The following is a 57,671-nucleotide window of genomic DNA, read 5'->3' on the forward strand; positions in this document are numbered from 1 at the left end:
TATTTTTATAACCTGAGCTTAATTTAATCGTCTAATCATTCTACATATCATTTATTTTTAGCATGAGTTCTTTCTCTATATTTAAGAAAATAGTTTAACATTGGTGCTACTAAAAAGAGAATAAAGAAAATTCTAAAGATATGATAACTCGAAATCATAGCCACATCAGCCCCTGTTTCAATAGCAACTAATACAATCTGACTCATACCGCCTGGAGCGGCCCCTAAAAACAACTCATTAATAGAGTGATTTGAAAACATTGATATTAACCACACCATAACAAAGGCTAATAAAATAAGAAAAATATTTTGAAATGCTATTGCAGCAGCTATACGTCCTTTCATTTGATCCACTAAATTAGCAATCTGTATGCCAATTCTTATCATATAAATGACTTGAGCTGCAGCTATGATGTAATTATCTAATGTAAATGTTACACCCGTGATTAGATTCCAACTTATTAACACAACAATTGGTGCTAACAGTTGTCGAGTAGGAAAATTAATTTTCCCCATTAAGTAATAAACAATGATAATAGCTAAAATTAAACATACTATACTGGGCAACGTTAGTGCCTCTGTTAATTTTTCTGTTGCAGTTGTACCTAGTGATGAATGTCCATTAGCGTCTTTGAAAAAATAGGAAATAAACGGAACAAGAATAACCACAAAAATAATTCTTGAGGTTTGCGTTAAACTTACAACCATGATATTAGCATTTTTATTCTCTTCTGCCATAATGAGCATTTGACTCAAGGCGCCAGGTATTACACTAAGTATTGCAGTTTCAATATTAACTTTAGCAATCTTTTGAAAAAAATAAGCTATCAGCAAAGCAAGCACAAGTAACATGACTGTAATCATGACAATCGTAAACCAATCATTTTTAATATCATCGATAACCGTATCTGTAAATGTCGAACCTATTTGAACACCGAGTAGAATAAGTCCAATTTGACTTAACCAAAATGGCCAACGAATTTCTAAATGAAAAACCTTAATACAAATCACACTAGCAATGATTGGTCCAAACATGAATGGTAATAAGACATGTAATGCATGAAGTAATAAACTTAATAGGATTGCTACTGTTAAAACAATTAAATTGTTTCTCAATTGCTTACTCATGTCCTCACAACTTTCATATATCATTTTATTTAAACATGATTCCAAATAAAAAGCACCCGTTCAACGCAATCGTTGCTCGGGCGCAAATAAAACTTTATACAATTCTACTTAGCGCAGTATCAAATGCTTGTATCGTTGCTTTAATATCTTCTTCGGTGTGTGCGGTTGAAAGAAATGTACCTTCAAACTGTGAAGGTGGTAAAAATACGCCTTCTTTTGCCATTTCTCTATACATTTGACTGAACATTTCTAAATCGCTATCATTCGCTTGTTCAAAATTTGTAACTGGCCCTGCATTCAAGAAGTATCCTATCATAGAACCAGCGCGATTTACAGTAATTGGCACATTATGCTTATTGAATACCTCTTTCAAACCTTCTTCTAATAAGTCACCAAGTTGATTGAAATAATCGTAAGACTCAGGTGTTAATTGATTGAGCGTTTCATATCCACTCGTCATTGCTAAAGGATTTCCTGACAATGTGCCAGCCTGATAAATATCCCCAGTCGGTGCAATTTGGTCCATTATCTCTTTTTTACCACCAAATGCGCCTACAGGTAATCCACCGCCGATAACTTTGCCTAGACAAGTTAAATCTGGCGTTACATTGAAGTACCCTTGGGCACAATGATAACCTACTCTAAATCCAGTCATCACTTCATCAAAAATTAATAATGAACCATATTCAGTTGTGATATCTCTTAAGCCTTGTAAAAAGCCTTCTACTGGTGGCACTACGCCCATATTTCCAGCTACTGGCTCAACAATTACACCTGCTATGTCATCACCAAATTCTTCAAAAGCAACTTTTATAGCTTCTAAATCATTATATGGTACAGTAATTGTATTTTTAGCGATTCCCTCTGGAACTCCTGGTGAATCAGGCAAACCAAGCGTTGCAACTCCCGAACCAGCTTTGATTAATAATGAATCACTATGACCGTGATAACAGCCAATAAATTTAACAATTTTATTACGACCAGTGTAGCCACGTGCTAAACGAAGAGTATCAAGAGTTGCTTCAGTCCCAGATGACACCATTCTTATCTTTTCAATAGAAGGCACACGATCAATAACAAGTTTTGCTAATTTATTTTCTTGAACAGTTGAGGCACCAAAACTTGTCCCTTTATCCACAACTTCGTGAATCTTATCAATCACTTGTTTATTTTGGTGGCCTAATATTAACGGACCCCAACTTAAAACGTAATCAATATATTCATTACCATCTATATCATAAATTCTAGAACCTTTACCATGGTCCATAAATATTGCTGGCGTATCTACTGATTTAAAAGCTCGTACTGGACTATTGACACCACCTGGCATCAAATGCTCAGCTTCTTCCATTGCCTTTTCAGAATTCTTATATCTCATTATAAATTACCTCCTTATTGTTCATCAATATATCTACAAATATCTTTTGAAAAGTATGTGATGATTAAATCTGCGCCTGCACGTTTCATTGAAATCATTTGTTCCATCACTACTGCTTTTTCATCAATCCAACCATTTAATGCAGCAGCTTTGGTCATACTATATTCACCACTTACATTATATGCTACTACAGGTACATTAGTTGTATTACGTACGTCTCTTATAATGTCTAAGAAGCTCAACGCTGGTTTAACAATCATCATATCTGCACCTTCATTTAAATCGCTATCAAGCTCTCTAAGTGCTTCACGTCTATTTGCTGGATCCATTTGATACGTTTTACGATCACCAAATTGTGGTGTTGATTCTGCTGCATCTCGAAATGGTCCAAAGAAACTTGAAGCATATTTGATACCATAACTCATAATAGGAATATTATAATAACCCGCTTCATCTAGACCAGCTCTTATTTCTGAGACAAAACCGTCCATCATATTGCTCGGTGCAATGATATCTGCTCCAGCTTCTACTTGAGAAATTGCAGTCTTCACAAGTAATGGTAATGATTTATCATTATCAACATCTTTGGTGTGTTCATTTATCACGCCACAGTGTCCATGATCTGTATACTCACATAAACAAGTATCTGCAACAATCAGTAAATCACTATACATCGCTTTAGCTTTTCTTGTAGCCTCTTGCACGATACCGTTATGGTCGTATGCTCCTGTACCTACTGCATCCTTCTCATTTGGAACACCAAAAAACATGATGCCTCTAATACCGAGGTCGTAAGCTTCTTTAATTTCTTCATCTAATAAGTTCAAACTAAGTTGATAAACACCTGGCATAGATTTTATTTCTTCTTTTACATTATCGCGTTCAACAACGAATATAGGATAAATTAAGTCTTCTTTACGGATTTGTGTTTCACTTACCATGTTTCTCAAAGTTTTACTACTACGTAATCTTCTGTGTCTATCAAATTGCATTATCTTTCCAACTTTCTAATGTTTTTTTTACTAAGGATTCTAGTGTTTGAATATCTGCGATTGTAGCGCATATATTGTATTGTTCCAACGTTTCTAATGTTTGTTGACCAATAACAAAATAATTGTCAAAAGGTGGCACATCGTTATTTTCGAAAAAATATCTTACTGCGGAAGAGCTTGCAAAGGTTACTGCATCTATTTTTTTGTCTCTCATCAATCTTTTAACTGCAATGATATTTTCAGTATGTGGAATCGGTTGGTATAAGTCAATTTTACTAACTTTATAGGGTTGTTGTGCTAAGGTGTTTTGCAACAATGTCCTTGCTGATGCGCTAGAAGGTATTAAAATATGACTGCTTTTTGCTGCTTTAAACGTTTTTAGAAACCCTTCTTGCGAATAATCATCAGGGCAAAAATCCACCTTTATCCCCAAAGAATGACAATATTCAGCCGTTTTTTCACCGATTACAGCAATATGAGATACACTGACTTTAGATAAATAAGGATAAAAATATTTAACAGCATTTTTTGACGAAAAAATAAGCCAGTCATAGTTATTTTCTAATAAACTTAAATCAAAAGGTAGTGGCTCTACATCTATAAAAGGCATATGTAGAATACACGTATCATTTTTTTTAAATTCACTAGTTTGTGTCATAACTATAACTGGTCTCATTATTTTCACCTCAAACGGTTATTCTGCTTCGTTCAGTGCTTTAATTACATCGTATGCGCCTTGTTCATTCAATACTGCCGTTACTTTTTCACCTAATTCTACTGGATGTTTACCACGTTCTGTATGTTCATAGCGTTCTTTACCATCAGGGGACATGATTAATCCAGTGAACTCGATAGTACCATCATTGTCTTTAGTTGCATAACCACCTATTGGGACTTGACAGCTTCCATTCATGCGTTCTAAGAATGTTCTCTCTGCTGTAACACAATCCGCCACATCACTGTTGTGTACTTTTTGAAGTAATTCTAACAATGCGTGATCGTCTGCACGACACTCAATACCCAATGCACCCTGTCCAATGGCTGGTATTAAAGTACCTTTATCTAAATAACTCGTCACTATGTCTTCTGACCAACCCATACGTTTAAGACCTGCAGCAGCAAGTATAATGGCATCATAATCTTCATTTTCCAACTTACTTAAACGTGTATCAATATTGCCACGTATCCATTTTATTTGTAAATTAGGGTACTTAGCAAGTATTTGAGCCCCACGTCTTAATGAACTTGTACCTACAATACTTTGATCTGGTAGTTCATCTAATGGTATATGATTTTTAGCGATGTATGCGTCATATGGATTTTCACGATCTGGAATACATCCCAATGTCAGCCCCTCAGGAATGACACTAGGCACATCTTTTAATGAGTGAATCGCCATGTCTATATTGTGGTCAAATAACTCATTTTGAATCTCTTTTACAAATAAGCCTTTACCACCAACTTTAGATAATTGCTTATCGACAATACGATCACCTTTGGTCACTATTTCCTTAATTTCAATTTCTAAATCCGGATCTATAGATTTTAATTTATCAATGAATTGTCGGCTTTGCGTTATGGCTAACTTGCTTCTACGCGAACCAACGACTAACTTACGCATCGTGTACATCCTCCTATAGATGATTAAGCAATTTACACTTAATCATTCCTAGCTATTATTCATATCTCCAAATTAATGTATTTCTGAAATATGAGAAGCAAAAAATAAATTTATCATACTTAAACCAAACAAAAAGATATTAAAATATATTAATTTATTTTTATTTATAGTCCCTCTAACTCTTAAATATATATATACGCCATATAATATAGTAATAATTGTAGACATAATCACCTTAGAATCTATTAAGATATTGGCACCCAAAGTGTTAAATCCCCATTGTGCACCTAAGATGATGCTTAAGATGATAAAAATAAAGCCTATTAGACTACTATAAAAGACAACTTGTTCGAGTGTGGCTACACTACCAATTCTAAAATATTTTTGCGTAAAACGTTTTTGCTTTAAGTTTTTATACTGAATTAAGTATAAAACACAATTTACAAATGCAAAAGCAAATAAAGCATAACTTATAGTTGCTAAAGCAATATGAACAATCAGCAATTCATTTATAATATTGATTTTGCTGCCTGAACTTTGATAATTCATAGGTTGAAATGTATTAACCGCAATTAATGAAAAACCGATTAAATTAAATAAAAAAATAGAAATATTAATTTGTTTAATCACACTTATCACAATTGAAATAGAAATAATCAACCACGCGAGAGCAAATAAGACATCAAAAATATTTCCTAATGGTACTTGCTGAGTTACATTAATATAAAAAGATAAAGAGATTGTTTGTAACATCCAAACAATCCCTAATGTAACAAAACCAAATTTTCTAACTATATAATGCTTACTTACAAAGTCGAAAAAATAACAAGCAATACTAAATAAATAAATCAATAATATTAGTTCATTTAATCTTATGAACAGAATTTCTTGCATATCATCACCATTTGTATATGCTTATTCAAAACTTAAAATTTGACTACTGCTCACTTTATTTCTTGTCTTTTTAGGTTCATAAGCGTGTTCAGCCTCTATGTCAAAAATGTTTTGGAAAAGCTCTAATTTTTCGTTACTTTTCTTATCACTACTCAATTCTTTAGCTTGTTTGATAGGATCTTTTAACATTTGATTAATGATGCTCTTAGTGTGTTTTGAAATGATTTTACGCTCTCTATCTGTCAAACCAGGCAATTTTCTATCTATGCTGTCCATCGTATCTGATTGTATATTCATAGCTTTCTCTCTTAATGCCTGAATCACAGGCACAACACCCAACATATTCACCCATTCATTATGAGCTACAATTTCATTTGGAATCTTCTGCATGATTTCATTTGCTGCGTTTTGACGTTCTCTGAGATTAGCATCTACTAACCCCTTCAAATCATCTACATCATAATTAAAAACACTTTGTATTACATCTATATTAGGCTCTATATCTCTCGGAACCGCTATGTCAATTAATACTAGTGAATCATTTTTACGTTCAGAAGCGATCGTGCGCATCATCTCATTTGTTACTATATATTCCTCTGAACTCGTCGAACTGATTACAATATCAACTTTAGCTAAAAGATTTGGTAATGAATCCATCGGTTCATAATTCACTTGATGTTTTCTTGCTAAATTTTGAGCTTTACTTAACGTTCTATTTACAATAGTAATATCAGTGACACCTGAACCAATTAAATTTAAAAGTGATAGTTCACTCATATCCCCTGCACCAATGATTAAAGCTTGCTTATTATTAATTTTGCCAAATACTTTCTTACTTAGTTCAACAGCTGCATAAGATACACTCACCGCATTATCTGCAATATCAGTTTCATTATGTGCTTTTTTCGCAAAAGTAATTGCTTGTTTAAACAAGTGATTAAAAATAGTACCTGTTGTTTCTTCTTCTTGAGCAATAAAGAATGCATCTCTAATTTGGCCAAGAATTTGAGTTTCTCCAAGTACTATAGAGTCTAAACCTGAAGTGACATGCAATAAATGATTTACTGCTTCGTCCCCCACTTTTACTTCAGTCATAGACTTAATCTCTTCAACATCAAATCCAAAAGATCTCGCTAAAAATCTTTGTATATAATAGCGACCTGTGTGTATTTGATCAGCAACAGCATATACTTCTGTGCGATTACAAGTTGATAATATCACGTTTTCTAAAATAGATTTTGTTTCATATAAATCAACATTGGCTGAACGTATGGCATCATCTTTAAAAGCAACTTTTTCTCTCAGTGCTACATCTGCTGTACGATGATTAATGCTAACCGCAATTAAATGCATTTATAACGCCCTCCATACATATTACAATAAGTAAATTATAACACAATTATGACATGATTTAAGTAAGTTGCCTAGTAAATTAGAAGAATTATAATTTACATTCAAATTGTTGTCATAAATTGTACTTATAATAAACAAATGACCTTCAGCATATGATTATTACTTTTGAGTAATTACAAATAAGCAGCAATCATATCCCATATTAATTGTTGTTTATTATTTTTAACAGAAGAATAACTTACGATTTCATCTTCTGGTTCCATCTCTAATTTTTGTTGAATATTAGCTAGATGTTTTTGAACTTTACCTTTTGGTATTTTATCCTCTTTAGTAGCTACTACAAGTGTAGGTATTTCAAAATATTTAAGGTAATTGTACATTAATATGTCATCTTCTGATGGATTATGTCTTAAATCAACAAGCTGTATGACTAACTTCAATGATTCTCTACTAGAAATATATTTTTCTATCATTTTACCAAATGCTTCACGCTGTTTTTTACTTACTTTCGCATAACCATAACCTGGCACATCAACAAATACAAGTTGATTATCAATATTATAAAAATTGAGCGTTTGTGTTTTTCCAGGCTGTTGTGATGTACGCGCCATATTTTTTCTACCTATCATACTATTAATAAATGTCGATTTACCAACATTAGACCTACCACTTAGTCCGACTTCACTTAAGCCAGTTTCAGGATATTGTTCTGGTTTCACTGCACTAATTAATAATTCTATTTCATTAGGATTCACTTTCATTATTATCGACCCTCTTTTCTTCTAAACTAACTGTTCCATTATATTACACAATTACATGTATGAATACGTATTTTTATGATATCTGTTGTTTCTATTATAAAATAAAAGCCCTAAGTTGCATATATACAACTTAGGGCTTTTCACACGCTTAAATTAAGCAGAAGTTTGTTCCTTGTTCACAAGGTTTCCTTCTTTATCGTATAATTCAGGTTCTTTTTCATCATTAATTGTTTCATCCGTTATGATGACTTTTACAACACCTTCAGATGAAGGAACATCATACATAATATCAATTAATGCTTCTTCAATAATAGAACGTAAGCCACGAGCACCTGTTTTACGTTCTATTGCTTTACTACTAATAGCTGCTAAAGCTTCGTCAGTGAATATTAATTCCACGTCATCAAGTTCTAGCATTTTAGTGTATTGCTTCACTAGTGCATTTTTAGGTTGCGTCAAGATATTATTAAGCGCACTTACATCCAATGTTTCTAAGTTAGCAACAATCGGAACACGGCCAATAAATTCAGGAATTAAACCATAAGATTGTAAGTCTTCAGGTCTGATTTGTTCAAGTATTGCATCCTCATCATATTTAGAAGCTTCACTACTTGAGAAACCAATCACTTTTTCACCTAATCTACGTTTAATAACTTCATCAATTCCGTCAAAAGCACCACCAAGTACAAACAAGATGTTTGTCGTATCTATTTGAATTAACTCTTGGTTTGGATGCTTACGTCCACCTTGTGGTGGTACGCTAGCTGTCGTGCCTTCTAATATTTTTAGTAATGCTTGTTGCACGCCTTCACCAGATACGTCACGAGTAATAGATGTGTTTTCTGATTTTCTAGCTATTTTATCTATCTCATCGACATAGATGATACCTTTTTCTGCTTTATCAACATCAAAATCAGCTGCCTGGATTAAACGTAATAAAATGTTTTCTACATCATCACCGACATAACCAGCTTCTGTTAAACTTGTTGCATCTGCTATTGCAAATGGTACATCCAATGTTCTAGCTAACGTTTGCGCTAAAAGCGTTTTACCACTACCAGTAGGTCCAATTAAAGCGACATTACTCTTTTGTAATTCAATCTCATCTTCGTTTGGTCCTAATTGTTGGATTCGTTTGTAATGATTGTAGACAGCCACTGCTAACGATTTCTTAGCTTTCTCTTGACCGATAACATAATCATTTAATCTATCCATAATTTCTTTAGGTGTTGGTAATTCTGTTAAACCTTCAGTTTCTGATTGAGCTAATTCTTCTTCTACAATCTCTGAACACAACTCAATACACTCATTACAGATATATACACCACTTCCTGCAACCAACTTTTTAACTTGATCTTGGTCTTTACCACAGAAAGAGCATTTTAAATTTTCTTCATCTTCATTGAACTTGAACATTCTATTTACACCCCTATTCCCTAAAGACTATACTAGATAGTATTTTAATATGCAACTTGTTGATTTCACAAGTTATTTGCACAAAATAGTGTAGCAGATACATTAATTGAATGCATCTGCTACTGGTTTACTATATTAAACGACTAACATATAATTCACAAAATATTTGCTCTCGTTATATTTAGTTACGCTTCTGAGTCATCTTTAGATGGTTCTACTAATTTCGCTTCTTTTACTAATAAGTCGATAACTTTTTGGATACGTACATCATTTTTGATGATGTCTGTATTACCAAGTGTTTGTTTAATGTCTTCAGCAGACATATTAAACTGTTCACTCATTTTTTCTAATTCAGCATCGATATCAGCATCTGTTACTTCAACAGCTTCAGCGTCAGCAATTGCAGTTAATGTTAAGTTTGTTTTAACACGTTCTTCTGCATCATCTTTCATTTGTTCTCTTAATTGAGACTCATCTTGTCCAGAAATTTGGAAATAAGTTTCTAAGTTAAGACCTTGTTGTTGCATACGTTGTCCAAATTCTTGAACCATACGATCTAACTCAGTATTAATCATAGCTTCTGGAATTTCAATTGAAGCGTTGTTTGCAGCTTTATTAATTGCTTCTTCTTTTTGAGCATTTTCAGCATCAGTTTCTTTTTGTTCAGCTAAACGTTTGCGTACATTTTCTTTGTATTCATCAACAGTGTTAGCTTCTGCATCTAACTCATTAGCAATTTCGTCTGTTAATTCTGGAACGTCTTTATATTTAATTTCATTAACTTTCGTTTTGAAAGTAGCTTCTTTTCCAGCTAATTCTTCAGCATGGTATTCTTCTGGGAAAGTAACAGTAACGTCTTTTTCTTCACCAGTTTTAACGCCTACTAATTGTTCTTCGAATCCTGGGATAAATGAACCTGAACCTATTTCAAGGTCGTAACCTTCAGCTTGTCCACCTTCAAATTGTTCTCCATCAACATAACCATCAAAGTCAATGTTTACTGTATCGCCATCTTCAACAGCACCATCTTCTCTAACTACCATTTCAGCTAAGTGGCCTAATTGGTGGTCAATTGATTCTTGAACTTCTTCTTCAGTTAATTCAACTTCTTGTTTTTCGATTTCTACACCTTTGTATTCACCTAATTCAACTTCTGGTTCAACTACTACAGTAGCTTCAAATGTCATCTCGCTACCTTTTTCGATTGAAGTTACGTTGATTTCAGGTTGATCAACTGGTTTAATTCCAGTTTCGTCAATAGCTTCACCATATGCTTCTGGTAATAAGATATCAACTGCATCTTGATATAATGCTTCTACGCCAAAGCGTTGTTCAAATATTGGACGTGGCACTTTCCCTTTACGGAATCCAGGTACATTAATTTGTTTAACTACTTTTTTGAAAGCTTGATCAATTGCTTTGTCTACTTTTTCTGCTGGAACTGTAACGGATAAAACTCCTTCGTTACCTTCCTTTTTTTCCCAAGTTGCTGTCATGTATAAAAACCTCCATGATTATCCTATTTTATTTTTTCAACTTCACTATTATAGCATACGTGATTGCTCTACACAAACAATGAAATTACGAAGTATATAATATGACTAGTTGAAATTAATTTTAATTTTATAATACTACTATAATTAACTACCCAAATTATAAATTGTTAATTATTCTGGTAAATCTATTGTTGCAATAAAACTGACAACACTATTAGTTGTGTCTAGATCTTCCAAGCCTAACATTGATTTAAAATAATTTATATAGGCATTCACCCACTCATCCACTGAAGCGATACTTTCAATATCTAATGGATAAAGTAATATAGCATGATTATTCATTACGTGGTTTGCTTCATCAATAAGTTGCGCTGCGTCATCTTCAATCTGACGAACAACTGCTGGAAGCACTTTTGTTTTTAGTACCGTTTGTTCAAGTCCAGAAAGTTGGCTTGGTTGCACTTCCATAGTGTGACCGAACTTCTGAACACGAATGCTTTGATTGTATCCGGCGAAGCGTAAATATTCAAGCATTATACAAATAACATTGGGTGCCAATGAAATTTCTTGTAATAAATTGACTACCGATTCGGTATAACGGTATTGATTATGATCAATTAAAGTAAGCATCGTATTGATTTGTTCACGCAGCGACAATGTTTCAAATCGTTGCAACATTGTCGCTGCATGTTCATTATCTTTATCAATTTGACTTAAAGCATATTCTTTTATAGGAAAAAGTTCCATTCTCGTTTTATGCTCATTAACTTCATCCATAATTTGATCAATTACTTCAATCACTTCATAATACTGACCTAGACCATTTAAACTCTTAACATAATAAACCATCAAATCATCATATTTAGTGACACCTTGCTTTAATAAAATGATAGCCTCCTCGCGTAATTCAAGATAATGCTCCATTCGATAAAGTGTCGCACATTTTAACAAAGACATTTGCTCATCTAATTCAAATTGTTGTTCGAACACTTCAAAAAGTTCATAAGTTTGATCAAAATCATTTTGATTAAAGGACTGTTTAATTTCTCGTATTATTTTATCTTTTGAACGCGGAAAAGGAATGATGTCAGACATTATTAAACACCCCTACTGTAATGCTTCTAATATTAAAGAACTCCATGTTTCAAATTCATCATAGTTGTCTATCTTACTTTGGTCAACCCATTTAATCCTTAATGTATCTGTTTCCTTAGCTTCTACATCGATACTGCTCACCTTAATTTTGAACACTACACCTAAATGAACTTCTCCAACTTCATTTGTATCATCATTAATAAAACCTATGTAAGCTAAATTTTGAGATTTATGATCAGGTAAACCCACTTCTTCTTCTAGCTCTCTTTGTGCATTGATTCTAAGCACTTCATTAATGGATTCAGCACCTAGTACATCGTTCATGTGACCGCCTACACCAATAGAAGATTGACCATGAAGACGTGACTCTCCGCCACCTGATAAGCGCTCATAAACCAATATTTCATCATGTTCATTCTCTAAAATACAATATGAAATCAACTGTTTATATGTTGGATCTTCTTCCATATCTCCACGTCGCTTAATTTCGTATTTAGAAAGCGTATCAAAAACCTCTTGACCCTTAGCAGAGTTTTTATCAAGAAATCCATTAAATTGATTCTTTTCATTATTAAATAAAATTGTTCTTGGAACAACTGTAATCATTTCATCAAATTTAGACATCAGTTTCTCCTTCGTATATGACTTCTTTGTTATTTTATCAAATGATCGATAGATATCAAAACAAAAATAAAGAGATGTACACAGTTGTACATCTCTTTATTTTAGATAATTATTTTAAAGCGTCTTTAGCTTTAGCAACTAATTCACCGAAAGCTTTTTCATCTGAAATAGCAATTTCAGAAAGCATTTTACGGTTAACATCGATTTCAGCTTTTTTCAAACCGTTCATAAGTCTTGAATAGCTCATATCATGTTGACGTGCTGCCGCGTTGATACGTGTAATCCATAATTTACGGAAATCACGTTTTCTTTGACGACGGTCACGGAAAGCGTATTGTCCTGATTTCATTACTTGTTGTTTTGCTACTTTGTATAATGTGCGTTTTGCACCGAAGTAACCTTTAGCTAATTTAATCGTCTTTTTACGACGAGCTCTTGTTACTGTTCCACCTTTAACTCGTGGCATAATAAATTCCTCCTCTAAATATGTTCAATCTTTCAAATTGATACGTTATGACATTTTAGTCATTATTTTTTGTAAGCTAATAATTGTTTTACGCGCTTCATGTCTGATTTTGATACTAATGAAGCTTTACGTAATTTACGTTTTTGTTTAGTTGTTTTGTTTGCAAACATATGAGATGTGAAAGCTCTAGAACGTTTTAATTGGCCTGAACCAGTTCTTTTAACACGTTTAGCTGCTCCACGGTGTGTTTTCATTTTAGGCATGATTCATTTCCTCCTGTAATATCTTTTTTTATTTTTCATTTATCGGATTAAGCATGATAAACATTTGACGCCCATCCATTTTAGGTCTTTGCTCAACTGTCGCGATATCTTTGCATTCTTCTGCAAATTTTTCTAAAACACGTTGACCAATTTCTTTGTGCGTAATCGCACGACCTCTGAAACGAATGGAAACTTTACATTTATCGCCTTTAGATAAAAATTTACGTCCATTTTTCAATTTAGTTTGGAAATCATGTTCCTCAATTGTAGGACTTAAACGAATTTCTTTAAGGTTAATTGTTTTTTGTTTCTTCTTCATTTCTTTTTCTTTCTTCTGTTGCTCGAATTTATACTTTCCGTAATCCATAATTCTAGCAACAGGTGGTTTAGCATTTGGAGCCATTATGACTACATCTAAACCAACACGTTCAGCCATTTCTAAAGCTTCAGCCTTAGATTTTACGCCGACTTGTTCTCCATCTTGTCCGATTAAACGTAATTCTTTTGCGCGAATCTTTTCGTTAACTTGAGTCTGATCTTTTGCTATGGTTGACACCTCCAAGATTTTTACGAAATTATCCCAAGCAAAAAGAGCGAGTATACAATATACCCGCTCTCTTCTACACATGACATAACCATGTATATATAGACCTGCCAACTGCAATTAGCGTCGCTACAGGTGAGAAGCGGGAGCTTCTACTTGGTTCGTTTCGTATTCAACGTTACCTATATTAGCAACAATTTCGAGACAAGTCAATAGCTTTTCTAATATTTCATGTTTTATTTATTATCCATTTTTACATCTTGTCTTAAATTCACTTGTTCTAAAGGAACAATTTTTGTTTTATATCTCAGTTTATGATAAATGAAAAATGCTAAAAATACTGGTATCCCCATATACGTAATAACGAATCTATTAAGATCAAATGCGCCCGTTTTAATAAAGTCTACATCTTGACCAATGATTACAATCACACATAAGAAACCTGCGAATATTGGACCAAATGGGAATAACTTCGCTTTATATTTCAATTTAGATTTATCATAATTTTGTTTATCAAATGCTTTTCTAAATCTATAATGACTAATCGCTATACCTACCCATGCAATAAAACCAGTCATTCCACTTGCTGCAACAATATACTCATACGCATCACCACTCAAGTGTTGTAAAACAAAAATACCAATTACTATCACTGCAGTAACGAGTAATGACATATAAGGCACACCACTCTTATTTGTTTTACCAAATACAGGGAATGCGAGTTTATCTTTACTCATTGAATATAGCATTCGGGTAGAAGCATACATTCCCGAATTACCTGCAGATAATACCGAAGTCAAGATTACTGCATTCATGAATGATGCAGCAAATGCTAAACCTGCATTTTGGAATACAAGTGTAAACGGCGATGTTGCTACATCATCTCCGCCACCCATTAAAGCAGCACTATCGTATGGAATCAGCATGCCAATTACAAATATCGCAAGTATATAGAATAATAATATTCTCCAAAAGACTTGTTTAATTGCTTTTGGTACTGCTCGCTCTGGATTTTCAGATTCTCCAGCTGTAATACCAATTAATTCTGTACCTTGGAATGAGAATCCTGCAACTAAGAACACACCTAAAATAGTTAACAAACTACCTCCAAGATTACCGCCTAACACAGGGCCATCACCTTTAGTGAAGATGTCAAAGCCTACAAATTCTCCACCCATAATACCTAGTATTGTTAACAATCCAATAATAATAAAGATGATTACCGTCACTACTTTAATTAATGCAAACCAATACTCGCTTTCACCATAAACTCTTACGGATAAAGCATTAAGTCCAAAAATTATAATTAAAAATAGACAGCTCCAACTCCATGCTGGTATGCCTGTCAGCGGCGTCCAATACTGTATAACTTGAGCAGCAATAGTAACATCTGCCGCCACTGTAATTACCCAGTTAAACCAATAATTCCATCCTAATGCAAATCCGAGGGAAGGATCCACAAATCGTGTAGCATAAGTACTAAATGAACCTGATACAGGTAAATATGTTGCCATTTCTCCTAATGATGTCATAAGGAAAAAAACCATCGCACCAATAATTGCATAGGCTAATAATGCACCTAAAGCACCCGCATCATGTATTGCGCCTCCTGAAGTCATAAATAGACCAGTACCAATACATCCTCCGATTGCAATCATGGAAATATGACGATCTTTTAGTCCCCTTTGAATTCCATCATTTTGAATTTCTTGTTTTGCCATAGAAGCTTCCTTTCTTTATAAACTTAGAGGTTAACTTTCTATATGCTTAAGATTGTCTCATTTATAGTATACAATCAATTTATTGTAATGAAGTCCATTCGATTACACGTTTAACTATAAACTTTTGCTCTATCCCGAAAACATATGCATTATAAATTTTTGCCCAAAATAAAATGGTTGCATACCTAATAGATATGCAACCATTTTAATAATAGCATTTATATAGGTAGCACATCACGCATGTGACAGTCCAGTTTCTTTCGAAAACTGTCCCAACTCGCATTGTAAATGGTCAATACAAGTTTCGGCATTTCCACCTTTCATTATTTCAACATACGCCCCATTTAGCTTCTGAATAATTACTCTTTGAAGATGCAACCTCTAACTCAAATTTGATATGAATATTAATTTATTTCACTCATCAGTAATATACATGATTTTAACAAGACTTTCAAGACTATCTTTGTTTTTTCAATCTAATCTCATCTACTAAATCCCAAATGAAAGTATCTTTTTCAACAGTTTCTTGATCTTGTGACCCATATTTTCTTACATTAACTTCATTATTCTCTACCTCTTTGTCTCCTACAACAATTTGGTATGGTATTTTTTGCATTTGCGCTTCTCTAATTTTGTAACCCATTTTTTCATTGCGGTCATCAATTTCAACTCTAACGCCTTGTGATTTAAGCTCATCTTGTAAGGCTCTTGCATAATCGTAATGAATATCTACATTAACAGGGATAATTTCTACTTGCTTAGGCGCTAACCATGTTGGGAATGCACCTTTAGTCTCCTCAGTTAAGAATGCGACAAATCGTTCCATAGTAGATACTACGCCACGATGAATAACAACTGGTCTATGATGTTCACCATCATTACCAATGTAAGTTAAATCGAATTTTTTTGGTAATAAGAAGTCTAATTGTGCTGTAGATAATGTTTCTTCTTTACCCATAGCTGTTTGTACTTGAACGTCTAATTTTGGACCATAGAATGCAGCCTCTCCCACCGCTTCTTCATAGTCTAAGCCAAGTTCATCAGATGCTTCTTTTAACATGCTTTCCGCTCTGTTCCACATCTCATCGTCATCAAAATATTTTTCTTTGTCTTCTGGGTCTCTGTAACTTAACCTGAATTTATAATTATCAAAACCAAAATCATTATAAACATCAATAATTAAGTTAACAACGCGCTTAAATTCTTCTTTAATTTGATCAGGTCTGACAAATATATGCGCATCATTAAGTGTCATCCCTCTCACACGTTGTAAACCTGATACAGCACCACTTGCTTCGTAACGATGCATTGTTCCTAACTCAGCAATTCTAATTGGTAACTCACGGTATGAATGCGGTTTGTTTGCATAAATCATCATATGATGAGGACAGTTCATTGGTCTTAAGACCATTTCTTCATTTTCATCCAATTTCATTGTAGGGAACATATCTTCTTGATAATGATCCCAGTGTCCAGATGTTTTATACAAGTCCACGTTTGCCATAACTGGTGTGTACACATGATCATATCCCATGCTCACTTCTTTATCGACAATATAACGTTCGATTTCTCTACGTATTGTTGCACCATTTGGCAACCATAATGGCAATCCTGCACCAACCAATTGATTATTAGAAAATAATTCTAATTCTTTACCAATTTTACGGTGATCACGTTCTTTACGCTCTTCCAACATTTGAAGATGCGCTTTAAGCTCTTTTTTATCAAAAAAGGCTGTACCATAAATACGTTGTAACATTTTATTGTTACTGTCACCGCGCCAATATGCGCCTGCCGTAGATAATAATTTAAATTCTTTTATTTTAGATGTTGATGGTACATGGACACCACGACACAAGTCAGTAAATTCACCTTGTGAATATAAAGTCACAAGTTCGTCTTCTGGAATCGCATCAATTAATTCTAATTTATATGGATCATTTGAGAAAAAGGCTTTAGCTTCATCTCGTGTTACAACTTTACGTTCAATCGGATAATTTTCATTAACAATTTGTTTCATTGTTTTTTCAATTTTTTCAAAGTCATCAGAAGAAATGCTTTCTTCCATATCAAAATCATAATAAAAACCACCCTCAATTACAGGGCCAACACCAAAATTTACATTTCCGTATAGACGTTTTAATGCTTGAGCCATAAGGTGTGCTGTTGAATGGCGCAATACTTCTAGTGCTTCATCAGTTCCTGGTGTTACGATTTCAATTGCTCCATCTGCCTCAATGGGTCTTGTTAAATCAATTAGTTGACCATTAAATTTACCAGCAACTGCTTTTTTTCTTAGTCCAGGACTTATAGATTGTGCAATATCTTCTGTAGTTGTTCCTTTATCAAATACCTTTGAATTACCATCAGGAAACTTAATATTAATTTGATCCATGAAATACCCTCCAATTTATTCAAGCTCTTAAATCAAAACACAACTCCATTATCTTCGAAGTACACAAAAAGACCTCATCCCGGAAAGGGACGAGGTCTTCGTGGTACCACCCTAAATTAAAGAACTGTTCGCAACTTGCAAACGCGTCTTTACTCTACTTAAGATAACGGTCTTGAGCCGGATGTTTATTACGACATCATTTACAAAGTAGTAATCAATAAATATACTTGCCAAAATTTCATCAGACATTGGCTTTCTGTGAAGCAGTGATTTATCCATCGTGTCTTTGTATTATTTCGTTTCGATTTAGATTTAACTATATTATACAACATTTATGCTAGATTTCAATCGTTGCGATAATTTTTTCCTTCTAAGTAGTATGGTGTAGATAATGTTTTTATTCTTTCCATGATTCTTGCGGCCTTAGTTTTTTCAGTCCCATCCCGTGTTACAGATAAGTGATATTCAAGTTCATCAAAACTTAAATTAGAACTAAAAAATGTTGGCAATTCTTGAACCATACGATAATGTAGCAAAGGTCCAATTACTTCATCTCTTGCCCAAGGGGTAATTTCTTCAGCACCTATATCATCTAACATTAATACGTTGGCTTCTCTTACACGTGCTAATTTTGTTTCAAAACTACCATCTTTAAAACCGCCTTTTAAAGAACGAATAAATTCAGGTAAATATACAATTGTAGATGGCACTTTCTCAGTTTTTAATTGGTTTGCCATGGCACCTAAAATAAATGATTTACCTGTGCCAAATGGGCCATGTAGATATAACCCCTTAACTTGTGGCTCGTGATTTGTAATTTGATCACAGATTTTATTTGCTGCCATTGCAACTTCTAACCTATCTCTTCTATCCATATAAATATCTTTGAGCTTAGCACTTAATGTATCTCTTTGCATATGATGTGAAGTAATTAAATGTGCATTAAATTTATCCTCATCATGTTTGATTTTACATGGGCAAGGTAAGTAACGAATTTTGATATGCTCATTTTCAATATATAATTCAGGCACATGCCCTTTCACAAAGTTAGGACAATCTGCATAAGCATGACCATCATAATGTTTCAATTGGTCTTTATATTCTTGTAAAATATTTAAATCCTCGTCAATCATCGCATTTGTAACTTCTGCTTGATGCGATTCTAAAAATTGCTTCACATCTGTATCACTAACTACATCTTTTTTAATTTTAGCTATGCGTTTGGTCAAATCATTGGACTCACCCATGATATTATTAAAGGATTTCATTCAGTATCCTCCTTCCATCTTGTTTTTAATTGATTTAAAAATGCTTCTCTATCGCTTTTCAACTTTTCATCATCTTCAGTTTGATTCATAGATTTGTCATTTTGATTTGTATTATCTCGTTCTTCTAACCATTTAGGCGTCATTTCTCTTGAAGCTAATTGCTTTTGTTTATAATATGGTTTGCTTGGTTTATGTTCATCTTTAGGTTGACTTACCTTCAACGCATAGTTATATGCTTCTTCTGCTGTCTTTATTCCCTTTTTCTTCCAATTGGATGCAATTTCAAGTATATAGGTTTTCGGCAGTTTCATATCTTCTTTCAACATAACAAATTGTAATAAAATATTAATCACACCAAACGATAACTGTTCACGTTCCACTAATTCTTCAATCATATACTTTTGTTGTGGTGTAGGTTCAGATTCTGACCAAGACGCCAACATATCTATTGGACTTGTTTCTTCTAATTGTTCTAACCAATGACTTGATTCACTTTGTTTATCCTTAGTAAGAGTCTCAGATGAATGAGACTGAGCTGACTCGGATTTAACTTGTAATTTAGGCAACTGTTGTTCATGTTCTATCAAATAAAATGTTCTTGCATGCTTTCTTAATTCTTCAAATGATAGCTCTTGAGCGCTCGTAATAGATTTCAATATAATACGTTTCATTGATTCAGCAGTTAAACCATATAATGTAGCAATTTGTATGATTAACGCTTTCGCTTCTTTATCGATGATTTTCGTACTCACAAAGTGTGATTGTAATAGATCATAAAGTGTTTCAAAATCAAACTTCACACGTGATAAATTTAATCCTTCATATGTTTCTTCACTCTGAATGTCGCTAGTATCACTCTGTAGTTCTTGATTAGGAATTTTAAAAACATCTGTAAATTGGCGTGTCACATCTTGAAATAGTGTCATATCTAATTGATCTTTATCTTCAAAATGTTGTTTTAATTGTTGATAACGTTGTTTACTCACTTCACTAAAAAGATACACGGATAACATTGGATCTGAGAAGAATTGCTTTGCGGAAGGCGGTTGTATCAGTTGATATACAAACGAAGAATGTTGTGCATCATGCTTTACGAACGATTTAACTAAACCGATACCTTCTAGTAAATCCATATTTTTTCTAAAATCTAAAAGATTTATTTTTAATTCACTCATGATAATGTAATGTGTGAGCACTGAATCTGTCTTAAATTCAACAAATTGATCTAAGTAATGATATAAGCCAATCGCACTTGATCCTATCATCGGCGTATACAAACGATTTAAAATTTCTAAATGACTATGATTTATGTGAAAATGCCGTATAACTGTGAAATTGTCGTGCGGTCGTAAACCATAATCATATGATTGTAAAGCCATCTATGAATCACTCCGTTTATTTTCGGCTAAGATACCTTGCATCGATTGTAGTAATTGATCAACATCTTTAAATTCTTTGTACACAGATGCAAATCTTACATAGGATACTTGGTCTACATGCATGAGTAAGTTCATGACATGTTCTCCTATTTCTCTTGATGAAATTTCAGCGTGCCCATCGTCGCGCAACTTCCATTCAACATTATTCGTAATTTCTTCTAATTGTTCATATCGTACAGGTCTTTTTTCACATGAGCGTACTAAACCGTTTAATATTTTTTCACGTAAAAATTGTTCCCTTGTACCATCTTTTTTGACTACAATTAGCGGTCTTTTTTCTATATGTTCAAAAGTTGTGAATCTCGTCTCACACTTTTCACATTCTCTTCTACGTCGAATCGCATTAACTTCATCTGCATGTCTAGAGTCTACAACACGAGAATGAGTCGAATTACATTTCGGGCATTTCATCGAATTATCACCCTCTCAATTTGATTATATTCCATTATACTATAAATATGTACGTCACAAAAGAATGCCTATTACACATTTTACTTATACAACGAATACATAAAAGCAAAATGATTATACAAACGTTAACATCTAAAATTTTAATTTTAATATTTGTGGATTATCTACGAAGATACAAGAACTGCTCTTTATTGTTATCATCACTATCAGTTATCTTTATTTCATAAAAAACACTCCTTTTAACACTTTACGAAGTAACGTAACGCTTTAAAAGGAGTAACTATTTAGATTATTTTATATATCACTACAATTCTTATAGTATCTTTTGACATTCAAACAAGTTAATTTACTACAGCTGCAATATCATTTTTCAATAATTGTCCAATATATGCTGCCACTTCTACTACTCTATTAGAGTAACCCCATTCATTATCGTACCAAGCGATAATCTTCACTTTGTTTTCTCCCATTACCATTGTACTTTGTGTATCAATGATAGCTGAATGAGGGTTTGTGTTATAATCCATCGATACAAGTGGTGCATCTTCTGTGGAAATAACTCCGTTTAAGTCGTGGTCTTTAAACGCTTGATTAACTTGATCCACTGTAACATCTGTATCTAAATCAACCACTAAATCAACTAACGACACATTTTTAGTTGGTACACGTAATGCCATACCATGCAATTTGCCTTCTAACTCCGGCAACACTTCTTTAAGCGCTTTCGCTGCGCCAGTGGAAGTTGGTATAATGCTTTCATTACAAGAACGCGCACGTCTCAAATCTTTATGTGGGTTATCTATATTATTTTGATCATTTGTAATCGCATGTACTGTAGTCATCAAACCGTTTTGAATACCAAATCGATCATTTAATACTTTAGCAACTGGTCCTATACAATTGGTAGTACATGACGCATTACTAAAAATATCATAATTTTCTATATCTAAACGATCATCATTAACTCCTTTCACTATCATTTGTACATGTCCACCCTTAGATGGCCCAGTTAACAATACTTTTTTAGCACCTGCTGCAATGTGTGCTTCAGCTTTATCTCCATGATTAAATTTACCTGTCGCTTCAATTACTACATCTATCCCTAGCGATTGCCATGGTAAATGTTCTGGATTTCTGTCAGATACTAATTTTATTTCTTGTTGATTAACTTTGATACCATTTTCAGTGGGTTCTACTTTTAAATCGTATGCACCATGCGTAGTATCATAATTAATAAGATGGGCAATGGTTTCAGGTGGATAACTCGCATTAATCGCTACTACATTTAAATCTTCATTTTTCAGCGCGATTCTCAATACCATTCTACCTATTCTTCCCATGCCATTAATTGCAATATTTGTCGTCATTTGAAAGCACCCCTTGTCTATGTGTTATACTTTATGAAAATAGTATAACATAAACCGCAGATTAAGAAAGCGTTTTCTCAAACGTTATTCACTTTTTCTTTTTCAACCGAAATATCCTGAGTCACCATACATTTCTAACTTTGCTTCCCTCACCGATTTACAGAAAAAAAATCACAAGCCCACTCCAATGCAGACGCAAATGGAATGGGCTTGTGTAATTAAGTCAATGACTAGATTGTTTAATTATATTTATAGAAAATACTAATCATGAAGTTGAGGTTATCGTTATATTCAAACTTACTCTACTTCCTCGGTATCCGTATCATTATCAATGTAACCTTCTTCAACTAGTAACTGTTCTAAATTTTGCTTTAGTTCTAATTTTGTATCACGATTATCTATCTCATGGTCAGCCATTCTGCGTTTTTTATCAATGGATATTTGACTATATACACGTGCTTTAGCGTCTTCCATAGATAAATCATTTCGTTCCATCAATCTTTCAATTTGAATACTTTCAGAAGTATAGACTAACCATACTTCATCGACCGTATCTTGCAATTCATTTTCAAATAATAATGGAATATCCATAATCACATTAAAACCTTGTTTGAGGTAATCTTCTTTTTCTTGTTGCATGATATCATGGACAATTGGATGTACGATTTCATTTAACTCTAATCTTTTTTCCGGATGGTTAAAAATAACGTCTCCTACATACGCACGATCCATATTTCCATCTTTATCAATCGCTGCTTCACCAAATACAGCTTTCACCTGTTCTAAACCTTTCGTACCTTTTGCTACCGCTTGTCGTGCTGCAACATCTGCATCAACTACTTTGAAGCCATGTGCTGTTAACAATTCAGATACAGTTGATTTACCTGATGCGATACCACCAGTTAGTCCTATAACTTTTGGCATAATTTTCACTCATCCTTTATTTTTGACATGTAGCGCAGAAATGACTATTTCTTGTAGCAATTACTTGTGTTTCAATATCATTTCCACAAACTTTACATACCTTTTGTTTATATACATTCAAATGCAATTGCATAGATCCTTTACTACCATCCGCATGTAGATAATCAGATATGCTTGTGCCACCGTATTTTATACCCGCTTCAAGTACTTCTCGAACATAATAAAATAACATTTCTCGCTCTTGATGTTTCAAATCTTTGGATAGTCTAGCAGGATGAATACCCGCTCTAAATAGGGCTTCACATGCATATATATTCCCACAACCCGATATCACTCTATGATCTAAAATCATTTGTTTAATTGGTTTATTTTGATATAGTTTTTTGCCAAACCAAGATAAATAATGAGGCATAGCTGCTTCAGTAAATGGTTCTGGCGCAATTTCTAAAAATGAGGGATATGCCTCAAATGAAGGCACATTTCTTATTTCTCCAAATCTTCGTATATCAGAGTAAACAAGTAATTTTCCGTTATTTAATTTAAAAATAACATGCCAGTGTTTACGGTAATTTGGCACACTAATATCCTCTATGCTGTCAACCACAAAGAAACCACCAGCCATCCCTAAATGACTGATTAAAATCCTTTCTTCGTCTCCATGTTGTAAGTAGAAAACAATATACTTGCTTCTTCTTTCTATATCCTTTATTACAAAATCTTCTGTAAGATGTTGAAATGTATCTAACGCTAAACCTTTAATAATTGTTTCTTTATTGGCTGCTTTTCCTTCTTTCACTTTATCGGAAAAGACTACTGATTCAATTGTTTGACCTTGAACAAACGGTTGAATGCCTCTTTTAACATGTTCTACTTCTGGTAATTCAGGCACACTTATACCTTCTTTCTATTTTGCATCATACCAAGTTTGACCATAACTGGACTCAACTTTCAATGGTACATCTAATTTTAGCGCATTGTCCATAATATCTTCTATGAACTCTCCAAACGCTTCTACTTCTTCTTTAGGTATTTCAAATATTAATTCATCATGTACTTGTAATAATAGCTTAGCATGGAATTCTGTATGCTTAACCTCGTTTGCAAAGTTAACCATTGCTAATTTAATAATATCTGCTGCGCTACCTTGAATAGGTGTATTCATTGCTGTTCTTTCTGCAAAACCCCTTAAGTTAAAGTTTCTACTTGTGATATCAGGAATATATCTACGACGATGTAATAGTGTTTCAACATAACCTTGAGCTTTACAGTCTTTTACAACATCTTCCATATATTGTTTCACGCCTGGGAAACTATTTAAGTAATCATCAATAAATTTTTTCGCTTGCTTACGTGTAATACCTAAGCTTTGGCTCAAACCGTAATCACTAATACCATATACAATTCCAAAGTTAACAGCTTTTGCTTGTCTACGCATAACACTATCTACTTCATTAGCAGGAACTTCAAACACCTTCATTGCTGTAGCGGTATGAATATCTTCATCATTAATAAATGCTTGTTTCATACTTTCATCCTGCGTAATATGTGCCAATACTCTTAATTCAATTTGTGAATAGTCGGCTGAGAAAATAACGTTATTTTCATCAGTAGATTTAAAAGCTTTTCTAATTTTCCTACCTTCTTCTAAGCGAATAGGTATATTTTGCAAGTTTGGATCTATAGAAGATAACCTACCTGTTTGCGCAAGCGTTTGATTAAACCGAGTATGAATTCTATTATCTTTGCTTATAACCTTTTGCAAACCTTCTACATAGGTCGATTGTAATTTAGCAAGTTGACGATATTCTAATATATATTCAATGATTGGATGTTCACCTTGTAACTGTTCTAAAACATCCACTGCTGTCGAATAGCCTGTTTTCGTCTTTTTTATCACTGGTAACTCTAGCGTTTCAAATAAGACAACGCCTAGTTGTTTAGGAGAGTTAATATTAAATGATGCTCCAGCAGATTGATAAATGTTATCTACCAATACATCTAATTTACTTTGAATTTCTTTTTCCATTTCTTGAAGATCTTTCGCATCTGTGTAAATACCAATTTCTTCCATTTGACTTAAAATACGTGCTAATGGTAATTCTAAATCATACAATAAATCCGTTTGGTTGTATTCTTCTAAGTAATCTTTCATGATAGATTGCGACTCACTTATCGCTTCTATGATTGTTGCAATGTAATGATTGAGTATTTCATCTTCAGGCACTTGTCTCTTCTTGCCTTTACCGTATACAGCAACACTTTGTTGCACAAAGTGTTGACCAAAATTCGTCACCACCGAATGCACATCATCAATATTTCGAGAAGGATCGATAATATAACTTGCTAGCATGATATCAAATTCAATGTTTTTTATATTAATATCCAATCTATGTGCCACCACGTATGATTTCTTTGCATCATAAACTATTTTTTCTGTTTGCTCATTTTCCAACCATTCAATAAGCTGTTCATACTTATGAATGTCTTGAGCATCAATAACAACGTGGTGGATACCATCATACAAAGCAAATTTTAATATATCATCTTTTAAATAATTAGAGCCATCTAATTCAAAATGTACAATCGCAGATTTCAAATCTGTAAAATCTATGTTTGTAAAATCAGTCGTTACATTCATCTCTTTTTCTTCGGTAGTAGTATTATCTCCATTAATATCAATTTGGTCTAACAATTGTTTGAACTCTAATTTTTTAAATAATTCTATTTTTTCACTAATATCTGGGTTTTCTGGAAGTTTAGTATCTTTTAAAGAAACTTCAATCGGGCTTTCGCAATTAATCGTTGCGAGTTTCTTACTCATTAACGCATCATCTTTACTATTTTCAAGTTTTTCTTTTAATTTCTTACCAGACACTTCATCTAAATGTTCATAAACATTTTCTACAGTCGTAAATTGTTTCAATAATTTTATAGCTGTCTTTTCACCGACACCAGCTACACCAGGAATATTATCTGAAGTGTCACCCATTAGCCCTTTCATATCAATAATTTGTTCAGGAACTAATCCATCATATTTCTCAGAAATAAATTGAGGTGTATAGTGATCGACATCTGTAACACCTTTTTTCGTATAATATATCGTCACATCTTCTGTAGCTAATTGTGTTAAATCACGATCTCCAGTGACAATAATTGTTTGGAATTGTTCATCGTTTGCTGCTTTACTTAAAGTACCAATAATATCATCAGCTTCATAATTATCTAATTCATAACGTTTGATTTGATAGGCATCTAATAACTGTCTAACATACGGGAATTGTTCGCTTAACTCTGGTGGTGTTGTCTGACGTCCACCTTTATATTCACCATAAGTGTCATGTCTAAATGTTGTTTTTCCTGCATCAAATGCAACTAAGAAATGTGTAGGTTGTTCTTCTTTTATAATTTTTTCAAGTAGCATAGCAAAACCATATACTGCATTCGTATGGATACCTGCTTTATTTTGTAATAATGGTAAGGCATAAAAAGCTCTAAAACTTAAGCTGTTACCATCAATTAAGATTAATTTATTCAATAGTTTAACCTCCAACACATATTTATATTTCATTTTATCACAAATAATCACTACATCTGTATCGATACGTCGTATATCATTATATGAAAATAATTGTTTATCAATGTTCATTCATATTTACATTAGATGGCATATGAAAAAGTCGATCTAATTACACAACTGTGAAATTAGATCGACCATCTGTTAATTTATTATACTACATTTTAGTTGTCTCATAAAATGTAACTCTAAACGTAGAACCTTCATTCGACTGGCTAAACACGTTTATTTTACCATGATGTGCTTCCATGATGTGTTTAGTAATAGATAAACCTAAACCAGTACCTCCAGAATCCCTACTTCTGGCTTTATCTACTCTATAAAATCGTTCAAAAATATGTTTTTGGTCCTCTTCGCTTATACCTATTCCAAAATCTTGTACTTCTAACATTCTCTTATTAGCTTCTTTATATACTCGAACAATGACTTTACTCGAAGGTTTTGAATAACTAATTGCATTAGAAAGTAAGTTTAATGCCACTTGTGCAACTTTATCTTTATTGGCGTCAATAACAATATTAGGATGAATTTCATCGACAATCGTTATGTCTTTACTGTCAGCAATCGTTGATAAATTTTGTATGGTCGTTTCAGCTATTTCAGAAAGACTTACGTACGCTGTTTCTATTTCAGTTTGTTGTTCTACATGAGATAAATCCAACAAATCAAATACTAATGTTTCAATTCGATCGGATTCCTTAGAAATAATATTTAAGAAATCATTTAATGTCTGTTCATCATTTTTCGCACCATCTAACAATGTTTCAGCAAACCCTTTAATTGATGTAATTGGTGTTTTTAATTCATGAGACACATTCGCAACAAACTCTCTACGTAAGTTTTCCAATTTCTTTAAATTAGTAATATCATGTAAAACAATAACCATTCCGTATAAGTTTTTCTTTGTCTTAGACAGAATTGGCACACATGCAGTATCAAAATACTTTTGATGTACTTGATTTATCATTATTTCAATTTGATCATATATTGGTTTTTCCATTTTGAAAGATTCTGTAATTAGCTTTTGAATCTTTTCATCAATGAAATCAACATAACTTTTATGTTCAACAGCTTCATCAGGCGTAAAAACTTCATAATAAGCTTTATTGGCCACAACGATTTCACCATACTTATCTATCATTAGAATAGAACTCGGTATATTTTCAACTGTTGTTTTCAAGCGATTAGACTGTAATTTTTGTTTATGATTCAGTAACTGTAGTTTACGTGCAAGCTCATTTGTGGTTACAAATAGTTCTCTTGTTTCCTTGACGTTACTTTCAGGCACTCTCACATGGTAATATCCCTCAGCCAACAAATTTGTAGCATACGTCACTTCATTTATAGGTCTTATATACGTACGATTAATACTACGAACTATACAAAAAATAATGATGAGCACAAATAAGCCAATTAAAGCTGTGTATTTCCATATCTGAACTTGTAAATTTAAGATATCATTATTGATGCCACTTATGAAAACATGTGTGTCATCGATAGATGTTCGAAATGTAAATCGATGGTCATTTCCCTCTTTATCATAAATGAGATTAGAAGGATTAGCTGTATTTTTAATATTGTTATTGACCGGCACTCCCTTTTGAGTGGAAAATAAAACACCATTATTTTCTTTAAGCATTACACTTAATTTCTCATTTTTGGCGATATTTCTTATTTCAGATTTTTTACCATGTTTATACAAACTAACGATATGATCTGCTCGATGTTCTAAATCACCTTGCTGACTGATAGTCACTGTATTATAAATGACATGTGTAATAATGGTACCTAAAGCTAAAAAGCTGACAATAACAATCGTACATAATAGTAATAAGAGTCTCTGGTGAAACTTCAGCATTAAACTTTCGGTCTTTCCAATTTATAGCCTAGTCCACGTACTGTTTTAATGAGTTTAGGCTGTTTAGGATTTTCTTCTAATTTATCTCTTAAATGACTAATATGTACGTCTACGATTCTCGAATCACCTGCAAATTCATAATTCCAAACTGAATTCAACATATGTTCTCGAGTAATAACTCTACCTTGCCTTTCAATAAGATATAATAACAATTCAAATTCTTTTGGTGTGAGTTCTAATAGTTCATCTTCTTTATACACTTCAAAATACTCGGGTCTAATTCTAATTGATCCAATAATAATATCCGCATCATCATTCTCAATAGTAATAGCTTCATTAATCATTGCTGATCTTCTTAAAATAGCTTTCACTCGTGCCACAACTTCTCTTGGCGAAAATGGCTTAGTCATGTAGTCATCAGCGCCTAACTCAAGCCCAAGTACTCGATCAAATTCATCATCTTTAGCTGTTAACATGAGAATAGGCACAAGATTTTTATCTGAACGAATTGTCTTACATACTTCAATACCATCTTTTTTAGGGAGCATAACATCTAATACGACTAATTCTGGATTTGTAGTATTAACCTTATCCAATGCTTCTTCTCCATCATAAGCAACTTCTACTATGTATCCCGCTTGTTCTAAATTATATTTTAACAAGGTTACGATCGATTGTTCATCATCTACTACAAGTACTTTTTGTGACATAGTGTCCCTCCATATTTGTGTTTACAAATTAATTATAACTTAAATTTTAATAAAAATAACATAGTTTAAAATATTTTTACATAAACTTAACAATACGCAATGTAGATTAAATAGTTGGGGTGTTATAAAGTCCATATGATTGTGCTATAAACAATCTATTGCGCTATTTTTAACTTTTATCAGCAAATTCTGAAAATTACAAGTTAATAGAATCTTAACATTTATTTCATATTATGAACAATCATCACTATACTATGATTTGAAACAAGTATGTGTATTAAGGTAACATGTTTCACAAAAAAGCCTGATAATATTCATTAATGAATATTATCAGGCCATCTATTGTATAAATTAAATATTAATGCAATCGTTAAAATTAACTTAGATATTCTTAATTAATTCATCTGCAAACTCTGATGTCGAAACTTCTTTAGCACCGTCCATTAAACGTGCAAAATCATAAGTTACAACTTTAGACGCAATTGTTTTCTCAATTGAATCTGTAATGCTGTCTGCAGCTTCTTGCCACCCTAAATGTTCTAACATTAATACTGCACTTAAAATTTCTGAAGATGGATTCACTTTATTTAAACCAGCATATTTTGGTGCAGTGCCATGCGTTGCTTCAAAAATAGCATGTCCTGTTTCATAGTTGATGTTAGCACCTGGAGCAATACCAATTCCTCCGACTTGTGCTGCTAATGCATCAGATACATAGTCACCATTTAAGTTCATTGTAGCAACTACATCATGATCCGCTGGACGTGTTAAAATTTGTTGTAAGAAAATATCAGCAATTGAATCTTTAATAATAATTTTACCATCATTTTCAGCTTGTGTTTGAACTTCGTTCGCTTTTTCTTTACCTTCTTCTTCAACAATTTTATCATATTGTTGCCAAGTAAATACTTTATCACCAAATTCGTTATGAGCTAAATCATAACCCCATTGTTTAAATGCACCTTCAGTAAATTTCATGATATTACCTTTATGCACTAACGTTAACGATTTACGGTTATTGTCAATAGCATATTGAATTGCAGCACGTACTAAACGTTCAGTACCTTCTTTAGATACTGGTTTAATACCAATACCAGAAGTTTCAGGGAATCTAATATTCTTAGCGCCCATTTCATCTTGTAAGAAATCAACTACTTTTTTAGCCTCTGGTGTACCTTCTTTAAATTCAATACCTGCATAGATATCTTCAGTATTTTCACGGAAAATAACCATATCAGTGTCTTCAGGACGTTTAACTGGTGATGGCACACCTTGGAACCAACGTACAGGACGTAAACACGTGAATAAATCTAACTCTTGTCTTAAAGCAACATTGAGTGAACGAATACCGCCACCGATTGGAGTTGTTAATGGACCTTTGATTGCAATTAGATACTCATCAATTGTATCTAACGTTTCTTGTGGTAACCATTCGCCAGTTTCGTCGAATGCTTTTTGACCAGCTAATACTTCTTTCCATTCGATTTTCTTTTCGCCATTATATGCTTTTTCTACAGCTGCATCTATCACTCTACTAGCTGCTTTCCAAATATCAGGACCAATACCGTCACCGATAATAAATGGGATAATTGGATTATTTGGAACTGTTAAACCTTCATTTGTTTTTAATACTTTTTCACCTGACATGTAAAAAACCTCCGTGTTTTAATTTCTATTTATTTAATATTTTCAGAAAAATTTTGATTGAACAAAAGACTGCTGAACAAAACAGCAGTGGTAGTTAAATGTAACAATCAAATTATCTTTCTTCAACTGGTTCATATTTTCTATTTGTTTCACCGATATATTGCGCTCTTGGACGCATGATTCTGTTATCTCTATATTGCTCTAAGATATGCGCTATCCAGCCAGATGTTCTACTTACAGCAAAAATTGGTGTAAATAAATCATGATCAATATTCATACTGTGATAAACTGTTGCACTAAAGAAATCAACATTGGCGATTAAGCCTTTTTCTTTTTTCATTTTATCTGCAATCTTAACCGAGATATCAAACAGTTGACTTTGTCCTGTTTCGGTTGTGATTTTACGACTCATTTCTTTTAAGTATTTCGCTCTCGGATCACCATCTTTATATACACGATGTCCAAAGCCCATAATTTTTTCTTTATTTTCAATTTTATTATCGATATAAGCATCTACTTCATCGATTGATTTCACTTCTGATAGCATGCTCATTACACGTTCATTTGCGCCACCATGCAATGGTCCTTTTAAAGAACCTACAGCTGCTACAATACCAGAATACATATCAGATAAAGATGATACGGCACATCTAGCTGTAAATGTTGAGGCATTTAACTCATGGTCTGCATGTAGAACGAGCGCCTTATTAAAAGCTTCGATCTCTATATCAGTTGGTAACTCTCCTCTCAACATATATAAGAAGTTTCCAGCGTAATTTAAATCTTTATTAGGCTTCACAACTTCTTTGCCTGCTCTTACTCTTGCATATGCAGTCACAAGGGAAGCTATTTTCGCCTGTATACGTACCGCTCTTTCCATTGTTTGATCGTCATTTTCATCTTCAGCATGAGGATCAAAGTGTGCTACATATGAAACTGATGTTCTTAATGCAGTCATAGGATGGACATTACTTGTCGCATATTCTTTAAAGTGGTTATACACCCTTGGATTTAATGTCATATATTCATATAGTTTATCTTTTAATGATTGTAATTCTTCCTCGTTTGGTAAACGATAGTACCATAACAAAAAGATAACTTCTTCAAATTCTGCATTCTGAGCCAAATCATCGATATCATAACCTGCATAAGTCAATTGACTATCAATAATAGAACTTACTTTTGTCTCAGCTGCAATTACCCCTTCTAAACCTTTTTGTAACTCTGCCATATATAAATTCCCCTTTTCTATTTCATTATGAAATGGCTTTCAATAACCATTATATCCAATATTTACTATTTTGTGAATATTTTAAGATTTATTGTCCTACCAAAAGAATAAGAAATAATAATTTGTTTATATGCCCTTATAAACGCCACAATCATATAGGTTGTCGTATCTTTATTTTAATATGGAATTCACCACACATCAATTTTTATAGCATTTTAATTGGTTATCAAGTTTAATAACAAATTATTAATGTATTTTTGTACTTATCATTATTTACTATGTTTAAAAAATAGTTGTGTTATTTTAAATCACATTGCATAATAATAATTAACTTAATAAAGGAGTTATTTTAATGGCTAAAAATCAGTTACAAAGAGAACTAAGTAATCGTCATATTCAGCTTATTGCTATTGGGGGAGCAATTGGTACTGGATTATTCTTAGGCGCAGGTCAAACAATAGCATTAACTGGCCCCTCTATTTTACTTACATATATAATAATTGGATTTATGCTATTTATGTTTATGCGAGGCTTGGGAGAATTGCTCGTTACAAACACTAATTTCAAATCATTTGCAGATGTAACCAATGCTTATATTGGATCATTTGCAGGGTTTGTCACTGGATGGACTTATTGGTTATGTTGGATTATTACAGGTATGGCAGAAGTAACAGCCGTTGCAAAATATGTCAGTTTTTGGTTTCCACACGTTCCTAATTGGTTAAGTGCACTATTTTGTGTTTTAGTATTAATGTCACTTAATTTATTAAGCGCTAAATTATTCGGGGAATTAGAGTTTTGGTTTTCAATTATTAAAATTGTCACTATCATCGCCTTAATTGTAGTGGGTGCAATTATGATTGCTATGGCTTACAAAACACAGTTTGGCCATGCATCATTAACTAACCTATATAGCAATGGGATTTTTCCAAAAGGTATCAGTGGCTTCGTTATGTCCTTCCAAATGGCACTCTTTTCATTCGTAGGTATCGAATTAATAGGCGTCACTGCAGGCGAAACGAAGAATCCATTAACCACAATTCCAAAAGCCGTAAATAGTGTTCCATTGAGAATATTAGTATTTTATGTCGGTGCTCTGGCAGTTATCATGTCTATCATTCCTTGGAATGATATTAACCCAGATGAAAGTCCATTTGTCAGATTATTTGCACTGGTTGGTATACCTTTTGCAGCAGGTATTATTAACTTTGTAGTGTTAACAGCCGCGGCATCATCATGTAATAGTGGTATTTTTTCAAATAGTCGAATGCTATTTGGACTATCTAGCAAAGCACAGGCATCACCGCTTTTTACTAAAACAAATAAAAACGGAGTGCCGCACATCGCAATTTTATTCTCATGTGCATTGCTTATGATTGCTGCTCTTTTAAACTATATTGTACCTAACGCTTCACTTGTATTTACGTACATTACTACCGTTTCAACTGTACTATTTCTCGTTGTTTGGGCATTGATTACTATTGCTTATATTAATTATCATCGACGTAACCCAGAATTACATAAAAACGCAACATTTAAGTTATTTGGTGGCAAGTATATGGGTTATATTATATTGATTTTCTTTATACTCGTATTTTGTTTATTATTCGTTAACATAGATACAAGACGCGCAGTATTCTTAACACCGATTTGGTTTGTTATTCTTACAATAATGTACTTACGCTTTAAAAAAACCGCACGTAAACAACAAAAACAATTTTAATTAATTTTATTTAGACATCTATATCCATTGTAATTTTTCAATGAATATAGATGTTTTTTTATATTGCTCTGTCTTAAAGCATATTGAAATACAAAAAGACCTATCAAATTAAATAATTTGATAGGTCTTTTCTGAACCTTGGGTGTTACCACCCAAATTTACTTCATATATAGTATTATGGAATTTTCATTCTACAATTTCATAACACCCATTTTTATTAAAGTACGTTAGCATAACCTTCGAAGATTTTACCTTGATTAGCATCAACTGTGATTAATATATCACTTTGAATTTCAGCTGTAGCATTCTCAACGCCAACTACTGTAGGAATACCTTTTTCTAAACCTATGATCGCACTTGGAGAAGTAATACCATTTTCTTCAGTGATTAAACCAATTGATTTTTCAATATATGGTACAAGAGATTCATCAACAGAAGATGTAACAATGATTGAACCAGATAAATCTTTACCTTCTAATTCACTCGCGTCATTAACAACTAGAGTATGGCCAACTACTGAGTTTCTACCAATACCTTGACCTTTTGCTAGTTCATCTCCAACAAGGTGTAATTTCATCATATTTGTAGTACCTTTTTCACCAGTTGGTACACCAGCAGTGATAATGATTAAATCACCATTTTGAACTTTTTCAGTTTCAACAGCAGTAGCTACGGCATTATTTAATAATGCATCTGTAGTTTTACGACCTTCTTTGACCACTGGGTGAATTCCCCAAACTAATGCACATTGACGTGCTGTTTCTGAGCTTGGAGTCACAGCAATAATATCTGATTGTGGACGATATTTAGAAATCGTACGCGCAGTTGAACCACTTTCTGTAGCTGCAACAATAGCTTTAACTTTTAAGTTTAATGCCGTATGTGCAACAGACACCCCAATAGCATTCACTAATGACGTTTCAACTAATTTAGTACGGTCAGATAATAATTTTTTATAATCTTGCGCTGCTTCAGCAGAAATCGCAATATTACGCATTGTTTTAACTGCCTCTTCAGGGTATTGTCCAGCAGCCGTTTCACCTGAAAGCATAACTGCATCAGTACCATCATAAATTGCATTGGCAACATCACTGGCTTCTGCACGTGTAGGACGTGGGTTACGTTGCATAGAATCAAGCATTTGTGTAGCAGTAATAACTGGTTTACCTAATTTATTACATTGTCTAATTAAATCTTTTTGTACCATTGGTACTGATTCTGGTGGAATTTCAACACCCATGTCACCACGAGCTACCATTAATCCATCTGCAACTTCAAGAATTTCTTTGATATTATCAATACCTTCTTGGTTTTCAATTTTTGGAATAATGCTAATGTTTGTATTTTTTTGTGCTTCTAATAATTTACGAATGTCTAATACATCGCTAGGGCGACGTACGAAACTAGCAGCAATGAAGTCTACGCCTACACTAATACCAAAATTGATGTCGTTTGCATCTTTTTCAGTAATACCTGGCAAGCTCACTTTAACGCCTGGTAAGTTAACACCTTTTTTATTTTTTAATTCTCCAGTGTTTAAAACATCGCAAAGTACTTCGCCATTTGCTTGATCAATTTTTTTAACTTGTAATTCAATTAGACCATCATCTAATAAAATATATGAACCTTCTTCAACATCGTTAATAAGATTATCATATGTTACTGAGAATTTTTCAGTTGTACCTTCTACTTCAGTCATGCTCACGATGACTTCTGAACCTTTTACAAGTTCAATTACACCGTCTTTCATATTATGCGTACGGATTTCAGGACCTTTAGTATCAAGTAAGATTGCTACTGTTTTACCTAGTTTTTTTGAAACCTCACGAATCGTATCAATTCTCGCTTTATGCTCTGCATGATCACCATGTGAAAAGTTTAAGCGCGCTACGTTCATTCCGGCTTTGATTAATTTTTCTAGCATTTCTTCTGATTCTGACGCTGGTCCTATAGTACAAACAATTTTAGTTTTTCTCATTATTAATGCCTCCCAGTATTTTATATAGATAATTCGTTCGTTAATGCATATGTTTTGAAATCAAACTCATGTTCATGCGAGTTAAAGATTTCATCAAATGGCGTATCAGTTAATTCATTATTACGAATACCTACACCAACTGCAGATTTTCCGTTTAATAATAAATCGACTGCGTGACCACCTAATCGTGAAGCAAGTACCCTATCTGCCCCACTTGGACTTCCACCACGTTGAATATGTCCAAGTACTGTCACACGTGCATCAACATTAATGTATTTAGTCAATTCTGCGGCGCAAGCTTCTCCTGACATACAACCTTCAGCAACGATGACAATAGAGTGCTTTTTACCTCTTTTTATACCACTGTCGATTTTTTCTGCTACTTCTTTGATGTCTGTTTCTACTTCTGGAACAATGATTGTTTCTGCTCCTACTGACAGACCCGCCCATAGTGCTAAATCTCCACAGTCACGTCCCATAACCTCAATAATGAATGTTCGGGCATGACTAGACGCTGTGTCGCGAATTTTATCGACACATTCAACAATTGTATTTAATGCTGTATCAAAACCAATTGTAAAATCAGAACCATTGATATCATTATCAATTGTTCCTGGAATACCAATCGTTTGGATTTCTACACATTCTTCACTTATACGTTGAGCACCTCTATAGCTACCATCTCCACCAATAACTACAAGACCTTCGATACCTCTTTTACGTAAGTTTTCAATACCTTTTTTACGCACGTCTGGATCTTTAAATTCAGGACATCTCGCTGAATATAAAAATGTACCGCCACGTTGGATAGTATCACCTACAGAACCAAGTTCAAGCTTCTCAATATCATCGTTTAATAAGCCTTGATAGCCTTGGTAAACACCATAAACTTCAATGTTATTGTAAATCGCTTTACGAACAACAGCTCTTACCGCTGCATTCATACCTGGTGAATCTCCACCACTTGTCAACACTGCAATTTTTTTCATGACGACATACCTTTCTAACTTGTATTTCTTACTCTAAAAATACCATAAAATCTAATGAGGTGCCATTAAAATTAGGCTTGCGAATGAATGTAAACGTTTTAAATATAAGCGTTCGATTAATATTCACATAGAAAGCGTTTGCTTAATTTTGACAGTATCTCTATTCAAAATGCTATTACTTATGTACCTTTATCTGTTAAATCTTAAACAGATAGAACGATTTTAAGAATGATAGCAAAGTAAATCCTCCACATCGATAGACGTAGAGGAAACATGCTAATTATTCAGTATAAGCACCAATAGCTCTAAATTTATTATAGCGATCTTCAACTAGTTGCTGCTCGCTTAATTTATTTAATTCTGATAAATGACGTTCAAACGTGGCTTTTATACTTTGTGCTTGTATTGCAATATCGTGATGTGCGCCACCTAATGGTTCTTTAATTACTTCATCTGCAATTTTTAATTCATGTAAATCTTCTGCAGTAATTTTCATTGTTTCTGCAGCAATTTTAGCTAAGTTACTATCTTTCCATAATAATGCTGATGCACCTTCAGGAGAAATAACTGAATATGTACTATTTTCTAACATAAGTATGCGGTTTGTAATGCCTAAACCTAATGCACCACCGCTACCACCTTCACCAATGACAATCGAAATCACCGGTACTGTAAGTGAAGCCATTTCAACTAAATTTCTAGCAATCGATTCGCTTTGCCCACGTTCTTCAGCCGCTTTACCTGGATATGCACCTTTAGTATCAATAAAAGTGAAAATTGGACGATTGAATTTTTCAGCTTGCTTCATTAATCGAATTGCTTTTCTATAGCCTTCAGGATGAGCCATACCAAAGTTACGATAAATATTATCTTTCGTATCTTTACCCCGTTGTTGTCCAACAACCGTTACAGCATGCCCATTTAAATAACCAATACCGCCCACCATTGCTGGATCATCACGATAATTACGATCCCCGTGTAGTTCAATGAATGAATCAAAGATGTGTGGAATATAATCTAATAACGTTGGTCTTTCTTGTAATCGCGCTAATTGCACACGATCCCATGGCTTAAGATTAGTATATATTTTTTCAGTTTCCCGAGCTAATGAAGCTTCAAGCATATCAATTTCTTCTTGTAAATCAACATCATTTTTTTCCTGTGATTCTTTTAAAGATTCAATTTTGTTTTTTATTTCAAAAAGTGGCTTTTCAAAATCAAGCATTCGTTTTCACCTCTTGATGCATTTTAAGAAAATTAGATAATGTGGTCTTCATTTCTTTTCTATGCACTACTTTATCTAATTGTCCGTGCTCTAATAAAAATTCTGCAGTTTGGAAGTCTTCTGGTAATTTTTCATTGATTGTCTGTTCGATTACACGTCTACCAGCAAAACCAATTAAAGCTTTCGGTTCGCTGATGTTGATATCACCTACAGATGCGAAACTTGCAGAAACACCACCTGTGGTAGGATTTGTTATGTATGAAATATACAATAATCCTGCGTCAGCATGCCTCTTCAATGATACACTTGTTTTACCCATTTGCATCAATGAAATGATACCTTCTTGCATTCTTGCGCCACCACTGGCAGAGAATAGTATGAATGGTAAACGGTTATCTGTACAATGCTCAATAATTCTACAAATTTTTTCTCCTACCACTGATCCCATACTACCCATTCTAAACCTTGCATCCATAACTGCAACACCATAAGGCACGCCATCTAATTCGGCTGTTCCAGTAACGACAGCTTCATTAAGTTTTGTTTTTTGTTGGTCTTTTTGAATTTTTTCTTCATAACTTGGAAAGTCCAATGGATTCGCAGAGGTCATTCCTTTATCAAATTCTTTAAATGTGCCTTCATCAGAAATAGCATTAATACGATTATATGCAGTTAACGCAATGTGATGATCACAATTAAAACAAACATTTAAATTTTCAGCCAATTCTTTGGTATACATGATTTTTTTACATTTTGGACATTTCGTCATTATGCCTGCTGGGACATCACTTTGTTTTGAATCAGATACCGTAACGTACTTTTTCTTTTTACTACTTCTATTGAAAAAATCTTTAAACATTGGTAAACCTCCACATAACCATCACTATCTTTCCCTTTACTTAAACATTAAAGTGTATAGAGATTAGAAATTATGATTATTATTTATCTAAGTCTGTTAATTTCATAGTCTTATTATAAATCTCTTCCGGATCAACATCCATTCTTGCTACACCTGATTCCATTGCTGCTTTTGCGACTTCTCTCGCGACTGAAGGTGCCACACGTTTATCGAATGGACCAGGGATACAATAATCTGGATTTAGTTCTTCTGGTTTTATCAAATCAGCAATAGCTTCTACTGCAGCTTGTTTCATTTCTTCATTAATATGAGTTGCTTCTACATCTAATGCACCTCTAAATATTCCAGGGAATGCTAACACATTATTAATTTGATTTGGAAAATCTGAACGACCAGTACCTATAACTTTAGCACCTGCTTCTTTCGCAACCTCTGGATTAATTTCTGGATTAGGATTTGCCATCGCAAAAATGATTGGATCATCTGCCATAGATTCAACCATTTCTTTTGATAATAAATCAGCTACAGAAACACCAATGAATACATCTGCATCTTTGATAACATCTTCCAAGCTACCTTCTATTTTATCTCTATTTGTCCATCTTGCAACATATGCTTTAGTATCATTCATACCAAATGAACGATCTTCATAAATCGCTCCCTTTGAATCACACATAATCATATCACGAACGCCATAAGAATAGAGTAATTTAACAATTGCCATACCAGCTGCACCTGCACCATTAAGTACTACCTTAATATCTGATAAGTCTTTATCAACAATGCGAAGCGCATTAATCATACCTGCAACCGTTACGATTGCCGTACCATGTTGGTCATCATGAAAAACAGGTATTTTTGTTTCTTTTTTTAATCTTTCTTCAATTTCAAAACAACGAGGTGCTGAAATATCTTCTAAGTTAATCCCACCATAATTAGGCTCTAATAATTTCACGGTATTAATAATTTCTTCTGTATCGGTAGTATTTAAAGCAATAGGTACACCGTCTATACCAGAAAAACTTTTGAATAACACGGCTTTTCCTTCCATTACTGGAATACTAGCTTCTGCACCAATATTGCCTAGGCCTAATACTGCAGTACCATCAGTAACCACAGCAACCGTATTCCCTTTCATAGTATATTCAAATACTTTTCTAGGGTCCTCATGTATTTCTTTACATGGTTCAGCTACGCCCGGTGAATATGCCAAACTTAATTCATCTTTATTGGTAACCTTCACCTTTGCAGCTACTTCTAATTTTCCTTGATTTTTTCTATGCATTTCTAGAGCTTCATCTCGCAAAGTCATGTAAATCTACCCCTTTACATTCAATTTAGTATAAATATCATTTCATATATATTTTTATTACACTCTAACGTAAATTACAAATGATATCGTTAACAAAAACAAAAATTACATTTGCACTGTTAATATTTGTAATAAAAACATATAGATTTATTTGTTATTAAATATGTCATAGTTTTAATTTCATGAAAATTAAAACTGATGGCAAGCTTATGTATAACCATCAGTCAACTATATCATAGTTTATAATGCTGTTAAAGTTAAATAATTCTAATATCCCAAGGAGAAAACTTTTGTATTAATTCCCTAATTGATGCATTATTACGGGCCACATAGCCTATTGTTTTAAAGTTATTCTGACCTTCTTGAAAGTATTCTACTGGTATATGGTCATTATCTTTATTTTGAGTAATGTATTGTTCTAATTCAGGTTCGTCATTTAAATTTCTAATAACAATTTGTTTTGCGTTATTAAAAATGTATGATTCATATGCTTCTATAGATTCTATTTGATTGATAATAAGTTGTTTCTTATTATTTCGATTATCAAACTTACCTCTGACAATAAAAACGTCGTCTCCATTTAATAATGACTCATATTTTTTATATGCATCAGGGAAAATGACACCATCTAAATTATTCAATCCATCATTCAATGTTACAAATGCCATGTTTTGACCATTTTTGGTGCGTATCTTTTTACTACTATCAATTTGAATTAATATTGGTTGATGATCTCGCGCATTCGTTAGTTTATAAATACCGAGATATTGTTTTTGCTCAAATGTCTTTTCAACTGGATGCGTAGACACATAAAAACCTAAATATTCCTTTTCATAATCACTTAATACTTTATCGGATAATTCACCTTTTTCTTCATATGTTGTTTTAGGCGTTAAAACATCGAATATAAATCCGTCCTGCTCAACATTAGACACATCATCCAACACTTGGTCAATAGCCTGTAATAGCGTGGCTCTATTTTTTCCAAATGTATCAAATGCACCTACAAGTATTAATGCTTCAAATAGCTTTCTTGATTTTATCCTTTTCGGTATACGTCTGGCAAAATCAAAAAAGTCTTTAAAATATCCATTTGCTTTCCGCTCATCAACAATCAATTTAACGCTTTGATAGCCTACGCCTTTAATTACACCTATCGATAAATAGATACCTTCTTTAGTGGCTTTGTAAAACCAATGACTATAATTAATATGTGGAGAAAGAATATTTAAATTTTGATGTTTTGCTTCATCAATAATTTGTGATGTTTTTTTCTCACTACCGATTGTGTTACTTAAAATATTTGAATAAAAATAATTGGGATAGTAAACCTTCAAATAACTCATGATATATGCGATTTTGGAATAACTCACTGCATGTGCACGTGCAAAGCCATAATCTGCAAATTTTAATATTAAATCAAATATTTGTTTACTCAAACTTTCGCTATAACCATTTTTTAATGCACCTTCAACGAAATGGTGTCGTTCACTTTCTAGCACAGCTCGATTTTTCTTACTCATTGCACGTCTTAAAATGTCCGCTTCACCATAATTAAATCCAGCAAACTTACTCGCAATTTGCATAATTTGTTCTTGATAAATAATAACTCCATATGTCTTTTTTAATATGGGTTGTAAATCTTCATGTAAATATTTAACTTTTGTAGAATCGTGTCTTCTTGAAATATAAGTTGGTATTTCTTCCATTGGACCAGGTCTATAAAGTGAAGTCACAGCTACGATATCTTCAAAATGTTCAGGTTGTAATTTTTGTAATACATTTCTAATACCATCTGATTCGAGTTGAAATATACCTGTGGTGTCGCCTCTAGATAATAGTTGAAACACTTTCTCATCATCAAACGGTATCTGTTCTATGTCTATGCTAACATTCATATCACTACGAACTTGTTTAACAATTTGATGTATGATTGATAAATTCCGCAGTCCTAAGAAGTCAATTTTCAACAGACCTACCCGCTCAGCTTCTGTCATAGTCCATTGCGTTAAAAGTCCTGTATCTCCTAAAGTAAGTGGTGCATATTCATATAAAGGATGATCATTAATAATAATTCCAGCTGCATGCGTAGATGTATGGCGAGGTAAGCCCTCTAACTTTTTACATATCTCAAACCATCGCTCATGCCTATGATTCCGGTGCACAAATTGTTTAAAATCCTCCTGAGCGTATGCTTCATCTAAAGTAATACCTAACTTGTGTGGAATCAATTTAGAAATTTCATTTAGCGTAATATCATCAAAACTCATAATTCTGCCCACATCTCTTGCTACAGCTCTTGCTAATAGATGACCAAACGTTACAATACCTGCTACATGATGGGAACCGTATTTTTCTTGAACATATTGAATCACCTTGTCGCGATGTGTGTCTTCAAAATCAATATCTATATCTGGCATTGTGACACGTTCTGGATTTAAAAACCGTTCGAATAAAAGGTTATATTCTATTGGATCCATAGTAGTAATATTTAATAAATAACTCACGAGAGAACCAGCAGAAGAGCCACGGCCTGGTCCCACTAAGATATCATGTGTTTTAGCATAATGTATTAAATCACTTACTATTAAGAAATAATCTTCAAATCCCATGTCAGTGATAATTTGATATTCATGTAACAGCCTACGCTTATATTGCGCTACTTTGTGTTCAGCTAAGTTTAATCGCTGTAAGCTACTTTCTAATAAACTCCACAAATAATCTTTAGACGGCTGATTATCTGTCGTTTTGAATTTTGGCAGCAAAGATTGGTGGTAGCGTAGTTCAGCATTACAAAGCGTTGCCAGTTCGTTTGTATTATGCCATATATCTTTGCTTAGGCTGAGTTCACTTAAATCTTGTTGACCATACAAATGCGCATCATAATCCTGTTGTTCACTTACTAAATCTAATTTCGAATTATCTTTAATTGCGGCTAATGCCGTTAACGTCTCAGCATCCTCCCGATTTAGATAGCATGTATTTTGTGCCCATACGATAGGTAAATCGTATGATACTTGACTCGTATGATTCACATATATATTCGCTTCCTTGTTAAACTCAGAAATAATAGTTTGATGTGATTGATCTACATTTTTAAATATGACAACAAAATTTTGTGAATATTTTTTCAACCACTCTACAGGGGTTTCTATTTTTTCTTTCATTTTGATAGCTGAAGATAACTTGAATAAATCTTTTAACCCTTGGTTGTTTTGAGCTAAGACGATTGTTTCAACCTCGGATAACCCATCTGTTACATAGATTGTCATACCAAAAATAGGATGCATATTCGCTGCTATACATGCGTCATAAAACTGTGGATAGCCATATAAAACGTTTGTATCTGTGATGGCTAAGGCTGTATAACCTTCTTTTGCAGCTTTAGTCACCACATCTTTAATTCTTAAACTAGAATTTAATAGATCATATGTTGTGTGAATATTTAAATGCGCAACCATCAACAAATACCTCCTTTGCTATTACAATTTATTATTTAATGCTGCTGCTAAATGATTAAATTGTTCCCAGTTTTCAACAGAAACGCCTGATGCATTCGGGTGTCCGCCACCACCAAAATCACTCGCAATATCATTGATTATAATACCTTTCGAACGAATTCTACATCTAATTTCTGAACCTTCATCCACACCAAAGACCCATATTTTGAGACCTTGAATATCAGCAATTGCATTTACAAAAAGAGATGCTTCGTTAGCCGCTATATCAAATTTTTCAAGAACATCTTTTGTAATAATTACCTTACAGAAACCTTTATCATTTAAATCAAAATTTTGTAGTACATATCCTTGGAAAGGAAGTAACTTAGGATCTTTTTCTCCAAGTTTGTTTAATTCTTCATTATGATTAAATGGGTATTTAAGTAGCTCGCTTGCTGCTTCTAAGGTATGTGGGGTTGTATTGTTAAATAAGAATCGTCCTGTATCCCCAACAATGCCAAGATATAATAAGCGAGCTACTGAAGCATCAATAATTGATAAATCATTAAAGTGATTGATGAAATCAAAAATAATCTCACTTGTAGAGGACGCTTCCGTATTAACAAAATTAATATCACCATATTGATCAACTCCAGGATGGTGATCAATTTTAATCAATGATTGTCCCTGACTAAATCTTGAATCACTGATTCTTGGGGAATTAGCGGTATCACAAACAATAACTAACGCATCATTGTACTGTGTATCTGTTACATCATCAAATGTACCAATGAAATCTAATGAAGGTTCCGCCTCGCCTACAGCATAAATATTTTTGTTTGGAAATTTCAATTGTAGATAGCTTTTTAATCCAAGTTGAGAACCGTAAGCATCGGGATCAGGTCTTACATGTCTATGTATAATAATTGTTTCTTTTTCATTTATTGCAGTCATAATTTGATTAAATTCTTTAGTCATATGCTTCTTCCTTTTCAAAAGTTATATTGTATTTTTACTAGTCTATCATCTGACAAATAATCATTGCTTTCGCTACTTGCTGTCCGTTACTAGACATTGTTATTTCTAATTTTGCAAAATTTCTACCTACATCTAACATATCATAATGTACATCAATTTCAGACTCTATTTGCACTGTTTTAATATATATAATGTTCAAACTTTCAATCATTACTTCAAGTTTTTTTAACTTTCTTATTTCGTATCGTACTGTTTCTTCTATAATTGCAACGAACACTGCCTTACTTAACGTTCCAAACTGATTAGTTAAGAGTGGCGTAATCTGCACTTGAATACCATCATTTGCAATCGTGATGTGCTTTGCTATTTGATCATTAATTGTTTCTCCCACTTGTGGTTGACGACTTAAGAGTTGCATTGCTGTCAGGACGTCTTTACGCGTGATTACACCGACTAGTTTTTTACTTGGCGTAGTGACTGGCAAAAGCTCTATACCTTCCCAAATCATCATATGAGCACAATTTGCTACAGTCGTTGTTAACTGTACATTAATTGGTGCTTTGGTCATAAATTGTGCAATGGTATCCTTTTCATCCATTTTTATAATTTCTTTACTTGTAACAATGCCTACTAGCTTCCATTGAGCATCAATAACAGGAAACCTTGAATGACCAGTTTCTCTTGCTTTTTTCTTGTAATCATTTAATGTCATGTTATCAAAAATAACCGTATGTTCATTTACCGATTTGACTATATCTTCAACAACTAATATTTCTTTTCGAATCATTTGATCATACATAGCTCTATTAATAATATTAGCTACTAGATATGTATCATAATTCGAAGATAATATTGGTAAATCATGCTCATCTGCATATTTTATAATTTCATTAGAAGTACTAAAGCCACCTGTGATCAAAACAGCGCTACCTCGTTTTAAAGCAGCCAATTGAACATCTTTACGATTACCTACTATTAGTAAAGTATGTGTACTCAAATATTTAACTACATCTTCGATTTCCATCGCACCGATTGCAAATTTTGTGAGGGTCTTAATTAATCCATTTCTTCCCCCTAGTACTTGACCATCAATAATCTTTACTACTTCACCAAAAGTTAATTGTTCAATTTGTTCTCTCGATTTCTTTTCAATACGAACAGTACCTACACGGTCAATGGTTGCGACTAACCCTATTTGTCCAGCATCTTTGATAGCTCGATAAGCCGTTCCTTCAGATACGCCTAAATCTTTCGCTATCTTTCTAACAGAAATTTTTTGTCCGACTGCTAGAGATTCTATATATGATAAAATTTGCTCATGCTTCGTCATTTTAATAACCTCATTTATTTTGAACAGTTTCTCTGCCATTATAACTTTTTATAACTAAAATTGCGATGCAACGACATAAATTATAGCGAATTTAAAAAATAAAAAGTTGAATCATACATACCATTGTTTATAAATAATACTATATAAAAAAATTCGTATGCAAAATCTAATTTTTTATTGGATAAATAGGGATAGTTTGATTAGAATGAATTTAAGGAGGGATGAACAATGTTCAAAAATATTTTACTTGGTGTTGATACAACACTTAAAAATGAAAAAGCACTTAAACAAGTATCAAAATTAGCAGGTGAAGGTACTGTTGTCACTATACTAAACGCAATTAGTGAACAAGATGCGCAGACATCAATCAAATCAGGTGTACATTTAGATAAATTGATTGAAAAACGTAGTGAAGGTCTTCGAAGTACTCGTGAAGCATTAGATGAATATGGTATCGAATACGATGAAATTATTGTACGCGGTAATGCTAAAGTAGAATTGCTTAAGCATGCAAATAGTGGTAAATATGAAATTGTCGTACTTAGTAACCGTAAAGCTGAAGACAAGAAAAAATTTGTCTTAGGTAGTGTCAGTCATAAGGTTGCTAAAAGAGCAAGCATCCCAGTACTCATAGTAAAATAAAAAACAAAGCCTGAAGCTCTATAAAGTGCTTCAGGCTTTGTTTGCCAATAAAGAATTAAAATTTAACTTCCTCGCCAGGATTAAGGATTTGCACCTCTCCCACTGTTACAGCATCTTTAAATTGTTGAGGATCTTGTTCAATTAACTCAAATGTATTGTAATGTACAGGTACTGTGATTTGCGGTTTAATAAATTCATTAATCGCGTAACTCGCATCATCAATCCCCATTGTAAAATTATCTCCAATCGGTAAGAAACACACGTCAACCGGATGACGCTCTGCAATTAACTTCATATCACTAAACAATCCTGTGTCACCGGTATGATATATTGTTTTACCTTCAACTTCTAGAATAACTCCCATTGGCATACCTAGATAAATTGAAATACCATCATCATTGGTTAAACTAGAACTATGAAAGGCTTGAACAAATTTTACTGAACCAAACTCAAAATCTGTTTTACCACCAATATTCATTGGTCTTGCATTCTCTACACCTTTATTTAACGTTACGTAATTTGTTATTTCAACAGAACTTACTACTGTGGCATTATTTTTATTTGCTAATTCTACAGTATCGCCAAAATGATCACTGTGACCATGTGTTAAAATGATATAATCAACTTCTAACTTATTAACATCTAGATCAGATTGATCATTTCCATTAATAAATGGATCTACGATTACTTTCTTTCCATTAGATTCAAAATAAATTGTTGATTGTCCATGAAATGATAATTTCATTTTGTTAATTCCTCCCATAATTCTATTTAATTTTAATATACCACGTTATTCTCTTTTTATAACACAGTAATAGCACATTCAAGTTAATTCATTAGTACCATTACGCAAATATTATAATCAATTGTACTTTAACAATATTTAATTTTTGAATTCCGCTATGAAGTAACCTAAAATTAAAACGAACACATATTTTAGGAGGATGATGACGAATGAAGTCTGAACAGATTATAAATGAATTGAAAAAACAACAAGCCGATGCGGCGTGGATTACAACACCTTTAAATATTTTTTACTTTACAGGTTATTTAAGTGATCCTCATGAACGTTTATTAGCATTATTGATTAAAGAGAATGGCAAACAAGTTCTATTCTGTCCACAATTAGAAGTAGAAGAAGTCAAAGCTTCTCCTTTTAAAGGTGAAATTATCGGTTATTTCGATACTGAGAACGCACTAGACAAGTATCCTCAAACATTTGAAAAATTATTAATTGAAGCAGCTCATTTAACTGTTCAACGTCAACGCGAATTGATAGAAGCATTTCATGTTCAATCATTTGGAGATATAGATCAAACAATTAAAGACTTGCGAAATGTAAAAAGCGAAAGTGAAATCAATAAAATTAAAAAAGCTTGCGAGCTTGCTGATAAATGTATAGAAATCGGCGTAGATTTTCTACAAGAAGGCGTTACTGAACGTCAAGTTGTAAATCATATTGAAAATGCGATTAAAGACTATGGCGTCAATGAAATGAGTTTTGACACAATGGTTCTATTCGGAGACCATGCAGCTTCTCCACACGGTACGCCTGGCGATCGTAAACTACAAAAAGATGAGTATGTCTTATTTGATTTAGGCGTCATTTATGATAACTACTGTAGTGATATGACTAGAACTGTACAATTTGGTACACCTAGTGAAGCAGCACAAAATATTTATAATATTGTTTTAAAAGCTGAACAAGAAGCAATTGCGGCAATTAAACCAGGTGTTACGATAAAAGAGGTAGATGATATCGCTCGTAACATTATCATTGATGCAGGTTATGGTGAATACTTCCCACATCGTTTAGGTCACGGATTAGGATTAGAAGAACATGAATATCAAGATATTTCAAGTTCTAATACGAATAAATTTGTTCCAGGCATGGTTGTTACAGTTGAACCAGGTATCTACGTCCCTGGTATCGCTGGTGTGCGTATCGAAGATGATATTCTAGTAACAGAAGATGGGAATACAAGTCTAACAGGATATGAAAAATGATTAAAGAAGCGGTTGTAGAAACAATTCAACAAGTAGAATATGCTATTGCGCATGGTGCTGATCGCATTGAACTATGTGATAACTTATCAGTTGGAGGTACTACACCTAGTCTTGGGATGATTGAAATTGCATCATCTTTATGTAGATTAAATAACGTTGCAATTGCAGTTATGATTCGTCCACGTGGCGGAGATTTTGTATACAATTTATACGACTTCGAAATCATGCAACGAGATATAAAAGCAATCAAACAACTTGATGTCGATTATTTCGTATTCGGCTGCTTGACAGAAGATCATGTATTAAATGAATGGCAAATGAAAACACTAAAACAATTAGCCGATCCTAAACCAGTAGTATGCCACATGGCCTTCGATGAAATTCATCAACGCGGTCAAATCAAAGCATTACATCAACTCATCAATATGGGGTTTTCTAGACTTTTAACACACGGAGGGCCTTCTAACACTAATCTCTTTGATAATTTAAATCAACTAGGTAAACTTGTAGTTAATTCAGGTGGTAATATTGAAATTATGCCCGGTGGTGGATTAAATAAGGATAACGTAGAAGCTTTAATTGCTGCATTTCCTTTTCAAGAAGTTCACGGCACTAAAATCGTCTGAGGTCATTCGCTTTATTCATTAAAACAAAAAATGGCAAACCTAAAGTAGATTTACCATTACAGACTGTCGACAAAAGCTCAAACTTTGTCGACAGTCTTTTATATTCAAAGTTAATATAAGCATGTGCTCATCCTGTAAGCTTAGAATCATACTTTGCACAGGCAGTCATGCGAAAACCACTTTATTATTTTATTACAGAGTCAATATCTTTATATGGCAATTGTAGCGCTTCAGCAACGCCTTTATTTGTCAATTGCCCATCGATGGTATTTAACCCTAATAATAACGCTGGGTTATCTTGTAAAGCCTTTAAATAACCTTTCCCAGCCAGTTGTTGTGCATAAGGCAAAGTGGCATTATTTAATGCTATTGTTGATGTACGTGGTACTGCACCTGGCATATTTGCTACCGCATAATGAACCACACCATGTTTTTTATATATTGGATCATCATGTGTAGAAATACGGTCGGTAGTTTCAAAGATGCCGCCCTGATCTATTGCAATATCAACTATTACTGCACCGTCTCTCATTTTTTTAATCATGTCCTCAGTAACAAGATTTGGCGCTTTAGCTCCTGGGATTAAAACTGCGCCAATAACTAAATCACTATCTTTCACACATTGTTCAATGTTTAATGGATTAGACATAATCGTATGTACTCTTCCATCAAACAAATCTTCTAATTCTTGCAATCGTTTTGGATTAACATCCAAAATAGTAACATCTGCACCAAGGCCCAATGCAATCTTAGCTGCGTTTGTTCCAGCTTGACCTCCACCGATAATGGATACACGTCCTTTAGAAACACCAGGAACGCCACCAAGCAAGATACCCATGCCACCTTTATATTTTTGTAAAAACTCAGCACCAATTTGAGCAGACATACGACCGGCAACTTCACTCATTGGTGTCAACAATGGTAAAGAACGATCTGGTAATTGCACTGTTTCATATGCTATGCCTATCACTTTATTGTCCAATAATGCCTGCGTTAATTTATTTTCATTAGCTAGATGTAAATAAGTAAAAAGAATTAGCCCTTCTTTAAAAAATTGAAATTCTTCTTCTAACGGTTCTTTAACTTTCATAACCATATCTACATTCCATACGTCAGCTGGTTCATTTACTATTTTTGCCCCTGCATCTATGTAATCGATGTCCTCAAAATATGAACCAAATCCTGCTGATTTTTCTACAATTACTGTGTGGCCTTGCTCTACTAATGCATGTACACCACTTGGTGATAAACTCACCCTATTTTCGTTATTTTTTATTTCTTTAGGAATACCAATAATCATTCCATCCACCTCCAAATTTATAGTAACGCGGATTTTATGAAAGCGCAATCAAAGTTATGAGTACTTTTACAACATATAAATTGTGTTAATATTCTGTCAATAATGATATAATGTAAGTAAGAAAAATAAGGAGGTTATTGTGATGCTAACTTATAAAAATATTTTAATAGCAGTAGATGGATCACATGAAGCGGAATGGGCATTTAACAAAGCAGTAGATGTAGCAAAACGTAATGAAGCACAACTAACAGTTGTCAACGTAATTGATTCCAGAACTTATTCTTCATACGAGGTTTACGATGCACAATTCACTGAGAAATCTAAGAATTTCTCTGAAGATTTGTTGAAAGGCTACAAAGAAGTTGCAACAAATTCTGGTGTTAAAAATGTTGAAACACGCTTAGAATTTGGTTCTCCAAAAGCAATTATTCCTAAAAAACTAGCAACAGATGTTGGCGCAGATTTAATTATGTGTGGTACTTCTGGTTTAAATGCAGTAGAAAGATTCATTGTTGGCTCAGTTTCTGAAGCTATTGTACGTCATTCTCCTTGTGATGTATTAGTCGTGCGTACTGAGGAGATTCCAGAAGATTTCGAACCACAAGTAGCGACAGATAAATTAAGATCACAATATCAAGCACATTAAGATTAACTCTGTAAGAAAGTCTTATCTTCTTACAAAACTATGCATAGAATATAAACAAACCAAAAACTATATAGTAGTCTTTGGTTTGTTTTTATGTGTTAAATTCAAATTTTAAATAATAACAGTATATTAACAACTCATTTAATAGCTGCGACATACCATCTCTGTTTAGTACATTTAACAAAGCCTTAATTAAAAATTTATACACCCTTCATGTGCAACGTTTATGATTAAATTCAACCCTATTAAAGAGAGGAGCATGAAACATTCATGAATTTATGTAATAAATCATTGATTATTGGTTTGATAGCATTTTCAGTCTCACCTTTAACTTTACATGCTAATAATGCTTTGGCACAAAACCAATCTATATCGCATAATGTAGATCGTATGAAACTCATAGATACTAAAACGATACCCTACAATCAAACATATAAAGAAACTACAATTGGCGGGCTATCAGGTATTACATATAATCCACAAAATAATAAGTGGCTAGTAATTAGCGATGATCGATCAGAACAAAATCCTGCTCGATTTTATGAAGCGAAATTGAATTATAATAATGACACATTTAACAATGTCAAATTCACTAAAGTTCATACACTTAAACAACCAGATGGCAGTACCTACCCAAATAAAGCACAATATAAAGAGAAACAAACAGGTCAGGTCGTTGACGCTGAATCGATACGTATCGATCCACTTCACAATCAAATTATGTATACAAGCGAAGGAGATCGTTCTCTTGCATTAAACCCATTTATTAGACTAGCGACAACCAATGGTAACTACTTAACCGACATTCCAATTAATAATACAATTAAAATGGATCATCACGCAAAGAAAGGCTTTCGCAATAACTTCGCATTAGAGGGCAGTACATTTTCAAATAATGGACAAACCCTTTGGACTTCAATGGAGGGACCACTCATACAAGATGACGCACTACCAACACCTGAATCCGGTGCATTATCTAGAATCACCCAATACGATCGCCAAGGCAATACATTATCCGAATTTGCTTACCCACTCGACGCTGTACCAGAGAAGCCTGGCAAAGGCAGACCTGCAGATAATGGAATTTCAGAAATGTTAGCAATAAACGACCATGAATTTTTAACTTTGGAACGTGCAAGTGTTCAATCCGATGATGGTTCCTACAAAAATTTTGTACGTATTTATAAAATAAATACGAATAAAGGCACAGACATAAAAAATAAAACATCTCTCAAACACGCTAACGTCAAACCACTAAAAAAAGAATTAATTGCTAATTTAAATCATCATGACATTGAAAAAGTAGATAATATCGAAGGTATGACGTTTGGTAAAAAACTTCCAAACGGAAATGATAGTTTAGTATTAGTAGTTGATAATAATTTTAATAAAACACAAAAAACAGAACTATTAGCTTTCGAAGTGGTACCAGAAAAAAATTAACTAGACTCTGTAATATAAAAAGACTTACACATCGTAAAAAATGTGTAAGTCTTTTTTAATTCATGAACGTATTATTTTACGTTTCCAAAATCTACAACATCGCGTGCTATCATCACTTCTTCATTCGTAGGTATTACAATAACTTTGACTGGTGAATGAGGATAGTTAATAAAGCCTTCCTCGCCATGGATTGATTCATTTTTCTTAGCGTCCCAATAAACACCCATAAATTCTAAACCTTCAAGTACTTTTGCTCTTACCGGATCAGAGTTTTCCCCAACACCAGCAGTGAAGACAATAACATCCACACCATGCATACGTGTAGCATAAGAACCAATATATTTATGAATACGAGATGCAAAGACATCGACTGCTAATTGCGCTCTTTCTTTACCTTCTTTAGCTTCTTCGATTATATCTCTTAAATCACTTGAAGTACCTGAAATACCTAATAAACCAGACTCTTTATTTAAAGTATTGAGTACTTCTTCAGCGTTTTTACCTGTTTTTTCCATGATAAATGGAATTAATGCAGGGTCAATATTACCTGAACGTGTGCCCATTGTTACACCTGCCAATGGTGTGAATCCCATAGAAGTATCTACAGATTCCCCGCCATCAATAGCTGCTATAGATGCACCATTACCAATATGGCAAGAAATTATACGTAATTCTTCTACTGGTTTACCTAAGATTTCAGCCGCACGTTGTGACACATACTTATGACTTGTACCATGGAAACCATATTTACGAATGCCATACTCTTCATAATATTGGTAAGGTAAACTATATAAGAAAGATTTCTCAGGCATCGTTTGATGGAAAGAAGTATCAAAGACAGCCACATGTGGAATATCTGGTAATAGTTTACGGAATGCACGAATACCCATTAAGTTTGCTGGGTTGTGTAATGGAGCCAACTCGCTTAATGATTCAATTTGTTTTTCAACTTCATCAGTAACAAAAACAGAGTTAGGGAATAATTCTCCACCATGAACAACACGATGACCCGTACCATCAATGTCATAAATACTTTCAATAATCCCATGATTTTTAAAGCTTTCAAGCATAATATTTACAGCATCTTCATGATTTGCAATATCATTTATTTCAGTGTTTTTCTCTCCATTTACGTCAATAGTGAAAATAGAATCCTTCAATCCAATTCGTTCAATTAGTCCTTTAGTAACAATTTTCTCTTCCGGCATTTCAATAAGTTGAAATTTCAAAGATGAACTACCAGCGTTAATGGCCAAAATTAATTTTGACATAAGCCTAATGCCTCCATTTTTAATTAAGTTTTAATATCCATATCTATTTAATCATTAATACAGTACGAATTCAAGAATATTACAGTTTAATTTTGTGGATGATTTTGATCCATCCATGTATTTAAATCTTGTAAAAAACCTTGGAATTGTTGCGGACTTTTGAAATCTGGAATATTTGCCAATAATACTTCAACTGGCTTAGTTACATTAGTTTCTTTTTTCTGTAATACTAGTATTGATTTACGCGCTTTTTCATTTTTGAAAAGTGTAGAAGGTAAATTTAAAAATGCCTGCATTTCTGTTTCTGTAGCAATGAAATTTTGTAACTGTTTCACATTTGAACCTTCAAATATGTTACTAGGTACCACTAAGAATGCATAACCAGATTTTTTCAATGCTGTAACAGCTTGTTCAATCAATAAAAAGTGTGAAAAACTATGCCCTTCTTCAAAACCTAATGCCATTTGTTGACTTCTTTCATCAACTGGGTAATAACCAATTGGCAAATCACCAACTACTACCTCTGCATCTTCAAAAGGTAATGGCATAATTGCATCTTGAGGGTAAACATCAAAAGGTATTTCTAAAAAGTTAGCTAAATGAACACTTACTCTTGAAAGTACTGGATCTACCTCTACGAGATGATGCATAATCTTTTGTTCTGATAGTACTTCGTGTACTGAGGCACTAAGGTGTCCTGCACCACTAGCCATATCAGCAATATGCAACTCTTCTTTATCTTTCAAGAAACGTTTTACAAGAAACCCTAAAATTAAACCGATTGAATCTGGTGTAATTTGATGATTGGCTTGAATTTCTTCTTGTTGTAGTAAACTTAAGTAAGAAAATTGAAATGCTTTTCTTCTATCTTGTAGTGTAGCTTGTTCTAGCAAATCTCTTTCACTTGTATAAACATGCTCCATTGCTAAACCTAAGTTTTCAATAAAACTTTGTCCATTATCTTCATTTAAAGCTTTTGCTTTTTCATCGAGTGTTTTAAATAACTTCTCCATTACTGTTTCTTCTTGTGTCATCTAATAGTCCTTTCTAAAAAAACTGTCCATAATACGTTTGAAATTAAGTTAGCTCTCTCTAACTTACATTACCAAATAATTATGGACAGTATACTTTATAATGTCAATGATACTGTTTGATTGTTTCACTATAATTCATCGAAGTGACAAGTTTATCAATCGAACATATATTCAAATTAAATATTGCGATAAGCTTCTAAAGCAGCTTCAAAATCTGGGAAATCAGTTCCTTCTGAAACAATTTCAGTATAAACTACTTTATTATTTTTATCTAAAACAAACACTGAACGTGCTAATAAACGTAATTCTTCCATAACCACACCGTAATTGCCTCCAAATGAAAGGTCTTTGTGGTCACTTAAAGTGATTACGTTGTCTAAACCATTTGATGCACACCATCTTTTTTGTGCAAATGGTAAGTCAGCAGAAACAGTTAATACAACACCTTCTTCTTGTGCTGCTTCTTCGTTAAATTTACGTGTTTGTTGATCACATACACCTGTATCTATAGATGGCACAACACTAATTAATTTCTTTTGACCATCATAAGTTGATAAATTAACTTGATTTAAATCATTGTCTAACACTGTAAAATCTGGAGCTGTTTCTCCTTCTTTTACTTGCGATCCTAATAATGTAACTGGTTCTTGTTTAAATGTAATTTGCGCCATGTGAACGCCTCCTATATTAAGTGCTTACATCGTTCATTATAACTGTTTAAGCTCATTTTTTAAAACTTTCTTACTTGAAAATGTGTTGAATTACTTTAAATAGAACAAATCTTCTAATTTATTTTTAATTACGACAGTTCCAGCGAAATAATCATGAATCCCTCTGTGTTTATTCGTAAATATAGTTACTAGGTATGGTAAATTACCAAAGACACCACTAATTATACGCCCTATCCATTCTCTAAATAATACATCGCCCCATGTTAATGACTGTCTATCTATACGTTCTACTCTAATGTTACATATCATTTTTCCAATGGTTTGTTTGAAATATTTAGTTAACAATACAAAATACAGGTAAAAGACGATCGCGTCTAACAGATGACCAACACTAAAATAATCAATCCATAACTTAACCGTATCTATATGTGTCAAAGCATAGATTGGTTTTAATATTATGCTGTGAATACCAAAGACAATCAGTAAATCTATAATAAAACTACAGAATCTTATACCAAAGCCTGCATAAAGCGCCTTTACCAATTGATTATGGTACATGGCCTCAGTCTCTGAACATTCAGTAATAATATCTTTTTCTGAATTTTGTAATGGCTCATTTTTTAAATTCTCCATACTTCCACCTAACCTTCATAAAGATACATTGGTCGTGTCTTTGTATCATTATTTATTACTGATTTTAAACTTTTAAATTCATTCGTAAAATGAGTTAAATTTGTTTTCGTTTTAAATATAGAAGAGAATAAACCACCTTCTTCACTATATTCAAAGACTTCTGCATTTTTTGAATGAATATCATTTTTCAATGCTTTTAATGTCTTATCTTCATAACCAATTTCATCAATCAGACCATTTTTTTCAGCTTGTTGCGCACTATAAATCCGGCCATCAGCTAATTTTCTAACTTTACTTTCTGGCATGTTTCTGCCATCTTTCACTATTGTAACGAAGCGATTGAAACTATCATTTAATGCAGATTGTAAAATGTCTCTTTCGTCATCCGTCATTGCTCTAGAACTACTTAAAATATCTTTATGTTCCCCTGATTTGATCACATTTTCTTTAATACCTAATTTCTTTTGCAAGCCAGAATAATCTACATTAGACATGATAACGCCAATAGAGCCCGTCAAAGACTGAGGGCCAGCATAAATTTTATCTGCAGGTGCAGAAATATAATATCCACCTGAAGCAGCCATACTTCCCATATGTACATAAACTTCTTTACCTTGTTTCTTGATTTCTTTAATTTTTTTATAAATTTCGTCGCTCGGGTATGATCCTCCGCCAGGCGTATTTACCGATAACAACATGCCTTTGACCGTGTCATCTTTTTCCACATTTTCTAATTGCTTTAAAAATGCTTCATGGTTATACCCACTACTTTCAAACATGCCGCCACCTGAACCCTCAGTGATTTCTCCATTTAACGTTAAATGCGCTATGCGTTTATTAGAATCACCTTCTTGTTCAATCGTTTCAGTAAACGGATCTATTTTTGAAGAGGATGTATCACTAAATAGTGAGGACACCACGGATGAGATAGAACTAATCACAATTCCACCTAATACAATTACCACTGCTATGATAATCGCAACTATTCT

General features: G+C 33.3%; 49 protein-coding genes, 1 riboswitch and 1 other annotated feature (1 of these 51 running past the window's edge). Of the genes, 6 read left to right on the top strand and 43 right to left on the bottom strand.

All coding sequences use genetic code 11. From position 1 onward, the window contains the following. Positions 1 to 47: 47 nt before the first annotated feature. From BK821_RS10340 to BK821_RS10475, 28 genes are all read right to left on the bottom strand, one after another. Positions 48 to 1,127, bottom strand: coding sequence for an AbrB family transcriptional regulator (locus tag BK821_RS10340; protein WP_046836831.1), 1,080 nt, complete (start codon positions 1,125 to 1,127; stop codon positions 48 to 50). Between the two features lie 94 nt (positions 1,128 to 1,221). Further along, complete coding sequence (gene hemL / locus BK821_RS10345) at positions 1,222 to 2,505, bottom strand: glutamate-1-semialdehyde 2,1-aminomutase (protein ID WP_046836657.1); 1,284 nt, start codon at positions 2,503 to 2,505, stop codon at positions 1,222 to 1,224. A gap of 14 nt (positions 2,506 to 2,519) precedes the next feature. Then, entirely contained in the window at positions 2,520 to 3,497 is a 978-nt protein-coding gene (gene hemB / locus BK821_RS10350; RefSeq protein ID WP_046836658.1) for a porphobilinogen synthase, read from the bottom strand. Beyond that, entirely contained in the window at positions 3,487 to 4,173 is a 687-nt protein-coding gene (locus BK821_RS10355) for a uroporphyrinogen-III synthase (protein ID WP_046836659.1), read from the bottom strand. Before BK821_RS10355 ends, hemB begins: the two co-directional genes overlap by 11 nt. Before the next feature lie 18 nt (positions 4,174 to 4,191). Continuing rightward, complete coding sequence (gene hemC / locus BK821_RS10360) at positions 4,192 to 5,118, bottom strand: hydroxymethylbilane synthase (RefSeq protein ID WP_046836660.1); 927 nt, start codon at positions 5,116 to 5,118, stop codon at positions 4,192 to 4,194. 72 nt (positions 5,119 to 5,190) lie between these two features. Then, entirely contained in the window at positions 5,191 to 6,012 is an 822-nt protein-coding gene (gene ccsA, locus BK821_RS10365) for a cytochrome c biogenesis protein CcsA (protein ID WP_046836661.1), read from the bottom strand. Positions 6,013 to 6,033: 21 nt separating this feature from the next. Next, positions 6,034 to 7,365 (bottom strand): glutamyl-tRNA reductase, encoded by a 1,332-nt coding sequence (gene hemA, locus BK821_RS10370; RefSeq protein ID WP_046836662.1) that lies wholly within the window; start codon positions 7,363 to 7,365, stop codon positions 6,034 to 6,036. A 173-nt stretch (positions 7,366 to 7,538) separates the two neighbouring features. Next, the gene (gene yihA, locus BK821_RS10375; RefSeq protein WP_046836663.1) at positions 7,539 to 8,126 is read right to left on the bottom strand and encodes a ribosome biogenesis GTP-binding protein YihA/YsxC; all 588 of its coding nucleotides are present in this window, start codon (positions 8,124 to 8,126) and stop codon (positions 7,539 to 7,541) included. 153 nt (positions 8,127 to 8,279) lie between these two features. Then, entirely contained in the window at positions 8,280 to 9,542 is a 1,263-nt protein-coding gene (gene clpX, locus BK821_RS10380; RefSeq protein ID WP_046836664.1) for an ATP-dependent Clp protease ATP-binding subunit ClpX, read from the bottom strand. A 185-nt stretch (positions 9,543 to 9,727) separates the two neighbouring features. Further along, positions 9,728 to 11,038: a trigger factor gene (gene tig, locus BK821_RS10385; RefSeq protein WP_046836665.1), complete on the bottom strand. Its 1,311-nt coding sequence runs from the start codon at positions 11,036 to 11,038 to the stop codon at positions 9,728 to 9,730. A 171-nt stretch (positions 11,039 to 11,209) separates the two neighbouring features. Continuing rightward, on the bottom strand, positions 11,210 to 12,133 hold the full coding sequence (locus tag BK821_RS10390) for a hypothetical protein (protein WP_071331636.1): 924 nt from the start codon (positions 12,131 to 12,133) through the stop codon (positions 11,210 to 11,212). A gap of 12 nt (positions 12,134 to 12,145) precedes the next feature. Beyond that, a complete protein-coding gene (locus BK821_RS10395; protein ID WP_046836667.1) occupies positions 12,146 to 12,757 on the bottom strand; it encodes an NUDIX domain-containing protein in 612 nt (203 codons plus the stop codon). A 109-nt stretch (positions 12,758 to 12,866) separates the two neighbouring features. After that, entirely contained in the window at positions 12,867 to 13,223 is a 357-nt protein-coding gene (rplT, locus tag BK821_RS10400) for a 50S ribosomal protein L20 (RefSeq protein ID WP_071331637.1), read from the bottom strand. A 62-nt stretch (positions 13,224 to 13,285) separates the two neighbouring features. Then, a complete protein-coding gene (rpmI, locus tag BK821_RS10405; protein WP_046836669.1) occupies positions 13,286 to 13,486 on the bottom strand; it encodes a 50S ribosomal protein L35 in 201 nt (66 codons plus the stop codon). Between the two features lie 28 nt (positions 13,487 to 13,514). Beyond that, positions 13,515 to 14,042: a translation initiation factor IF-3 gene (gene infC, locus BK821_RS10410; RefSeq protein ID WP_046836832.1), complete on the bottom strand. Its 528-nt coding sequence runs from the start codon at positions 14,040 to 14,042 to the stop codon at positions 13,515 to 13,517. Positions 14,043 to 14,065: 23 nt separating this feature from the next. Next, positions 14,066 to 14,194: a sequence feature (ribosomal protein L20 leader region), on the bottom strand. 72 nt (positions 14,195 to 14,266) lie between these two features. Continuing rightward, positions 14,267 to 15,751, bottom strand: a complete 1,485-nt coding sequence (locus BK821_RS10415; RefSeq protein WP_046836670.1) for an amino acid permease — start codon at positions 15,749 to 15,751, stop codon at positions 14,267 to 14,269. A gap of 219 nt (positions 15,752 to 15,970) precedes the next feature. Further along, positions 15,971 to 16,143: riboswitch (Lysine riboswitch) on the bottom strand. 65 nt (positions 16,144 to 16,208) lie between these two features. Further along, entirely contained in the window at positions 16,209 to 18,146 is a 1,938-nt protein-coding gene (gene thrS / locus BK821_RS10420) for a threonine--tRNA ligase (RefSeq protein WP_071331638.1), read from the bottom strand. Positions 18,147 to 18,490: 344 nt separating this feature from the next. Then, entirely contained in the window at positions 18,491 to 19,414 is a 924-nt protein-coding gene (gene dnaI, locus BK821_RS10425; protein ID WP_071331639.1) for a primosomal protein DnaI, read from the bottom strand. Then, complete coding sequence (locus tag BK821_RS10430; protein ID WP_071331640.1) at positions 19,411 to 20,793, bottom strand: replicative helicase loading/DNA remodeling protein DnaB; 1,383 nt, start codon at positions 20,791 to 20,793, stop codon at positions 19,411 to 19,413. Before BK821_RS10430 ends, dnaI begins: the two co-directional genes overlap by 4 nt. Continuing rightward, positions 20,794 to 21,264 (bottom strand): transcriptional regulator NrdR, encoded by a 471-nt coding sequence (gene nrdR / locus BK821_RS10435; RefSeq protein WP_046836674.1) that lies wholly within the window; start codon positions 21,262 to 21,264, stop codon positions 20,794 to 20,796. A gap of 341 nt (positions 21,265 to 21,605) precedes the next feature. Beyond that, entirely contained in the window at positions 21,606 to 22,631 is a 1,026-nt protein-coding gene (gap, locus tag BK821_RS10440) for a type I glyceraldehyde-3-phosphate dehydrogenase (protein ID WP_046836675.1), read from the bottom strand. Between the two features lie 297 nt (positions 22,632 to 22,928). Next, the gene (coaE, locus tag BK821_RS10445) at positions 22,929 to 23,555 is read right to left on the bottom strand and encodes a dephospho-CoA kinase (protein ID WP_069823854.1); all 627 of its coding nucleotides are present in this window, start codon (positions 23,553 to 23,555) and stop codon (positions 22,929 to 22,931) included. 16 nt (positions 23,556 to 23,571) lie between these two features. Next, positions 23,572 to 24,444, bottom strand: a complete 873-nt coding sequence (mutM, locus tag BK821_RS10450) for a bifunctional DNA-formamidopyrimidine glycosylase/DNA-(apurinic or apyrimidinic site) lyase (protein ID WP_071331641.1) — start codon at positions 24,442 to 24,444, stop codon at positions 23,572 to 23,574. A gap of 15 nt (positions 24,445 to 24,459) precedes the next feature. After that, complete coding sequence (gene polA, locus BK821_RS10455) at positions 24,460 to 27,090, bottom strand: DNA polymerase I (RefSeq protein WP_046836678.1); 2,631 nt, start codon at positions 27,088 to 27,090, stop codon at positions 24,460 to 24,462. A 196-nt stretch (positions 27,091 to 27,286) separates the two neighbouring features. Beyond that, the gene (pnpS, locus tag BK821_RS10460) at positions 27,287 to 28,987 is read right to left on the bottom strand and encodes a two-component system histidine kinase PnpS (protein ID WP_071331642.1); all 1,701 of its coding nucleotides are present in this window, start codon (positions 28,985 to 28,987) and stop codon (positions 27,287 to 27,289) included. Further along, a complete protein-coding gene (locus BK821_RS10465; RefSeq protein WP_046836680.1) occupies positions 28,987 to 29,697 on the bottom strand; it encodes a response regulator transcription factor in 711 nt (236 codons plus the stop codon). The genes pnpS and BK821_RS10465 overlap by 1 nt, the downstream gene beginning before the upstream one ends. 381 nt (positions 29,698 to 30,078) lie before the next feature. Beyond that, positions 30,079 to 31,344: an NADP-dependent isocitrate dehydrogenase gene (gene icd / locus BK821_RS10470; RefSeq protein ID WP_071331643.1), complete on the bottom strand. Its 1,266-nt coding sequence runs from the start codon at positions 31,342 to 31,344 to the stop codon at positions 30,079 to 30,081. Between the two features lie 112 nt (positions 31,345 to 31,456). Next, positions 31,457 to 32,575 (bottom strand): citrate synthase, encoded by a 1,119-nt coding sequence (locus BK821_RS10475; protein ID WP_046836682.1) that lies wholly within the window; start codon positions 32,573 to 32,575, stop codon positions 31,457 to 31,459. 352 nt (positions 32,576 to 32,927) lie between these two features. On the opposite strand from BK821_RS10475, the gene BK821_RS10480 reads away from it, so the two are divergent. Then, the gene (locus BK821_RS10480) at positions 32,928 to 34,298 is read left to right on the top strand and encodes an amino acid permease (protein WP_071331644.1); all 1,371 of its coding nucleotides are present in this window, start codon (positions 32,928 to 32,930) and stop codon (positions 34,296 to 34,298) included. A gap of 217 nt (positions 34,299 to 34,515) precedes the next feature. On the opposite strand, the gene pyk is transcribed toward BK821_RS10480, so the two are convergent. The 8 genes from pyk to BK821_RS10520 form a co-directional block, all read right to left on the bottom strand. Then, complete coding sequence (pyk, locus tag BK821_RS10485) at positions 34,516 to 36,276, bottom strand: pyruvate kinase (RefSeq protein WP_071331645.1); 1,761 nt, start codon at positions 36,274 to 36,276, stop codon at positions 34,516 to 34,518. A gap of 20 nt (positions 36,277 to 36,296) precedes the next feature. Continuing rightward, positions 36,297 to 37,265 carry a 6-phosphofructokinase gene (pfkA, locus tag BK821_RS10490; protein WP_071331646.1) on the bottom strand — a complete coding sequence of 323 codons (969 nt, stop codon included), beginning with the start codon at positions 37,263 to 37,265 and terminating at the stop codon, positions 36,297 to 36,299. A 280-nt stretch (positions 37,266 to 37,545) separates the two neighbouring features. Continuing rightward, a complete protein-coding gene (locus BK821_RS10495) occupies positions 37,546 to 38,490 on the bottom strand; it encodes an acetyl-CoA carboxylase carboxyltransferase subunit alpha (protein WP_046836686.1) in 945 nt (314 codons plus the stop codon). Continuing rightward, complete coding sequence (gene accD / locus BK821_RS10500) at positions 38,483 to 39,349, bottom strand: acetyl-CoA carboxylase, carboxyltransferase subunit beta (protein WP_046836687.1); 867 nt, start codon at positions 39,347 to 39,349, stop codon at positions 38,483 to 38,485. The genes BK821_RS10495 and accD overlap by 8 nt, the downstream gene beginning before the upstream one ends. A gap of 79 nt (positions 39,350 to 39,428) precedes the next feature. Continuing rightward, positions 39,429 to 40,661 (bottom strand): NADP-dependent malic enzyme, encoded by a 1,233-nt coding sequence (gene ystJ / locus BK821_RS10505; protein ID WP_046836688.1) that lies wholly within the window; start codon positions 40,659 to 40,661, stop codon positions 39,429 to 39,431. A gap of 257 nt (positions 40,662 to 40,918) precedes the next feature. Next, positions 40,919 to 44,122 carry a DNA polymerase III subunit alpha gene (locus tag BK821_RS10510; protein ID WP_071331647.1) on the bottom strand — a complete coding sequence of 1,068 codons (3,204 nt, stop codon included), beginning with the start codon at positions 44,120 to 44,122 and terminating at the stop codon, positions 40,919 to 40,921. Positions 44,123 to 44,143: 21 nt separating this feature from the next. Continuing rightward, positions 44,144 to 45,079 (bottom strand): DHH family phosphoesterase, encoded by a 936-nt coding sequence (locus tag BK821_RS10515; protein WP_046836690.1) that lies wholly within the window; start codon positions 45,077 to 45,079, stop codon positions 44,144 to 44,146. Positions 45,080 to 45,116: 37 nt separating this feature from the next. Continuing rightward, a complete protein-coding gene (locus tag BK821_RS10520) occupies positions 45,117 to 46,409 on the bottom strand; it encodes a DRTGG domain-containing protein (RefSeq protein ID WP_046836691.1) in 1,293 nt (430 codons plus the stop codon). A gap of 228 nt (positions 46,410 to 46,637) precedes the next feature. Here BK821_RS10520 and BK821_RS10525 point away from each other — a divergent pair, with 228 nt between their 5' ends. Next, positions 46,638 to 47,051, top strand: a complete 414-nt coding sequence (locus BK821_RS10525; RefSeq protein ID WP_046836692.1) for a universal stress protein — start codon at positions 46,638 to 46,640, stop codon at positions 47,049 to 47,051. 55 nt (positions 47,052 to 47,106) lie between these two features. Here BK821_RS10525 and BK821_RS10530 read toward each other — a convergent pair whose 3' ends face one another. Next, positions 47,107 to 47,796 carry a metal-dependent hydrolase gene (locus BK821_RS10530; RefSeq protein ID WP_046836693.1) on the bottom strand — a complete coding sequence of 230 codons (690 nt, stop codon included), beginning with the start codon at positions 47,794 to 47,796 and terminating at the stop codon, positions 47,107 to 47,109. 209 nt (positions 47,797 to 48,005) lie between these two features. On the opposite strand from BK821_RS10530, the gene BK821_RS10535 reads away from it, so the two are divergent. After that, a complete protein-coding gene (locus tag BK821_RS10535; protein ID WP_071331648.1) occupies positions 48,006 to 49,058 on the top strand; it encodes a M24 family metallopeptidase in 1,053 nt (350 codons plus the stop codon). Beyond that, a complete protein-coding gene (locus tag BK821_RS10540) occupies positions 49,055 to 49,684 on the top strand; it encodes a copper homeostasis protein CutC (RefSeq protein WP_046836695.1) in 630 nt (209 codons plus the stop codon). The genes BK821_RS10535 and BK821_RS10540 overlap by 4 nt, the downstream gene beginning before the upstream one ends. Before the next feature lie 184 nt (positions 49,685 to 49,868). On the opposite strand, the gene ald is transcribed toward BK821_RS10540, so the two are convergent. After that, positions 49,869 to 50,984, bottom strand: coding sequence for an alanine dehydrogenase (ald, locus tag BK821_RS10545; protein WP_046836696.1), 1,116 nt, complete (start codon positions 50,982 to 50,984; stop codon positions 49,869 to 49,871). A gap of 142 nt (positions 50,985 to 51,126) precedes the next feature. Between ald and BK821_RS10550 the strand changes: the two genes are divergently transcribed. Together BK821_RS10550 and BK821_RS10555 are read left to right on the top strand one after the other, a co-directional pair. Beyond that, entirely contained in the window at positions 51,127 to 51,630 is a 504-nt protein-coding gene (locus tag BK821_RS10550) for a universal stress protein (protein ID WP_046836697.1), read from the top strand. Positions 51,631 to 51,900: 270 nt separating this feature from the next. Then, positions 51,901 to 53,073: an esterase-like activity of phytase family protein gene (locus BK821_RS10555; RefSeq protein ID WP_071331649.1), complete on the top strand. Its 1,173-nt coding sequence runs from the start codon at positions 51,901 to 51,903 to the stop codon at positions 53,071 to 53,073. A gap of 71 nt (positions 53,074 to 53,144) precedes the next feature. Here the strand turns inward: BK821_RS10555 and BK821_RS10560 are convergent, their stop codons facing one another. The 5 genes from BK821_RS10560 to sppA all read right to left on the bottom strand — a co-directional run. Further along, positions 53,145 to 54,344 (bottom strand): acetate kinase, encoded by a 1,200-nt coding sequence (locus BK821_RS10560; RefSeq protein WP_046836699.1) that lies wholly within the window; start codon positions 54,342 to 54,344, stop codon positions 53,145 to 53,147. 86 nt (positions 54,345 to 54,430) lie between these two features. Then, positions 54,431 to 55,378: a class I SAM-dependent methyltransferase gene (locus BK821_RS10565; protein ID WP_046836700.1), complete on the bottom strand. Its 948-nt coding sequence runs from the start codon at positions 55,376 to 55,378 to the stop codon at positions 54,431 to 54,433. Between the two features lie 176 nt (positions 55,379 to 55,554). Beyond that, on the bottom strand, positions 55,555 to 56,049 hold the full coding sequence (gene tpx / locus BK821_RS10570; protein WP_046836701.1) for a thiol peroxidase: 495 nt from the start codon (positions 56,047 to 56,049) through the stop codon (positions 55,555 to 55,557). A 90-nt stretch (positions 56,050 to 56,139) separates the two neighbouring features. Then, on the bottom strand, positions 56,140 to 56,682 hold the full coding sequence (locus tag BK821_RS10575) for an RDD family protein (RefSeq protein WP_071331650.1): 543 nt from the start codon (positions 56,680 to 56,682) through the stop codon (positions 56,140 to 56,142). 8 nt (positions 56,683 to 56,690) lie between these two features. Further along, positions 56,691 to 57,671, bottom strand: partial view of a signal peptide peptidase SppA gene (gene sppA, locus BK821_RS10580; protein WP_046836703.1) — the 3' portion only. 12 nt of this gene lie beyond the right edge of the window; the window shows 981 of its 993 coding nt (coding positions 13-993); its start codon lies off the right edge, out of view; the stop codon is at positions 56,691 to 56,693.

This window comes from Staphylococcus sp. LCT-H4 (assembly GCF_001866145.1).
In the GTDB taxonomy this organism is placed as follows: Bacteria; Bacillota; Bacilli; order Staphylococcales; family Staphylococcaceae; genus Staphylococcus; species Staphylococcus succinus.

What these genes read in the sequence shown, in the direction of transcription:
- BK821_RS10520 (WP_046836691.1), bottom strand. Translation starts at nt 46,409, where the DNA reads ATGACGAAGCATGAGCAAATTTTATCATATATAGAATCTCTAGCAGTC.
- BK821_RS10395 (WP_046836667.1), bottom strand. Translation starts at nt 12,757, where the DNA reads ATGTCTAAATTTGATGAAATGATTACAGTTGTTCCAAGAACAATTTTA.
- tig (WP_046836665.1), bottom strand. Translation starts at nt 11,038, where the DNA reads ATGACAGCAACTTGGGAAAAAAAGGAAGGTAACGAAGGAGTTTTATCC.
- gap (WP_046836675.1), bottom strand. Translation starts at nt 22,631, where the DNA reads ATGACGACAAATATTGCAATTAATGGCATGGGAAGAATAGGTAGAATG.
- ystJ (WP_046836688.1), bottom strand. Translation starts at nt 40,661, where the DNA reads ATGACTTTGCGAGATGAAGCTCTAGAAATGCATAGAAAAAATCAAGGA.
- BK821_RS10355 (WP_046836659.1), bottom strand. Translation starts at nt 4,173, where the DNA reads ATGAGACCAGTTATAGTTATGACACAAACTAGTGAATTTAAAAAAAAT.
- BK821_RS10465 (WP_046836680.1), bottom strand. Translation starts at nt 29,697, where the DNA reads ATGTCACAAAAAGTACTTGTAGTAGATGATGAACAATCGATCGTAACC.
- BK821_RS10560 (WP_046836699.1), bottom strand. Translation starts at nt 54,344, where the DNA reads ATGTCAAAATTAATTTTGGCCATTAACGCTGGTAGTTCATCTTTGAAA.
- BK821_RS10515 (WP_046836690.1), bottom strand. Translation starts at nt 45,079, where the DNA reads ATGACTAAAGAATTTAATCAAATTATGACTGCAATAAATGAAAAAGAA.
- BK821_RS10555 (WP_071331649.1), top strand. Translation starts at nt 51,901, where the DNA reads ATGAATTTATGTAATAAATCATTGATTATTGGTTTGATAGCATTTTCA.
- BK821_RS10540 (WP_046836695.1), top strand. Translation starts at nt 49,055, where the DNA reads ATGATTAAAGAAGCGGTTGTAGAAACAATTCAACAAGTAGAATATGCT.
- BK821_RS10475 (WP_046836682.1), bottom strand. Translation starts at nt 32,575, where the DNA reads ATGGCAGAGTTACAAAAAGGTTTAGAAGGGGTAATTGCAGCTGAGACA.
- pfkA (WP_071331646.1), bottom strand. Translation starts at nt 37,265, where the DNA reads ATGAAAAAAATTGCAGTGTTGACAAGTGGTGGAGATTCACCAGGTATG.
- BK821_RS10430 (WP_071331640.1), bottom strand. Translation starts at nt 20,793, where the DNA reads ATGGCTTTACAATCATATGATTATGGTTTACGACCGCACGACAATTTC.
- BK821_RS10415 (WP_046836670.1), bottom strand. Translation starts at nt 15,751, where the DNA reads ATGGCAAAACAAGAAATTCAAAATGATGGAATTCAAAGGGGACTAAAA.
- rpmI (WP_046836669.1), bottom strand. Translation starts at nt 13,486, where the DNA reads ATGCCTAAAATGAAAACACACCGTGGAGCAGCTAAACGTGTTAAAAGA.
- coaE (WP_069823854.1), bottom strand. Translation starts at nt 23,555, where the DNA reads ATGCCAAAAGTTATAGGACTAACTGGTGGTATCGCATCAGGTAAATCA.
- ald (WP_046836696.1), bottom strand. Translation starts at nt 50,984, where the DNA reads ATGATTATTGGTATTCCTAAAGAAATAAAAAATAACGAAAATAGGGTG.
- rplT (WP_071331637.1), bottom strand. Translation starts at nt 13,223, where the DNA reads ATGCCACGAGTTAAAGGTGGAACAGTAACAAGAGCTCGTCGTAAAAAG.
- BK821_RS10525 (WP_046836692.1), top strand. Translation starts at nt 46,638, where the DNA reads ATGTTCAAAAATATTTTACTTGGTGTTGATACAACACTTAAAAATGAA.
- BK821_RS10530 (WP_046836693.1), bottom strand. Translation starts at nt 47,796, where the DNA reads ATGAAATTATCATTTCATGGACAATCAACAATTTATTTTGAATCTAAT.
- BK821_RS10340 (WP_046836831.1), bottom strand. Translation starts at nt 1,127, where the DNA reads ATGAGTAAGCAATTGAGAAACAATTTAATTGTTTTAACAGTAGCAATC.
- BK821_RS10510 (WP_071331647.1), bottom strand. Translation starts at nt 44,122, where the DNA reads ATGGTTGCGCATTTAAATATTCACACAACATATGATCTATTAAATTCT.
- BK821_RS10535 (WP_071331648.1), top strand. Translation starts at nt 48,006, where the DNA reads ATGAAGTCTGAACAGATTATAAATGAATTGAAAAAACAACAAGCCGAT.
- BK821_RS10575 (WP_071331650.1), bottom strand. Translation starts at nt 56,682, where the DNA reads ATGGAGAATTTAAAAAATGAGCCATTACAAAATTCAGAAAAAGATATT.
- ccsA (WP_046836661.1), bottom strand. Translation starts at nt 6,012, where the DNA reads ATGCAAGAAATTCTGTTCATAAGATTAAATGAACTAATATTATTGATT.
- BK821_RS10390 (WP_071331636.1), bottom strand. Translation starts at nt 12,133, where the DNA reads ATGTCTGACATCATTCCTTTTCCGCGTTCAAAAGATAAAATAATACGA.
- tpx (WP_046836701.1), bottom strand. Translation starts at nt 56,049, where the DNA reads ATGGCGCAAATTACATTTAAACAAGAACCAGTTACATTATTAGGATCG.
- BK821_RS10565 (WP_046836700.1), bottom strand. Translation starts at nt 55,378, where the DNA reads ATGACACAAGAAGAAACAGTAATGGAGAAGTTATTTAAAACACTCGAT.
- hemC (WP_046836660.1), bottom strand. Translation starts at nt 5,118, where the DNA reads ATGCGTAAGTTAGTCGTTGGTTCGCGTAGAAGCAAGTTAGCCATAACG.
- pyk (WP_071331645.1), bottom strand. Translation starts at nt 36,276, where the DNA reads ATGAGAAAAACTAAAATTGTTTGTACTATAGGACCAGCGTCAGAATCA.
- yihA (WP_046836663.1), bottom strand. Translation starts at nt 8,126, where the DNA reads ATGAAAGTGAATCCTAATGAAATAGAATTATTAATTAGTGCAGTGAAA.
- hemB (WP_046836658.1), bottom strand. Translation starts at nt 3,497, where the DNA reads ATGCAATTTGATAGACACAGAAGATTACGTAGTAGTAAAACTTTGAGA.
- hemL (WP_046836657.1), bottom strand. Translation starts at nt 2,505, where the DNA reads ATGAGATATAAGAATTCTGAAAAGGCAATGGAAGAAGCTGAGCATTTG.
- clpX (WP_046836664.1), bottom strand. Translation starts at nt 9,542, where the DNA reads ATGTTCAAGTTCAATGAAGATGAAGAAAATTTAAAATGCTCTTTCTGT.
- BK821_RS10550 (WP_046836697.1), top strand. Translation starts at nt 51,127, where the DNA reads ATGCTAACTTATAAAAATATTTTAATAGCAGTAGATGGATCACATGAA.
- BK821_RS10480 (WP_071331644.1), top strand. Translation starts at nt 32,928, where the DNA reads ATGGCTAAAAATCAGTTACAAAGAGAACTAAGTAATCGTCATATTCAG.
- pnpS (WP_071331642.1), bottom strand. Translation starts at nt 28,987, where the DNA reads ATGCTGAAGTTTCACCAGAGACTCTTATTACTATTATGTACGATTGTT.
- dnaI (WP_071331639.1), bottom strand. Translation starts at nt 19,414, where the DNA reads ATGAAATCCTTTAATAATATCATGGGTGAGTCCAATGATTTGACCAAA.
- nrdR (WP_046836674.1), bottom strand. Translation starts at nt 21,264, where the DNA reads ATGAAATGCCCGAAATGTAATTCGACTCATTCTCGTGTTGTAGACTCT.
- icd (WP_071331643.1), bottom strand. Translation starts at nt 31,344, where the DNA reads ATGTCAGGTGAAAAAGTATTAAAAACAAATGAAGGTTTAACAGTTCCA.
- BK821_RS10495 (WP_046836686.1), bottom strand. Translation starts at nt 38,490, where the DNA reads ATGCTTGATTTTGAAAAGCCACTTTTTGAAATAAAAAACAAAATTGAA.
- hemA (WP_046836662.1), bottom strand. Translation starts at nt 7,365, where the DNA reads ATGCATTTAATTGCGGTTAGCATTAATCATCGTACAGCAGATGTAGCA.
- thrS (WP_071331638.1), bottom strand. Translation starts at nt 18,146, where the DNA reads ATGGATCAAATTAATATTAAGTTTCCTGATGGTAATTCAAAGGTATTT.
- accD (WP_046836687.1), bottom strand. Translation starts at nt 39,349, where the DNA reads ATGTTTAAAGATTTTTTCAATAGAAGTAGTAAAAAGAAAAAGTACGTT.